Genomic DNA, 57,671 nt, shown 5'->3' with positions numbered 1-57,671 from the left:
GGAAAGCAAGACGACAATAGTAATATCATAGATCTCAAAAATAGTTCAAATGTTGGCGACTATACCCTCATTGTTTCAGTCCTTCTGTTCTTCAAAGATCATTTGAAAGCTACGGCACCGCATGAGTGGTCAGCTCTGGAAGATTTTAATACCGCCCATGGGTTTACATTACGCCCCCAGACGAAGTTAAAGAACATGCAGCAGAAAAGTGCCGGCCCTGACCCCAAGACAGGTGATTTAGCGTTAACTGTCAGAGCTCTTCGCCTACTGAGCGATTTAATGGACATTGGCACAGGATATCCACTACGAGACTATGAATTCGCCAATATACAGGCCCCAGTTAAACCAGTCGATGAGAATAAAGTCAAAGCCAAGATCCAAAAAGAAATAAAGGGCCATGATAAAAGAACATTAAAGGAAATATACGATAAGAATCTAGCTGCTGTTAGACCCCACCCTAAGGCAGATCCGGTTCAATGGCAGTCAATCAAATTTCCCTGTTATGTTGGAGTATATTCGCCTTACCACATAACTGACGGAAAACTCGACACCACCAAGCACTATAAATCGGCAATGGTCAAGAACCTAATCCCATACAACTTATTGCAGCATTGGATTTACATGCCAGACCATGAAACAGTTTGGACATGGGGCATGAATACAAAGTTAAACAACAATAAAGCACACGTAGCAATCAAAAACCTGGTACCCCAGATAGTTATACCAGTTTACCTCCGACCCTAAAACAGAACTAAGGTACGTTACAACTTTCCTGTAACTCACTGATTTCCTGAGTGATTAGCTGAAACCAAGCTAACTTGTCCAATCATCAGTCAACATTTTTTTTCGCCATACTCAGACCCTAGAGAATAACAAGTAATAAATGATATTTATCTCTCTTCCTGCTTAACCCTCAAATACTGCAAGGATCTCTCCCCATGAATCGCCTCTTCAAACTACAAAACGCCCTAACCAGCAAACCAGCAAAGCGAAGACCACTCACACCAAGACTAAAGCCCCTTACTCCCATACCTAGACCAGAACCACCCAGGATTCTAACGCCGCCACCCGCACCCACCGCATTCTCAACCTACAGCCTTGCCAAAACCATCGACAACTGGGAAGCCCTGGATCAAATCACCATCAATATACCCCTATCCATCAAAAGACGACTTACCCGGATAGCAAAGGCACCCTGGGCATTGGACCAAAATCAGGAAGGCAATTGTGGCTTTGCCGCCGTTATTATGGCCATGCTCCACCTCAAGGCGATAGACCCAAACAGTGGGCAATCATTAGACGCAGATCTACAGGCAATACTGCTTGAATTAATTGATGCCATTTATACATCAACTGAGCTATCAGCAGCGCAGTCACAAGACTTCAAGTCTGAGAGCAAGTATAAAAGCCTAATTGCCACCAGCCGATATACCAACCAGGAGCGAAATGGTAAGGCAATTATCCAAAATCGGATTGAAAAACGTCTTCTCCATCACCCATCTATTGGAGAAGTGGCCTCCTTTGCTGGTGACTATGTGCTGCTTGTCGGCTTAATGCTGTTCTATAAAGATCATGTCAAAAAGAGAAATACTAATCTGTGGCAACAGCTAGAGAAATTTAATCAGATCCTTAAAAATGAATGGCCTAAGCTTCATTTAAAGGACATGGGTATCCTCGATTTAACAAAGGACGGTCTAAAAAAGGGCGATTTTGGTTTAACCCTAGAGGGAATGTTAGCATTGTGCCAATATTTGTCCATAGATGCAGTACACTATACCGACAATACCGTTAGTGCGACTGAGCGACAAAAAACACCTCTTAAGGAAAAGGTGTACAATACGATGCACCAAAAGTTTATGCAGGAATCTAGTCGTGGTGGCAACGGCATAACTTTGTTCAACTGCTACAAAAACAATATAGATAAGTTCGTCCGAGCTGATAAAGCAGATTCTAGTGCTCCAGTTAGTTGGTCAAACCTCCCATGGCCCTGCATTGTCGGCGTTTATGAAGAGTCCGATTTTTACACCAAGCAAGAGACTGAAACTAATGGAACCGAGGAAAAATTCAATAAAGAACAATTGAAGCAGTGTATTCCCTACAACCTATTGCGACACTGGCTCTACATGCCCAGTAAAGACCAAGCCTGGTCCTGGGGCTATAGCGTAGATTTTAATGAAACTTACGAGAGTGATTCCATAGAGGCCGATATCCTTAATGCTGTTCCCATGGAAGTTATCGCCCTGGGATGAGGCCTTGGCACAAAATATAACAGCGACAATTAAACTGTAACGACTCGGCTTTACCACTATCCTGACCTTTGCCAACCTCCGTTTTAGTCCTTTATCCCCTTTATCAGATCATTCACCATGGCTTACGCCCCCTACACCTACGGTTATGCTCTAGATACCGATAATTTAGACGATGAATATGTTAGTGAGCCCAGGCTGGACTCACAAGATGATTCCAACACTCCGGTATTGCTCAATGGCATGACCATTCTCTTTGAGAGAGCTGTCCCTGTGTCTCCCATTCGTCTAATTCCTAAGGCCCAGTTATCCCAGCGTCGTCGGTAAAAGCATCGGACATGAAAAACGTTTCAAGGAGCCGCTATTAACCCAGTGACCAGACCTGATTAAACCCTTGTTGCAGGTACTCTAGCTCCATTGTCATCAGTCATTTGCCTCTTTCGGCCACAGCTTTGGAGCATTGCTAAGTTTCGAAGTAGCCTATCAATTGCACGAGCGCCTGGGGAATGTAATGTTCCCCAGGCGCTGACGGTTTCAGTCCGTTAACACCCTCCGGCTAGTCCCTCAGCTTGAGTTTATCTCCATATCGCAAGACCATTGGGAGTATGGACAACCGGTAGTTTCTTGCTTAAACATGTCCCCATCCTGCATTTAAATCAGCCGCAGTTGGAATCGCTGGATGTGTTGTCGATCTATCGACCTTATGGCTTCTCCATCCACCGTCGTACATGAACCTCACATCTGTACTATCGGCCTCAAAATTTGGCAAGATAGAGGTACTGTCTTTACTTTCGACATTGTTATCATGTCCAGTGCCACCAGCTACTTGAAACGGCAGAAATTTTCTTTCATTTTGATCCCATATAAACCACACCCGCCGTACATTGACATGATCGACCTCAGTATCCGTAGCGTTCATAACAACTTCTGCACTGGTATAGTGCGCCTTACCCATCCAACCTGCCCACTCCTCACATAGAATATGGGGATATTCATCCTTATCATCATTCTTATAAATCCACACTACATTGCGAGGTGTTCGGCCAGGTGATGATTCATCTTCCAGATATAGCTCCTCATCGTTGATGGTCAGACGCCCCCGAAACCAATTAATTGAACCTGGATATTTTTTTGACGGAAATTGAGCTTCATCTAAACCCTCTACTGATTTACCATCAACCTTGGCGTAATCCAGTTCCTCTGATTTAAATCTGTAGTTTTTGTCATCTCCATGGAGACGGACAAACCAGCGTTTGTCTTTGTTGGGGCCTTTATCGGTGATCACACCACTTTTGCCAACTAGTTTGGCTTCTGTATATTTCTTGTTAACTGTGATCTCTACTCCAATAGCATCAGCTCCCAAGCCATAGGTAACATGCCGTTGTATATACCAGGACGAGCCGATACCTTGGTCATGGCTTCCGCCCCCTTGTTGAATAACGTGAGTGAGCTCATGGATAAGTAATTCTTGCCCTGCTTGGGTCTCTGGCTGGTAAGCATCCTGTCTAAAAAAGATGTGATTTCCAATCGTAAATGCGATTGATCCCAGGGCACGATTCAAACTATCAGATAGTGAATCATGGTGTAGTTGCACCCTGCAAAAATTGGCTCCCATGATGGTTTCTAGCTGTTGTTGCAATGAAACTTCTAAAGTCTCTCCATCCGTTGTACAGGCTTGATAAACCAATGTTTGAAATTCTGGATTGGTAGGTAAGCCAATACTTCTGTCACTCTCTGGGATCAGGGTAGGTCTAGAAACCACGGCTATTCCAGGGTTAGGAGAGTTAAGTTGTTGAATCACATGGGCAGCGATTTGATCCGCTTCTTGCTCATACTTGTCATTGATGGCACCAATTGTCAGTTTAGGTTGAATCACCAAGTCCGTATTGGAGATTAGTGCTGATGTTACCTGTGATAGGTTAGTTTTCATGGATAACTCCGAGTAATAATTGACAGAATAATGTGACTGCACGATATCAGCAGCCAAATACTGGAACATTGAAAAGATCTGATGAGAACTGACTAGCAGTCGTTACTTCAAGGTATCAAGAGATATTTCAATTTCTTGAAATATTGCCTATCTTTTGAACTTTGTAACAATCTCAAGTAATCCTGAGACGGAAAGACTTGTGTTTTCATCAATGTAACATGGCATTAAAATCTTCTGCATCCATCAGGTCAGTACAGAATCCAAGATCAAGCTAAAAGATAAGATTTTCATATAAATACAAGGGAGCTAGTAACAGAACTCTCAAAAAATCTGTGTTAGAGTTTAGCTTGAGTGGTACAAGAGAACTTTTGAAGATATAAGTTCTCAAAAGAGATAGAGAAAATATAAATGGCCGCATCCTATTCTTTCCATAGCAGATGGTTCAGTCATTGTAGTAGCTCACCTGCCTAGGAAATACATAAGCTTATTCAGTTCTTTAAACAGCTAGTGAAATTATAATTTAACGTCATGTAATGGTTGGACAAAACAGATAATTGACTCAAAGACATACTTCTAGATCTTAATTGATAAACAATAGCCCTCTAGAGGATCAACTATGAACCGCCTACTAGAACTTCAAACAGCACTTCAACAACAAAAATTACAGCAACAACAAGGGGATGATTACGCAGGCTGGTCAGGCTCCTTGTCTAACTACAGCATTGCTCAAAATGTAAATGATTGGCAGGATGCTCTTAAGCTAGGTCTTAGTGTAGAAATAAAATTAAATAGCTATGAAAGGTTAGAAAATCTTAGAGATAAGCCATGGCTACTGAATCAGAATCAAGAGGGGAACTGTGGCATGGCCTCTGCCTTGATGGCCATGCTTTATTTTGCTAATCGGCAGAATGGAACACAAGGTAAGGAGCAGATATTGATCGAGTTACTCGACGCAATTTACCATGGCACTGATTATAAAGGGATGTCAGTCAAAGCCAACTTAAATAAAGATCGAGGAGGTAAGGGCATTGTACAAAATCGAATAGAAAAACGAATGGCCCATTATTACGATGATGATTCAAAAGAGACAGTGCCTGGGTATCCAACTGACTACACGCTGATTGTCGGTTTGATGATTTTCTTTAAGGATCATCTTCGACAACATAAATCGCAACTATGGGAAAAAGTAAAAGACTTTAACAATTTGTTTGAAGGCATTAAAATAGACCAGAAGAATAAAAAACTCCATAGCCTGCAACCTCAAGAAGTATCAGATTCAGGATACAAGAAAGGAGATCTAGCATTAACGCCTAGAGCCCTCTCTGTACTGTGTGAAAGGCTAGGAATCAGAGTCACGCCTTACAGTGATTTGGATATACTTTATAAACGCAAGAAAGACAAACTTCCTTTACAGCAATTGATGAGCGAATCTGTAAAGAAAGTCATAGATCTGGTGGAACAAAAAATAAATAATGAGCACAATAGCTTTACTCTACGTGCGCTTTCTCAAAACCCTACATTAGGTAAATTAAGTGGTTTCCAAGATCAGAAAATCTCTTGGAATCAGCCTGCATGGCCACGTATAGTTGGCATCTATGACAAAGATTCTTTTCAAAAAGAAGATCCTAATCAGCGCAATCAGAAGATTTTTGATCGTGATAAAATCCAAAGATTTCTGGATGACAACTTGCTAATGCACTGGGTATTTATGCCTGATGCAGATACCGTTTGGACCTGGGGAGGAAAGCATAATCTTAAGGATGCAAATGTCGATACGGAAGTCGCGAATATGATTCCTGTAGAAGTACTTGTTGTAAGTCGAGCTTAATGGGTGCTTTTCTAATCAGCTATTATTATGTCTTTTAGACCTGACCTATCCAATGACTATACCCTGGACATTGCTGCATCTACCAGTAATGTCCAGGGCCACACACGCTTAAACGGTATGAGGATCCTTTTTGATAAAGTTGTTCCTGTCTCGCCAATTCAGCTAATGGCTAATGGCAAGCGAAATCGCCATCCACCCCATCAGCCTAATCCTATTGGCTCACCTGATGAGACATCATCTGATGATATTTTAAGATCTCCCCACCCTTACCCTGCAATCCCTTCCAACCAAAGTCATCGCCTTTCTCAACCAAATCTTTGGAAAATCCAGCGTCAGTTCTTTGAACAACAGGGAGTTAAAGCGTGAAATCAAGGTACTGTCCCCCACTACATTACCAGTAATCCCTTCATTGCCAATGCCTATGGAAAAGTTGTTTATGGTTTCCTACAAGATTGGTACGGTTCAAACCTGAGTAACAACAAAACGCCTAGAATACCTGCTCAGCCTATTTACATCATTGAGCTCGGAGCAGGCTCGGGTCGCTTTGCCTATCATTTTCTAAAAAAATTCTTTGACTTCTTTAGGCGATCGCCGCTAAAGACTATTCCCACCAAATATATACTAACTGACTTTAGCGATCGCAACCTGAACTTCTAGCGCAAGTATCCATTACTCCAGGCCTACTTTGACTAGGGCATCCTCGATATCCCATCGGCGAGTCTCGTAATTTGGCCAATTATCTTGGCAATCTCCTCTATGAGATAAACTATTATGATAAAGCTCTAGAGTATTTCCAACCTCAAGTACATTAACCATGTTCTAAAATTAGAATCCAACCACGTCCAAGCCATAGCCCTACGCACCGAAATCCAGAAAAAACTCAAATCCAGAAAATCTGACAGCTCAGTTTGAATACATTCCATTCAATACGCCCTACTCCCAATTCCTGTGCGTCGCTAAAATGTGTTTATCCCATCAGAATCTGCTATAGCTAGCTCGGTGCAATGTCACACCGAACATATAGAATTTGTCCAGTGCAATAGTGACTATCCTACAAGTAGATAACAATGGTAGATGATATTCGTCAGAAAGTTGCGGAAGCGTATACGCAAGCCCTAAATAAGGAGACTGCTAATTCTGATACCTCAGATTCTGACACATCATCAGAACAGCTATCATTTTCTGTCAATCATGAAGCGCTGACAAAAGTGTCTGGATATAGGGATGAGCAGTCAACAGAAAGTCATCAAGGAGCTGCCGGGAGTTCTTTTGGTTGTGGTAATCCAGTGGCTTTTAGCGCTATAGAGCCTGGACAGACAGTGCTGGATTTAGGTTCAGGAGCTGGGTTGGACTTACTGTTGTTAGCGGAAAAAGTTGGTCACGAGGGTCAGGTGATTGGGGTTGATATGACTGATGCAATGCTGCGTCTAGCTCAAACCAACATTGACAAAAGCCCTTATAAAAATATCCAGGTTTTACAAGGATATATCGAGGACCTACCCTTAAAAAATAATTCAGTGGATTGGATTGTGTCTAATTGTGTCATCAATCTGTCTCCTGAAAAAAATAAGGTATTCCAGGAAATGGTGCGGGTGCTGAAACCGGGTGGGCAATTTTCAGTCTCTGACATGATTGTTGAACAGCTGCCTCAGTGGATGCGCGCAGATCTCGACATGTATTTTGCTTGTGTGGCCGGAGCAATTACTGAGAATGACTATATCAAGGGGCTGGAACAGGCTGGATTTGGAGACGTTCGAGTGGACGATCGAATGGTTTATGATCGAACTATGATAGGAGCTGTGCTAGATTTTGAGCAAACGTTGACTGCCAAAAATGTTTCTAAGCAAGGCATTGACTATATTTTAAAGAAAATTGTAGGCAAAGTTTGGAGTGCCAGATTTTGTGGTGTGAAGTTGGTCTGATTAATGATTTGCTGAAACGTCACACCAATCATGGTTATCGAGTGCAATGTAATTGGGCCTTAGATTCCCGTATCAGGTTGTTAGATAACAAAAATCCGAATAGAAGGAAAGGAACAGAATCGCTAAGGTGACTAGCTTTTAGCTTCTGTTGTGTTGACTAATGATATTCTATGGCTTACGTAGCTATGGCAATAATAAGAGGGGTCTGTATTTGACTCTTCTGCTTAAAAAACTTTGGAATTGGCAATTAATATTTGAGAAAATTTTTGTTTCTCAGTATTTCTAAGAGTATTTCAATCTTATAATCCTAATCATGTGGTATTAATCACACAGTAATTTAGATATAGATCTCATTCTCATTTCATTAGAAGCAGGCGAAATACGAATGGATTCATTCCATCCTCAAGTCTCACCTCAAGCTAAGGTCAGACCTTATCAAAAACGCAAGACAATATCGAGTGCCTACATAAACCGGATTCAGCGAAATCATTTTTTGTTGTACACAATCGGTCCATTTGTAGGGACTATCTTAGCGTTTATCTCTCTCAGTTGGTTAACGTTTGGTCCCATAGAGTTAGGCATTACGCTATTGATGTGTGGTGTAACTAGTATGGGGATCACGGTTGGATTTCATCGTTACTTTACCCATCGCTCCTTCAAGACGAATCGAGTGATGCAGGTTCTCTTTATTATTATTGGCTCGATGGTGGCTCAAGGTCCTGTTGTGTCTTGGGTGGTGATGCATCGCCGTCACCATGAGTGCAGTGATGCACCGGAAGACCCTCATTCACCCAACCACCATGGAAAGGGGCTGATTAACCGGGTAAAGGGCTTATGGCATGCCCAAGTGCAATGGCTTATGGATTATGAATATGCTAATCCAGCCTATTATGCACCTGAACTGATGAAGGACCAAACACTGGCTAAACTAAGTCGTTATTACCATGTTTGGGTGTCCCTGGGACTATTGCTTCCCGCTATTTTAGGAGGGGTGTTGAATTTAACCTGGCAGGGTGCTGTACAAGGATTTCTCTGGGGGGGAGTTTTTCGAATATTTATTACCCAACACTTAACGGGTAGTGTAAATTCCCTCTCCCACGTTTATGGTCAACGATCCTTTGAGACAGATGACCATAGTCACAATATATTTTGGTTAGCAATCCCCACTGGAGGGGAAACCTGGCACAATAATCACCATGCCTTTCCAAGTTCAGCAATTTTTGGTTTGGAATGGTGGCAAGTTGATTTGGGTGGATATTTCATCCGTGTGCTAGAGAAACTAGGGCTGGCGCGGGATGTTAAGATGCCAACAAAGGCAATGTTAAGCCAAAAGAAGATGCCTCAGAAGGTATAAGAGAGGTAAATTGAAATGACGGTGCCAAACTCAGCTTTTTCCCTCCCTGTCCAACAACGAGCTTTTACGACTAAAGAGTTACTTAAAAGTTTGCCTCAAGACTGTTTTCTCCAGCAACCACTCAAAGCCTGGACTTCTGTTTTTGTTAGTGTATTGGCTGTTGCCTTAGGCACTGTGGGATTATTTTTTGCCCCCTGGTACCTCTGTCCTCCATTATGGATATTTACCGGGACTGCTTTGACGGGTTTCTTTATTTTAGGACATGAGTGTGGCCACTACTCTTTTGCTAAAAGAAAATGGGTGAATGAGTGTTTAGGACACTTGTTAATGCTACCTCTGCTCTATCCCTTTAATAACTGGCGCATTCAACACAATACCCACCATCGTTTTACTAATAAATTGGGGGGGAGCGCTGGCGACAACTTCAAGATGTTATCCATCGACGAGCTGATATAGCTTGGTATCCTCTCCGACCTGAGGTTTGGAAGTCAATGTCCCTTAAAGGGCGATTGACTTACCAATTTTGGCGGGAATGGTTCTGGTGGTTAGCCTCAATTCAAAACTGGTGGTATGAGTTGAATCTCAAGCGTTCTACCTTGTCTACAGAAGAGTGTTCCAAAGTGCGACTCTCCTCAGTGCTCGTTTATCTCTTTGCTGTAGTTGCCTTGGCTTGGCTCTACTATTTGGGTGGGATTTGGGCTATGGGCAAGTTTTGGTTGTTACCTTGGTTAGTTTTCCACTTCTGGCTTTCCACATTCACTCGTGTGCATCATAGTGCGGTAGATATTCCATGGCGAGTAGGAGAAGAATGGAATAATGCAGAAGCTCAGCTATATGGAACAGTACATTGTCGATATCCCCGTTGGGTTGAGTTTCTTTGTCATGACATCAACATTCACATCCCTCACCATATTTCCACTGCAATTCCTCACTATCATTTGAGAATGGCTCATACAAGTCTCAAGAGAAATTGGGGAGAGTATATGCGAGAATCAGAATTTAGCTGGCATTTATTCTGGCAAATGGGAAAGCTAAATCTCTATTGTCCTGAGCAAAAATGTTATTTGCCATTATCTGATTGAAATTCATTCAAACACTAATTTTCAATGCAAGTTAATCTTTTCACATTTTCACACCTTTACTAAGGGTCACATTTTATGAACGATTAGATGTTATTTACGATTAGCTCTGCTTAAATTACGAATATTGTTGCTGACAAGTTAGGTAAAACTAGGAGAGAAGAATTATGGTTGCTGAAGTTCAGACGAAGTCGGTTAAACCTTCTACTTTGAAGGAATACAATAAACAATATCAAGATTTATTGGCATTTCTAATATCAACTTTAATCGCTGGGGAGATTACGGCCACTGAGAACTATTGTCGTTTGGTTGCTCTACTGGACGATACAGATGAGAAGATGGAGGCTGTTCATCAAGCTTATGCTGAATCTAAGCATGTCAGGAACTTAGTGAAACTGGCAAAACGTTTGAATTTACCAGTGGTTGAAAAAATTGTAGAACCAGAATGGTTTACCATTCGAAAGCACTTTGACGCAGCGCTAGCGAAAAAAAATCTAGCTGTATGCTACATCATTCAAGACGTTATGATTGAGATTTTAGCTATCACTACGTATCTGGGGCTAGCTGGAATTGGTAAAACAACGACGGTTGACGGAGAGACTGCTAGAGTATCAGAAAGTATTCTCAACGATGAGCTAGAACATTTTGAAATTGGTATATCTCGATTGAAGCAATTACTTCAACAAGATTCAGATGAAGCTCACGATGCATTGATTTGGGCTCATCACAGAGTCATGCCTGAAATCTTAACTGTTGTTCGTGAAGGATGTACCTCCTTGTGTGGAGAGCTGGGTGTGGTTTGTGGCACATTTAATGCTGGAGATATGGGATTTGAAAGTGGTCTGGCAGCGAAAGAAATTGTTCGTCGTTATATTGAAGCCTTAGAGAGAATTGGTTTTGACCAAAAAATTGTTAATTCTCTGGTCTCGGGTTTGTCAGATTATCAACCTACTCAGGAATCAGTTCCAGTCAAAGTTAAGACTAGTGGCTGCTGCTAAGCTAGAGCAACAGACTTGCAAGGCCCCATTTAAAGAAATTAAGCCGATTTAGGAGAATCATGAGCCTGTCTGTTAGACCACGCACGTCAGTTCCCAAAACGCCTACGTTAGATGATCAGTGTACTCTTTTGGATTTGTTGACTTGGAGAGCCCATCATCAATCTCATCAGATTGCCTATACCTTTCTTGTTGATGGCGAGTGCGAAGTAGCCACTTCCTGGTCCTATCAAGAATTGGAGCAACGAGCCAGAGGCATTGCTACTCACCTGCATAAAATCTCAGCTGTTGGAGAGCGTGCCCTCTTAATTTATCCGCCTGGATTGGACTTGATTGCGAGTTTTTTAGGTTGTCTTTATGCAGGTATTGTTGCAGTTCCAGTCTATCCCCCTAAATCCAATCAGCGGTCGTCTTCATTCCAATCGATTGCTGCTGATGCTGAGGCTAAATTTGCACTCACAACAACAGCGTTGCTGAGCAATAGCCGCAAACAGTTAGAACAGGAGGTATATTCATCGCCACTAACATGCATTGCTACTGACGCTCTGCAAAATGCAGACAACTTAAACTGGCAGGATCCTGATTTAACTCCTGATAGCCTTGCATTTTTACAATATACCTCTGGGTCTACGAGTAAGCCCAAGGGGGTAATGGTTTCCCATGGGAATCTCATCCATAATTCAGAGCTGATTCAAAGGTGTTTTCACTTTACCTCTGATACTTGTGTTGTGAGCTGGTTACCCCCGTACCATGATATGGGTTTAATTGGCGGCCTACTCCAGCCCCTTTATACAGGCTGTTCGGCAGTGCTGATGCCGCCAGTCAGCTTTTTACAAAAGCCAATTCGCTGGTTGAAGGCGATTTCGCACTATAAGGCCACCATCAGCGGTGGCCCAGATTTTGCCTATAAGCTTTGCGCACAGAAGATTCGACCAGAACAGTTAGCGGCTGAAAATTTGGATCTGTCCCATTGGTCAATGGCCGTTAGTGCAGCTGAACCCATTCGAGCTGAAACCATACAGCATTTCACGGCTAAGTTTTCACCCTTTGGGTTCCGTCAAGATGCGTTTTCTCCCTGTTATGGGTTAGCAGAAGGAACCCTGCTGGCTTCGGGGCGCTTTGATGGGGCTCCTTTGAAAACTAAGTGGTTTGAACGCGAGGCTTTAGTTCAGGGGCAGGCTGTAGATGCTAAGCCCGATCACCCGAAAGCGTCCTGGCTAGTGAGCTGTGGCTACAGTGACCAGAGTCAAAATATTGTTATTGTTGATCCTGATTCATCTAGAACTCAGCCAGAAAATACTGTAGGTGAAATTTGGCTCTCCGGGGCTAGTGTGGCTCAGGGGTATTGGCAACGTTTTCAGCAAACTAGTAAAACGTTTCAGACATATCTTGCAGATACCGGTGAAGGGCCATTTATGCGTACTGGTGATTTAGGGTTTATTGCGGAGGGTGAACTTTTTGTCACGGGGCGACTCAAGGACTTAATTATCCTGCGTGGTCGTAACTATCATCCGGAGGATCTGGAATTGACACTGGAGCGGATATCACCTGTTTTGCGTCCCCACAGTGGGATTGCTTTTTCGGTTGATGTTGAAGGGGTAGAGCGATTGATCCTGGCCCAGGAGATAGAACGTCACCACTTAAAGGATTTTGATGCGAATATGCTGGTGGATTCTATCCTTGACACTTTTGTAGAGCAGCATGAACTTGAAGTCCATGGCATTTTGTTCCTGAAGACAGGCAGTATTCCCAAGACAGCAAGTGGAAAACTCAAGCGTTCTGTTTGCCGCAGGCAATACCTGGAGGAAAGCCTGAATGTTGTGGGGCAATGGTTTGCCACGATAGATAGCCGTTCGGCTGATGCAGAGGACAAAGCAGCTCAGATAGTTACTGAACAAACCGCTAAGGCTGATTTGAGTGAGGCAGGAATTGCAGAGTATTTGATCAATAACCTGGCTCAAGCGCTAGCGATTAACCCAGAAAAAATTAATCCTCGTCACAAGATACTTCGCTATGGTTTAGATTCTGTTACGGCGGTTAATGTGACAGCGAATTTGGAAGCCAGGCTTCATCTAGAATTGGATCCCACAATATTTTGGGAGCATAAGACTATCAGTAGTCTGGCTCAACATTTACATAAGTTGTTGGAGGAACAAGATTAGCATTAGGTATTGAGGGAGCCTTTTCTTATAGTCTTTTATGAAAGAACCTATTGCAATTATTGGTATTGGTTGTCGTTTTCCAGGCGTTAATGATGCTGATGCTTACTGGAAGTTGCTATGTGATGGAGAGGATGCGATTTCACCCATTCCCTCCAAGCGAGCCTGGTATATGCCGTCACTCCATGCGCTAGATTCCGACTCATCCAGTACAGAGGTTTCCTGTTTAGGCGGTTTTTTAGACCATGTGGAAGACTTTGACTGCCAGTTTTTTGAAATTTCTCCTCGCGAAGCCATTACTATGGACCCCCAACAGCGGCTATTGCTTGAAGTCAGTTGGGAAGCCTTAGAAGATGCGGGAATCTCGCCTGAGCAGACCATGGGTAGCCAGGGGGGAGTGTTTGTCGGGATCAGTAGTGGAGATTACTCATACTTAATCTGCCAGTATCGCCAGGTTGATGCCTACTACAACACAGGGATTGCCTTTTCTATTGCCGCCAATCGTCTTTCCTACTATCTCGATTGGCATGGCCCTAGTTTAGCCTTAGATACGGCCTGTTCTTCCTCGTTGGTGGCAGTCCATCAAGCCTGTCGGAGTTTGCAGTATGGAGACTGTGATTTGGCCTTGGCGGCTGGGGTTAATTTGATTTTGCGCCCGGAGATGACCCTGGCCTTTAGTCAATCTAAGGTTATGGCTGCCGATGGTCGTTGTAAGGCCTTTGATGCGCGAGCTGATGGCTATGTGCGCGGTGAGGGAGTGGGGGTGGTGGTTTTAAAGCCCTTGTCGAGTGCGATCGCAAATAACGATTCCATTTATGCCGTCATCCGAGGCAGTGCCATCAATCAAGATGGCCAGAGTAACGGTCTGATGGCTCCAAATCCTGCGGCCCAGGAGGCCGTATTACAAGCCGCTTACCAGGATGCGAAGGTCTCTCCAGGGAGGGTACAGTATGTGGAAACCCATGGCATTGGCACTCAGTTGGGAGATGTGATTGAAGCAAAAGCATTGGCCAAGATTCTTTCCCAGGATCGCGAAGCAGGGAAAGACTGTGCCCTTGGTTCAGTCAAGACCAATTTGGGTCACTTGGAAGCTGCTGCTGGCATGGCTAGTTTGATCAAGGTGGCGTTAGCCCTTAAACATCAAAAAATCCCAGCAAGTTTGCACTTTCAAAAGCCGAATCCTTATATTCGCTTTGAGCGGATTCCGCTTAAAGTACAGCAGACATTATCTCCCTGGCCAGAAAGTGACTATCCAGCCCTAGCCGGAGTAAGTGGGTTTGGATTTGGGGGGACAAATGCCCATGTGGTTTTAGAGGAAGTCGGACGTCGGAAATCGGAAGTCGGAAGTCAGGATCTGCAACAAAGTCATTCGATGCATCTGCTGACATTATCGGCGAAAAGTGATGGGGCACTTGATCAGTTACGGCAACGATATCAGGTCTATATTCAGCAGAACCCAGATGTAGACTTGGCAGATCTTTGTTTTACAGCTAATACCGGGCGGAGTCATTTTCATCATCGTTTGGCAGTTGTTGGGGATACCCTGGAGGACATAGCTGAGAAGCTGAATGATGATTCCGTTGAAATACCTTCCGAAAAATCTACAAACGGATATGCCAGAGCAACGTTAGGGGATGATGATATTCCCCCTAGCGTTGCCTTTCTGTTTCCGGGGGAACAGTCTGCTTACCTGGGGGTGGGGCAGCAGTTGTATGAAAGCCAGCCACTGTTTCGACAAACAGTGAATCGGTGCCATGAATTTTTGCAAGCTGATTTAGGTGCATCCTTAATCGATATTCTTTATCCTCAATCTGCTCAAGATCAGTTCGCTTCGCTGTCTGATGTGGCGGTGTTTGCTCTAGAATATAGCCTGGCTCAACTTTGGGTCTCCTGGGGAGTGCAGCCAGACTTTTTAATCGGGCATGGGCTAGGGGAATACGTTGCGGCCTGTGTAGCTGGGGTATTTAGTTTGGAAGAGGGGCTGCGTCTGTTGGTGGCTCGACAAATGCTATTGCAGTCAGTCGAGTCTGACGGTGGAATGGCGGTGGTGATAGGAAACCAGGAACAGGTTGAAGCTGCAATCTCAACCCATGCCTCAAATATAAGTATTGCAGCACATAATGCGCCGAGCCAGTGGGTTATTGCTGGTGACAAGCAAGCACTTCAGGCCGTCTGCCAAACATTGGAAGATAATGGGCTCTTGACCCAGCTGTCATCGACAGAATATGCCCTATATTCTCAGGTGATGGCACCGTTGCAACAAGAATTAGAGTCGGTTACAGCAGAGATCAACTATGCTTCACCCAGTATTCCGATGATTTCTGGTATTAGTGGGAAAATTGCTGGCGACGAGATCACAACGCCTGCTTATTGGGCCAATCATCTCTGTCAGCCAGTTCAGTTTATGGCAGGAATGCAAGCGCTATGCAAGCAGGGCTGTACCATTTTTCTAGAAATGGGAGCCAAGCCGTTATTAACCCGACTGGGCCAGCAATGTTTATCGGAGGACTATCTTTGGTTGTCGAGTTTACGCAGTGGTAGGCATGGAATCTCTAAGGCACAGTATCAAGATTGGCGACAGCTACAGGAAAATCTCGCTCAACTTTATGCTCAAGGAGTCTCCATTGACTGGTTTCAGTTCCATAATGGCCAACTCTGTAAAAAATTAAGGTTACCAACCTATCCTTTCCAGCGAGAACGATACTGGATTGATACTGACTCTGTGGATCAGGTGGAAACTCCCTTTAGGCCTATCATTAGTCAAGATCCTCTGACACTATTGCAAGCAAAGATTTGGCAACAGTTAATGCAAGTTGAAATCGGTGATCGATCTAAAGTTCTAGAAACCTACCTCCAAGAAGTTGTAGCGTATATTCTCCGGTTAGCCCCTTCTAATATCCCCAATCCCCACCTTGATTTTATTGAACTGGGGATGGATTCCTTAACAGCTATGGAGGTCAAGAACCATATTCAAACCGCGCTAGGAATTTCGCTTTCTGAGACTTTGGCATCCCGCCACTCCTCAATTCACAAACTTGCCAAATACTTAGCTGTCACAGTGGAGGTGCCTTTGAGAAAACCACAGGATAATTCAGAGGTTTGTGGATCGAGTGGAAAAGTAAACATCTCAAACAGTTAAGTTAATACTTTTCTTTAAGCAATTTTTTGGAAGCGATGGAACGTAGCATAAAGATAATATTAATGGATAAAATTGCAGCAAAAAAGCACCATACCGATATGAATGCGTAGTTGTAAAACCAGTAGGTGACTAATAGTGCTAGAGCAATGACCCCACTTGAACCTCTAATTTCGGTAAGATCACAGAACCAAAATGGCCCTGCAACAATGAGCAAGTATATTAGCCGCGACACATTGCGAGGAAAAAACTGATCATAGATTAGTGTGGTCTGATAATGGATAGAGCCTTGAATGACTGTTACTGAAAACATATCAGGAGATAACAGCAAAGGGACATACAGAGACATACCAAATAAAGCACCCAACAGTGTTACAACTAATAGTAGTTTTTTAGCCCAAGGTCGTTGCACTATTGCAAACACTGTCAACGGGAACCAAATTGGCCAGAATCCATGGGAAAAAACGAGATAGCCAAGAGCGGCTAGATGAACAGTGTCTGCTTGGTTTCCGTGGATGGCTAACCACTCAATGCCTTCAAACCCTTGCTGAATACCAAATATGCAAGGGATAAGGGCTCCAGGCAGATACCTGAGATCTATATCTATGGCCAGCTTACAGGCATATAAACCAGCGGGTATTAGAAGAGTAGCAGCAGTGAAACTAGCAGTAGCAGAAAAACACATGGGCTTGTGAGGTAGTTCAAGATAATTAGTGACTCATATCTCGTATTTTGCTCAGCTTAACCTAGGGAGGAAGGCTTTTGTTTAATACTGGGTCACTTCACGAATAATTGGACACAATGGACAAACAAAACCGCTTAATTTTTAATTATAAGCATGCACATTCTAAAAAGAATGCTCCAAGATCAAATTTGGATTTGGGGCTGTTTAATTTATTTCAATTACTTTAAACTTACCTGTGAAGGTGCAGAACACTTACCGAAAGATTCTCCATATTTATTAGTTGCAAACCATGCTAGTCACCTTGATGGACCTGCCATTATTGCGGCCCATGGTTGTCATATGTATAAGGTACATAGCCTGGCCGCTAAGGATTATTTCTTTGATCATCCCTTGAAAGGTTGGTTCTGTCGGCATGTCTTGAATATGATTCCAGTGGATCGCTGCAGCGGCTCACTCCAAAGTTTTCGAGAGTGTGAACGGGCAATCTACCATGGGAAAATTCTCTTAATCTTTCCAGAAGGAGGACGCTCTTTAACAGGCCAATTACAGGATTTAAAGTTGGGATTCGGGATGATGGCATTGAAATTAGGCGTTCCTATTGTCCCAGTCTATATTCAGGGCTCTTATAAAGCTTTGCCCAAAGGGCAATTATTTCCTCAGCAATATCCCATTCAAGTCTGTTTTGGCCCTCCTATTGACCTTATCTCTTACCGAGATAAGGTTGGCACCTTAACAAAACGTCAGCTTTACCAGGCTATTGTCAATCAGGTAAAAAAATCGATAGAAGACCTGGAGCACCAAATGACTTTATAACATGGGAGACAATGATGGGGGATAAGCCTAAGATTGCTATTTTCGATTTTGATGGGACTCTGACAACTCAAGATAGTTTTGTGCCCTTTTTGCGCTGGACCCATGGCTGGAGACGACTGGTGATTGGCCTTATGCGCCATAGTTCAGCAGTACTCAGTTATGGAATGAAGCGTTGTTCTAATCAAACTATCAAAGAAATACTTTTGACCGAATTTTACAAAGGTTGGTCCATTGAACGTTTAAAAACAGCGGCGGCTGACTATGCTCACCATTACTTACCTAAGCTGGTCGATCCTGACGCGTTAGAACGGTTACATTGGCATCAACGCCAGGGACATCAGATCATTTTAGTCAGCGCTACCCTGGAGATTTATTTACAACCCTGGATGAAAATACTGCCCATTGATCATCTGTTGGCTACTCGATTAGAACATCAGGGTGGCAGTGTGACAGGCAAATTATCAGGAGAAAATTGCTATGGCCCTGAGAAAGTTAAACGCTTAGAGCGGTTGCTAGGGGATTTACAGCAATATTACATCTATGCCTATGGTGATGGCCAAGGCGATCGCGAGCTGTTAGAGGCCGCCAATGAACCCTACTACCGTTTCTTCAATCGTGGACGATATTTGATGATTCGATAAGAATCTTTAGTAATTGTCTGTAGAAATGTTCAATGGAACCTCCATTCGTCAAAATAAACTTAAAAAAAGCGTCAAATATACTTCTACCTTGTTGATCAGGTGCAACAATTATAAAAAGGCTGATCAATCCCCAAAAGTAACGCAATATTCATTGCCTGACATTGAAAGCGCTCAGTAATAAAAAGCATCAGAAATTATCATGGCAGATCATCACCAAAGTCCATTAGAGTACAAGGGCGATTCTCAGCTATGGGGCCATCAGTGGGGCTTTAAAGATACGACCTTAGTTGTCAATGATGATCGGTCGGTGATGATGACTGGTGAGCGCTATGGTCTCACTGGGGTTAAAATGCCTGGTTTTATTCCCTTTCTAGAAGCTGAACTGGGAATCACTATCGATGAAAAAACACCGTTAACCGAAGTCTCTGAAAAGGTTGTTGGGACCGTCCATCGTAACAAAGCTTTTTGTGCAGCAATAGAGGCTTCATTTCCCTCAAGTCAATATGCCTTTGAAGACCATGACCGCTTGCTCCACAGCCACGGTCAAACGACAACAACAGAAGTTTACAAAGTTCTGTATGGCCAATTAACGCGCACTGTTGATATGGTCTTCTACTGCGAGTCAGAGAAAGATGCCCAAACTCTGGTGCAGTTGGCAGTGGAGCATGATGTCTGTTTGGTGCCGTTTGGTGGGGGTACTAATGTGACCTGTGCCCTGCAGCTTCCTCCATCAGAAACCCGAATGATCGTTTCCGTCGATATGAAGCGGATGAGTCGGATCGAATGGATTGACCCAGTGAATTTAAAGGCCTGTGTGCAGGCGGGTATCACGGGCAAAGATTTGGAGAATCAGCTGAGGGCGTCTGGCCTTATATGTGGCCATGCTCCCGATAGCTTAGAACTTTCCACTTTAGGTGGTTGGATTGCCACCAATGCCAGTGGCATGAAGAAAAACCGCTATGGCAATATCGAACAGATTGTGGAGAAGGTTACCCTGGTAACCCCAGCAGGAGTAGTGGAACAGATGGAGTCTGTTTCCCGTGCTTCCATGGGGATACCAGTGCAACAGTTACCATTTGGTAGTGAGGGGAATCTAGGCCTGATTACCAAGGCTGTTATCAAAATTCATCCACTGCCTGAGGTCACAAAATATGCCTCTTTCATGTTTCCAAATTTCACCTTAGGGGTGGAGTTTATGAAGCGCATTGCCCATAGCGGCTTAGTGCCAGCTAGTTTACGCCTTATGGATAATAAACAGTTTCGGCTAGGCTTTTCTTTAAAACCTCAAAACTCTGGTGTTGTTGAAACTTGGATGATTTGGCTAAAGCAGCTGTATTTATTTAAGGTGCTTAAGTTTAACCCTACCCAAATGGTTGTGGCCACCGTGGTGATGGAGGGCTCGGCCCAGGAGGTAGACCACCAGGAACGCAATATTTATGCTACGGCAAAGCAATTGAAGGGATTGGCGACGGGGTCTAAGTATGGTGAACAGGGATATATGTTTACCTTTGCCATTGCCTATGTAAGGGATTTTCTATCCTCGTATCACATTATTGGTGAAACCTTTGAAACCACGGTTGCCTGGGATAAAATTCAACTGATTTGCGATCGCGTCCAAACCAAGCTAGATGAGCAGCACCAGGCCTTTAATTTACCCGGTAAGCCCTATTTAGCCCATCGGGTTACTCAGGTTTATCACACAGGTGTTTGTCTTTATTTCATTTTTGGAATTTATACTAAGGGTGTGGAACACCCCGAGGACGTTTGTTGGCAGATTGAACATTCCTTACGTCAGGTGATTCTTGACAACGGTGGTTCCATTTCTCACCACCATGGCATTGGTAAAATTCGTCGAGATTTCATGAAAGATGTGTTGTCTCCTGCCGGTATGAAGTTAATGAGAGGAGTAAAGGAGGCCACAGATCCACAAAACATCTTTGGTATCCGTAATGGAGGGCTGTAGTTCAAACTCTATGCAACCCAGGGAATCTGTTACGTCAAAATCCTCAAATTTAGTTGAGTTACTCCACCACAGGGCGGTGAGTCAACCAACTAAATTAGCCTACGTGTTTTTGCAGGATGGAGAGATTGAGTCAGGACGCCTGACCTACCAAGAATTGGCGCAACAGGTTAGGGTCGTTGCGCTGGGGCTGCAATCGGTTTGTGCGGTAGGTGATCGAGCGCTGCTCCTCTATCCCCAAGGGCTAGCGTATATTGTTGGGTTCTTAGGCTGTCTCGATGCCGGGGTGATTGCTGTACCCGCGTATCCCCCCCGACGCAATCAGCGGAAACTGGGGAGATTACAGGCGATTGCTAAGGATGCCCAGGCAACGGTCGCGTTGACGACGGCTGAATTGTTGCCGCGTCTGCAGGGGCAGTGTCAAGATGCATCTGAACTAAATCAGCTCCATTGGTTGGCTACGGATAGTCTTGTGGCAGAGACTGAGCAGGATGAGAATTGGAGGATTCCAATCGATCCATCCGACCTCGCATTTTTACAATACACCTCCGGGTCCACAGGCATTCCCAAAGGCGTCATGGTTTCCCATGGCAACCTGATGCATAATTGCGAGACTATCAAACGATCCTTTGAACTGACACCAGACGATGTTTCTGTTACCTGGTTGCCTAGTTTCCATGATATGGGTCTGATTGACGGGATTTTACAACCACTCTACACGGGGTTTCCAGGGTATATTATGCCCCCTGCGGCCTTTCTACAACGTCCCCAGCGCTGGCTGCAGGCGATTTCCAAATATCGAGCCACCCACAGCGGTGGTCCCAACTTTGCCTACGATTTATGTTCCCAAAGAATCACGGTAGAACAACGGGATGGTCTAGATTTAAGTTGTTGGCAAAGTGCCTACAATGGTGCTGAACCCCTGAGATTGTCAACATTAGAACGATTTACCTCTAAACTTAGCTCAGTTGGTTTTCAGGCTAAAGCGTTTTATCCATGTTATGGCATGGCCGAAACCACCTTGATGGTTTCGGGGGGTGAGGTAACCTCTGAACCTGGCCACTGTATTGTCGATGCTGTTGCTCTAGGCAATAACCAGGTCATTCATGTAGAGCCCATTCACCCTAATGCTAAACAGTTGGTGGGATGTGGTCAAACCTGGCTAGATACAACTGTTGCGATTGTCAATCCTGAAACTTGTAAGCAGTGTGTCGATAATCAGGTAGGCGAAATCTGGGTCACAGGGGGTAGCGTTGCCCAGGGATATTGGCGTCGCTCCGAGTCCTCAGAATTTGCATTTCATGCCCATCTTGCTGACAACACAGAAACCATCTTCTTCCGGACAGGAGATTTAGGTTTTTTGCATAATGGCGATCTGTTTATCACCGGTCGCCTGAAGGATGTGATCATTATTCGTGGACGGAACCACTATCCCCAGGATATTGAACGGACAGTGGAGGAAAGTCACCCTGCACTACGGTCTAATAGCGGAGCAGCGTTCTCTATCGAAGTTGATCAGCAAGAACGCCTGGTGGTGGTGCAAGAAGTTAAGCGCACACATCTGCGTCATCTGAACAGCGCAGATGTGGTTGAGGCTATTCGATCTGCGGTTCCTCTGCACCATGAGGTACAACTCTACGATGTGGTGTTACTGAAACCGGGGCGTATTCCCAAAACCTCCAGTGGAAAGATTCAGCGTCGGGCCTGTCGAACTCAGTTTTTAGCAGGGGAGTTGCAAAATATAGCGGTTGCGATGCCCGTGGTCTCCAGCCAACATTCTCACAAACAATCGACGATCCCATGGCGTTCCCCAGCCGATGCCCAAGAAGTATTGGGCTGGTTCCAAGCTCAAGTCAGGGATGAAATTGCTCAGTTTCTATCCCTGGCCCCTGATGCCATCAATCTTGATCGCAGCTTGCTGAGTTTGGGGCTGGATTCCCTGAAAGCAGTAGAGCTGTTGGAAAAGATTGGTGCTAAATTTCGGCTTTCATTACCTCCCACCCTGCTATTTGAGTATCCCACCTTAGCTCAGCTGGTTACACATCTGGCCCAGGAGTACCGAGAACAACTGGAGTGTATTCGCTTGGGGCAAGTGCCTGATCAGAATCAAGATAATCCTCCTGAATACATTGATATTTCTGGCAAAGAAGTTGCCAGCTATTCAGGCCCCCAAACCCCGAATTTTGGGGGCTTTGAGTCTAACTCCCCAGCATTGAAGAGGGCTAGGGGGACCTTCAACCAAGGTAATCTTTCCAAGAAAACTTCTATAGATAGAGCCGTGGAGGATATTGCCATTATCGGCATGGCTTGTCATTTTCCCCAGGCTGATGATCTAGAGTCTTTTTGGCATCTGTTACAATCTGGTCAGGATGCAATTACGGAAGTCCCTCCTAGCCGCTGGAACTGGCAGGATTTTTATGACCCTGTGCCTGCCCCGGATAAAACCTACTCCCGTTGGGGTGGGTTTATGTCTCATTTAGAAGACTTTGACGCTGAGTTTTTTAACATTGCTCCCCGAGAAGCGCGTTTAATGGATCCTCAGCAACGGGTATTGCTAGAGACCGCTTGGGAAGCTGTGGAAGATGCAGGATGCCAGGCCGAAACCCTCTCTCTCAATTCTGTGGGTGTTTTTGTTGGTTGCAGTAGCAATGGCTATTATTCCCGCATTGTTCCCACCTTAACGGCTGAGGATCATGCAGCGGGGGTGGGCAATCATAATGCGGTGCTGGCCAATCGTCTTTCGTTCTTTCTCAACCTTCAGGGACCCTCCTTGGTGATTGATACTGCCTGCTCCTCTTCGCTGGTGGCAATACACCAGGCCTGCCAGAGTCTGCGGAGCGGAGAATGTCATTTAGCCTTTGCCGCTGGTGTGAATACCCTATTAGAAGGGGACTATTATGTGGCGGGCAGTCGCATGAAACTCCATTCTCCTGATGGTCGTTGTAAAGCGTTTGATCATCGGGCCGATGGTATTGCTGTGGGGGAAGGGGTGGGGGTGATATTACTAAAACCCCTCCATGCCGCCATTGCCGCTGGCGATCCCATTCGTGCCGTGATTAAAGGATCGGCTGTAAATCATGGGGGCTTAACCAATGGTATTACCGTTCCAGACCCCAATGCCCAAGCGAATCTAGTGGCTCAGGCTTTAAATAATGCTGGACTGTCTGCTGAGGAGATTTCTTATGTTGAAGCCCATGGTACAGGTACGTCTCTAGGGGATCCCATTGAAATTGCAGGGTTAACCAAAGCTTTTCGACGAGATACTGAGAACAACCAGTTTTGCCATATTGGTTCTGTTAAAACCAATATTGGTCATCTGGAGGCTGCGGCAGGAATTGCAGGTGTGATGAAGGTAGTGCTATCGCTACAGCACCAACAATTGCCCCCTAGCCTACACTTTGAACAAGCCAATCCTCGCATTCAGTTTGATCACACTCCCTTTGTTGTTAATACAGAACTTAGTCTCTGGAAGGGCACAGAGAAGCGGCGAGCTGGGGTAAGTTCCTTTGGGATTGGGGGAACGAATGCCCATGTGATATTGGAGGAAGTCGGAAGTCGGAAGCCGGAAGTCGGAAGTCAGAATGTACGACCAAGCTGTTCCGAGCATTTGCTGACGTTGTCGGCTAAGAGTGAGGCGGCGCTAGATGAGCTGATTAGGGCGTATCAGCAGCATTTAGAGAAATATCCAGCGTTAGCATTAGCAGATATTTGTTTTACGTCGAATACGGGGCGATCGCACTTTAATTATCGGGTTGCGATCGCAGCCTCCACGTCCCATGACCTTGCCAATCATCTCAGACAATTAGATACCCAGGCAGATATTCCTGTTGGTTATTACCGAAATCATGTTGTCAGCAAGGGGGCTAAAATTGCTTTCTTATTTACAGGACAAGGGTCTCAATATGTGAATATGGGGCGACAGCTCTATGAGACCCAGCCACTGTTCCGAGAGATTCTGGATCGCTGTAATGGGATTTTGCGGGCATATCTGGATCAGGATATCCTTGACATTCTCTACCCGGATATCTCGGAAAGAGGGCAGGCACAAGGCCAGTCCCTACAGATTGACCAAACGGCCTACACTCAACCTGCCCTCTTTGTCATCGAATATGCTCTCACCAAGCTCTGGCAGTCCTGGGGGATTCGGCCCAACATGGTCCTGGGGCATAGCATTGGGGAGTATGCTGCTGCCTGTATTGCAGGTGTGTTTAGCCTGGAAGATGGATTGAAGCTAGTGGCCCACCGGGGCCGGTTAATGCAGCAGTTGCCTGGGGGCGGGGCCATGGTGTCCATTATGGCATCAGCGGCAGAGATAGAGCCTCGATTGGCACCCTATGGCGGACAGGTAACGTTTGCTGCCATCAATGGACCAAAAAGTGTGGTGATTTCTGGGTCGGCTCGCGCGATTCAGGCGATTCAACAAGATCTAGACACTGAGGGCTTTAAGACAAAGCGGTTAACGGTGTCCCATGCGTTTCATTCCCCGTTGATGGAGCCAATGGTAGAAGAATTTGGTGCGATCGCAAACCAAATCACCTATCACCTGCCCGAAATACCCATGGTTTCCACCGTAACTGGTCAGTGGGTGGATGACGCCATCGCCACTCCCCAGTACTGGATTGATCATGTGCGTCAACCGGTTCGGTTTGCCCAGGGAATGGACTGTTTGTTCGCCCAGAAATGTTCTGTCTTTTTGGAGGTAGGACCCAATCCCATTTTGTTGGGGATGGGACAACATTGTCTCCCTGCAGAGACATTGATGGAAGACAATATTTGGCTTCCGTCGCTCCATCCTCAGCAGAACGATTGGCAACAGATTTTGCATAGTCTGGGTCATCTTTATGTCCATGGGGTTTCAGTGGATTGGCAGGGCTTGCATCAGACAGGTGAGCACAGTCAGCAGAAGGTAACGTTGCCCACCTATCCATTCCAAAGACAGCGCTATTGGGTAGATGCAATTCCCGCAAATGCCACCTTATCTAATGCATCAAAAGAATCGTTTCAGCCTGATTTTTACCAGGTACAGTGGCAACAGCTTCCTCAGGCTCCGTCCCAGATTGCCCTTGAACCTGGTCACTGGTTAATTTTCGCCGATCGTTTGGGTGTTGGAGAAGCGCTGGGTCAGAAACTTCAGAAACAGGGGCATGGTTACACGTTGGTTTATCAGGGTGAGACGACTCAATCCATGGGTGACGGTCAGTATCAGCTGAATCCGACAGATGCCCAGGTGTTTGAACAGCTTTATCAAACCATTCTCTCAGATGCTGAGCAGCCAATTGATCGAGTGGTACATTGCTGGAGTTTAGATGTTCCAGCCACAGCAGAACTCACGTCATCTAATGTGATGCAGGCCCAAAGAGATACCTGTGGTACGGTGCTGAATTTGGTGCAGGCTCTGGCGACAACAAATGCAGCTCCCAAACTGTGGCTGGTGACGGAGGGCAGTCAGCCTGTAATGACTCCAGCCTCATCAGATAAGAGAGTAGAGACCCTAGCTGTGGGGCAATCTTCCCTGTGGGGCTTGGGTCGGGTGATTGCCTTTGAACACCCCCACCTATGGGGCGGGCTGATTGACTTAGAGCCTAATGAATTCAGGGATTCAGCAACAATAGAAAGTCTCCTAAAACAGATCTGGCAGGAAGATAGGGAAGATCATATCGCCCTGCGACAGAGACAAGCGTACGGGGCTCGTCTAGTGCGACAGTCCCGGTCAGAGTCTCGCCCCTTAGTGATACGAGAAGATGCCACCTATCTGATTACAGGTGGATTGGGCGCTTTGGGATTGCAGGTCGCTCAGTGGCTAGTGGCAGCTGGGGCTACATCCTTAGTGTTAGTCAGTCGTCGGCCTCCTTCCTCTGAAAAACAGCGACAGATTGATGCTCTAGAGGCAGCCGGTGTTAACGTTCTAATGTTGTTGGGGGATGTTGCCAGTGAGGCATTTGTCGCTCACATCCTGGAACAGATTGTTGCCAGTTTGTCGCCCCTGCGAGGCATTATCCATGGCGCTGGTGTTTTAGATGACGGGGTGTTGCAGCAGCTCACCTGGGAGCGCTTCACGGCAGTGATGGCCCCTAAGGTTCAAGGCGCTTGGAATCTGCATCAACTGACCCAGGCGATAGATCTGGATTACTTTGTTTGCTTCTCGTCGGTGGCTGCACTGCTCGGTTCACCGGGGCAGGGTAATTATGCTGCGGCCAATGCCTTTATGGATGCTCTGGTGCATCATCGCCGTGGTGTGGGCTTACCAGGGTTGAGTATTAACTGGAGCGGATGGAAACAAAGCGGTATGGTGGCTACTTCCACCCATACCGCCGGGATTGATACCCTAAGCCCTGAGCAGGGTTTACAGGCTTTAGCAGATCTTCTAAGCGATGCAGATGCCAGGGGTCAAACAGCGGTGATGTTGGTGGATTGGCCCCAGTTGACGCAGCGTTGGCGCTGCGATCGCACCAAGCCTGGTTCCCTACTAGCCGACTGGCTCACCCAATATCCAGATCCTTCTGCAGATTCTTCTAAACCTGCTAAATCTTCTTTACTGACACATTTGGACGCAGCTTTAGAACAAGAACGCAGAGAAATTCTCCAAAACTACTTACAGAGGCACATTGCACAAGTCTTAGGCTACGAAGAGATCGCTTCTATTTCCCATGATCGGGGATTTACCGAACTGGGCATGGATTCTCTTATGGTGGTGGAATTGATCAATCGTCTGCGCCAACAGTTGAATCAGCCCCTGTCTACTACCCTAGCATTAGAATATTCAACTATCAATAAGCTAACGGATCATTTGCTGCAGGAGGTTTTGCAGTTCTCTGCGTCAGCATCACAGGCTATAGAGCCGTCTCCGGGGACATCGGCATCTCCTAAACAGACTGACGAAGATGCCATTGCCATTGTGGGCATGGGGTGTCGCTTCCCTGGTGGTGCTGATAGCCCTGAGAAATTCTGGAGTCTCTTGAGTCAAGGTGTGGATGCGGTTGCAGAGATTCCAACTGAACGCTGGAACATTGATTCACTCTACGATTCTGATCCTGATGCAGCTGGCAAAATGTATATCCGTAGTGCTAGTTTGTTGTCCCAGGTGGATCAGTTTGAACCTGAATTTTTTGGCATTTCTCCCCGCGAGGCCAAGCATCTGGATCCTCAACACCGCTTGTTATTGGAAGTAAGCTGGGAAGCCCTGGAGCGAGCGGGGCAAGCCTCTGACCAGCTGCAAGATAGTCAGACGGGCGTCTTTATCGGCATTGGCCAGAATGACTACAGTCAGCTGGGTATACAAGATTTAGACCAGATCACGGCCTATGATGGCACAGGCAATAGCTTTAGTTGCGCTGCTGGTCGCTTGTCCTATGTGCTGGGGTTGCAAGGCCCTACTTTGGCGATTGATACGGCCTGTTCGTCTTCCCTCGTAGCCATTCATCTTGCCTGTCAAAGCCTTCGTCATGGGGAATGCGACTTAGCGCTGGCTGGCGGAGTGCAGCTGATTCTGGCCCCCTTTACCACCACTGCTCTGTCTCGCATCAAAGCCCTCTCCCCCGATGGTCTTTGCAAAACCTTTGATGCCACTGCGGATGGTTATGGTCGGGGCGAAGGCTGTGGCATAGTTGTCCTCAAGCGCCTGTCCAAAGCCCAAGCAGCAGGCGATCCGATTTTAGGAATTATTCGTGGTTCCGCCGTTAACCACGATGGTGCCAGTAGTGGTCTTACTGTTCCCAACCGTCTTGCCCAGGAGAAACTACTGCGGCAGGCTCTTACGAATAGCGGTGTTGAGGCGCATCAGGTTAGTTATTTAGAGGCCCATGGGACGGGCACACCCCTGGGCGATCCGATTGAAATCCGTGCCCTCAATCAGGTGTTTGGCCCAGATCGTTTATCGAATAGTCCCCTGGCTGTTGGTTCGGTGAAAACCAACATTGGTCATTTGGAAGCTGCTGCAGGCGTTGCTGGATTAATCAAAATTGTGTTGCAGCTCCAGCATCGCCAAATAGCTCCCCATCTGCATTTCGAAACACCAAATCCCCATGTTGATTGGTCGGATTTGCCGATGACGGTTCCGACTCAGCTGACGGCCTGGGATGGGCAGTCAGGGGCTCGGATTGCTGGGGTGAATTCGTTTGGGTTTAGTGGAACGAATGCTCATGTGGTGTTGGCGGAAGGCGGAAGGCGGAAGGCGGAAGGCGGAAGTAAGAAGAATGTATTACAGAGTCGTTCGATACATCTGTTGACATTGTCGGCTAAGAGTGACAGGGCTTTAGATGATCTGATTAGGCAGTATCAGCGGCATCTAGAAAGTCATTCAGAATTAGAGTTGGCGGATATTTGTTTTACGGCGAATACGGGGCGATCTCATTTTAATTATCGTGTGGCGATCGCAACCTCCACATCAGCAGAATTGGCTCAAACTCTCAAGCAGATAAACAGTCAGGAAGAAGCCCCTGTGGGTGTTTATCGGCATCACAGTGCAGGTGTGCGTCCCAAAGTGGCTTTTCTCTTTACGGGACAAGGGTCTCAGTATGTGGATATGGGGCGTCAATTGTATGAGACGCAACCACTGTTCCGTGAGATTTTGGAGCATTGTAATGAGATTTTGCGGCCCTATCTGGGGGGGGATATCCTTGCTATTCTCTATCCAGATCTTGTTGCGGTAGGGCAGGTACAAGACCAGCCCCTACAGGTTGACCCAGGGCAGGCACAAGGCCAGCCCCTACCGTCTAATGCTCACCCTCTCCTCAATCAAACTATCTACACCCAACCGGCTCTTTTTGTTATTGAATATGCCCTGGCTAAGCTCTGGCAGTCCTGGGGTATCCAGCCAGATGTGCTTATGGGGCACAGCATTGGTGAGTATGCTGCGGCCTGTGTAGCGGGTGTGTTTAGCTTGGAGGATGGGCTGAAACTGGTGGCCCATCGGGGTCGATTGATGCAGCAGCTGCCAGCGGGTGGAGCAATGCTATCGATTCTGGCATCAGAGGCGGAGATTAGTCCGCGACTGTCGGCCTATGATGGTCAGGTTACATTTGCGGCCATTAATGGGCCAAGAAGTATTGTCGTTTCTGGGACCGATGGTGCGATTCAGGCATTGCAACAAACCTTAGAAACGGATGGCTTTAAGACGAAGCGGTTACAGGTTTCCCATGCCTTCCATTCTCAATTGATGGAGCCGATGATGGCGGAGTTTGGGGCGATCGCAAACCAGATCACCTATCACTCACCAACGCTGCCATTTGTTTCTAACGTCACTGGTCACTGGGCCGATGCGTCAGTGGCGACTGCTGATTATTGGGTGAACCATGTGCGTCAGCCGGTGCGATTTGCCCAGGGGATGGACACTTTATTGACCAAAGACTGTGATGTCTTTTTAGAGGTGGGTCCAAAGCCAATTTTGTTGGGCATGGGACAGCGGTGTGAAGAGAAGGGGGTATGGCTGCCATCTTTACGGCCTGGCCAGGCAGATTGGCAACAGCTCTTTCAAAGTTTGAGTCAGATATATGTGCACGGAGGGCAGGTCAATTGGCAGGGGGTGGAACAAGGCTATGGCCATCAGAAGATAATTCTTCCCACCTATCCCTTTCAGCGAAAGCGCTATTGGCTGGACGAGATAAAGCAGAACGTCAGGGCGTCAAACAGACAGTGGGCTGGTCATCCCTTACTGGGCCGACAAATTCCCTTGCCCGGAGCGGATGATCAAGCTCGGTTTGAATCTGTTGTGGCAGCAGAGTCGCCTAACTATTTGGGTCACCATCAAGTGTTTGACCAGGTGCTGTTTCCGATGATGGGCTATGTGGAAATGGCGTTCGCAGCTGCCCATGCCCATAGGAAAGACTCTCACTGGACTCTGGAAGACTTGGTTATTCGGCAAGGCTTAATTTTTCCCGATGGGAACAACAGAACAGTTCAAACGGTCCTAACGTCGGACACTTCCGATGACCTTGAAAATTCATTGGAAACCTATCGCTTGCAAATCTTCAGTGAAGCGTTACCTGGCCATCGCTCAACAGAAAATAGTGGTGAAGACGATCAAGACTCTGAGTGGATTCTCCATGCAGAAGGGCTGTTACGGGCTGGCACGGCTGATGCAGATCAAGAACCAACCGACCAGGTTACGCTGGAACAAATTAAGGCCGCTTGCCCTGAGGCTATTCAGGCTGTCGATCACTATCAAACCTATCAACAACAAGGTATTACCTATGGCCCTAGCTTCCAGGGAGTTCAACGGATTTGGCAAGGGGAGCATCAGGCCATTGCTCGCATTGAATTGCCCCAGTCATTAAACGCCTCTGCCACAGCCTATCAATTACACCCAGCCTTGCTCGATGCTGCCACTCAGGTGTTGATCTATGCTAACTCCCTGGCGGAAGCTGACTTAGCACCGGGGCAGCTTTATCTGCCAGCAGCCGTTGACCAGGTCAGGGTGAGTCAATCTGTCGAGACTGCCGAGACTAGTGTATGGGCGATCGCGTCGGTTCAGCCCAGCCAGCCATTAAAGGGAGATATTATCCTGGCCAATGATCAGGGCCGCATTGTAGCTCACATTAAGGGATTAAAACTAGTCTCAACCACTTCAGACGCATTACTTAAATGTTTCAAACCTGGCTTTAAAGACTGGTGCTATCGTCTTGCTTGGCAGTTGCAACCCTATAAACCACCACAAGAACTCTCTCCAAAGCCAGCAGCGGGAACCTGGCTTTTGTTAGCAAATGAGGATGGCTTAGCCAAGCAATTAGCTGCTGCCTTAAAACAACAGTCACAGCAATGTGTCTGGGCTGTAGCCGGGACGGAGTATCGCCAGTTAGATGCGGCCCAGTATCAAATTCCCCCAACTCAACCAGAGGCATTTGATCAGCTACTGCAGGACTGTGGTCCAATTCGGGGAGTTATCCATTTCTGGGGAGAGTCTGCTTTAAAGGCACCCTTAGATTTAGAAACTGTACAAACTGCTCAAGAAATCGGCTGTGGTAGTGTGTTGCATTTGGTACAGGCACTAAGTAAGCACTCCTCACAGCAGTTTGGGCCAGCGAATCCCACAATCTGGTTGATGACCCAGGCTGCACAACCTGTTTTGGCAACGGATGTGGCGCAGCCTCAACAAAGCCCTCTTTGGGGGCTAGGTCGGGTGATCACCCTGGAATATCCTGACTTGTCCTGTCGTCAGGTGGATTTGCCCCCTTATGAAACCCAGGCCGATGATTCTCGGTGTGGCAGGGCTGGCACAAGGCACAGCCCCTACAAACTTCTCCCCGAGAACTTGACCCATAGGCTGGTACAGGAACTGTTATGGCCAACGGTGGAGAATCAAATTGCGTATCGTCAGGGCAAACGTTATGTGGCTCGGTTGGTGCGATCTTACCATTCAAACCAGTCTTCAGCGACTCTGTCTCCAGCGACTCAACCAGTTCAGCTCAAGCTCTCAGAATATGGCCTGTTAGAAAATCTTTCTCTGCATCCCCTGAAACGTCGTCCTCCAAGTCCTGGGGAAGTCGAAATCCAAGTGAAAGCGGTGGGGCTTAACCTGCGGGATGTGCTCAATGCCCTGGGGCTGTTGCAAGAGTATTATGCCAACACATTTGGGATTACCCAAGCTGACCAGCTCACCTTTGGGTTTGAATGTGCTGGGACTGTCACTGCTGTCGGTGATGCTGATGGCGATACTTCTTCTCCATGGCGCGTGGGTGATGACGTTATTGCCATTCTGTTGCCCGATGGCTTTAGCAGTTATGTTACTGTTCCCAACGAATGGGTGATGCCCAAACCAGCTGCCATCAGTTTTACTGAGGCGGCCACATTACCCTTAACTTTTCTGACGGCTTACTATGGACTTCACTACTTAGCCGATATTCAACCGGGCGACCGAGTTTTGATCCATTCTGCTGCAGGTGGGGTGGGTCAAGCTGCTGTGCAAATTGCCCAACGGGCTGGAGCGGAAGTCTTTGCGACAGCCAGTCCCCCTAAATGGGATTGGTTAAAACAGCAGGGGGTTGAGCATGTGATGAACTCTCGCAACCTTGACTTCGCGGCGGAGATTCACGAGAAAACCCAAGGCCAGGGGGTGGATATTGTCCTGAATAGTCTCACCGGAGACTTTATCGATAAAAGTTTTGATGCCCTGGCTGACGATGGACGCTTTATTGAAATTGGCAAATTGGGTATTTGGAGTCCGGAGCAGGTGCAACGGCAGCGGCCTGATGTCGGTTATTATCCCTTTGATTTAGGAGACGTCGCCCAAGACCATCCTGACCTGATTCAAAATCTATGGCGTGAGCTAAGCCAGCACTTTGTTGATAAAACTCTCCAACCATTACCCCATAGGCTCTTTCCCATAAATCAGGTGATGGATGCCTTTCGGTTTATGCAAAAGGCCCAGCACATTGGCAAGGTGGTGGTGAGTTTTGCCGATGAGATTTCAGCTTCGTCAGAACCCTCGTCTGTGGCTGTTCGAGCTGAAGCCAGTTATTTAATTACGGGGGGCTTAGGTGCCCTAGGATTAGAAGTTGCTCAATGGCTAGCGCAGCAGGGGGCAGTCCATCTCGTTCTAGTGGGACGCAGTACACCGTCTCAATCTGTACAGGACAGGCTTTCCCTATTAGAGGACGCAGGAGCACAGGTTTCTGTTATTCAAACCGATATCACCCAAAAGAGAAAGGTGGAGCAACTGTTTCAACACATTGCCACACATTTACCAACACTGCGCGGTGTTATCCATGCTGCTGGAGTGCTGGATGACGGTATTTTGCAGGACATGAGCTGGTCTCGATTTGCCCAGGTGATGGCACCTAAAGTGCAAGGGGCCTGGTTGTTACATGAGGGCACACAGGAATTAGACCTGGATTTCTTTATTTGTTTCTCCTCAGTGGCATCTCTGTTGGGTTCACCCGGTCAGGGAAACTATGCTGCTGCCAATGCGTTTCTGGATGCGTTAGTCCACTATCGTCAAGCCCAAGGATTACCCGGTCTGAGTATTAATTGGGGCGGGTGGTCCCTGGACGGCATGGCAGCCAATGTGGAACGCAAACATCAGGTGCGTCAGCAGGTGCAGGGATTAAGGGCTATTGAGCCAGGTGCTGGATTACAGGTTTTAGGCAATCTCTTAGGCACCTCGCAGGCCCAGGTGGGCATTTTTCCAGTGAGCTGGCCTCAGTTTTTTGCTCAGCTGCCGAAGAACCTGGCATTGCCGGTGCTAGACAACTTCCGAGGGGCAAAATTGTCTCCTTCCAAATCGTCTGAGGTACTTGTGACCTTAAAAGCAACGCCTGGGGAAGAACGGCGGGAGATTTTAGTCAAGTTTGTGCAACAACAGGTGGGCCAAGTATTAGGGATGACCGATGTGCAGCGGATTGAATCGCGGGTGTCGTTATTTGACTTGGGAATGGATTCGCTGATGGCGGTGGAGTTTCGTAATCGTTTGCAGTCGGAATTAAGCTTGTCGATGCCGTCCACCCTGCTATTTGATTACCCGACTCTGGAGGCCCTGGTGGATTATCTGGAACAGGATATCTTAGCGCTGGACGCTGAGATTGAATTAACAGATGAAAAGAGTCAGGGAGTTTCTGACCGTAATCCTGATCTAACGCGATCGCAATCGAATGCAGTGGCCATCATTGGTATGGGGTGTCGTTTCCCCGGTGGTGTCACATCTCCCGAGGAGTTTTGGCAATTACTACAGCAAGGTCGGGATGCCATCAGTCAGGTCCCCTCAGAACGCTGGTCAGTAGAGCAATTCTATGATCCAAATCCCGACGCTGTGGGCAAAATGATTTCCACAGAGGGTGGTTTCTTAGACCAGGTGGATGGTTTTGACGCCCAATTTTTTGGCATTGCCCCTAAGGAAGCCCAGAGTTTAGATCCTCAGCAGCGGCTGTTGTTGGAAGTGAGTTGGGAAGCGCTAGAACGAGCCCATCAGCTGCCCGAACAACTTTATAACAGTCTGACAGGCGTTTTTGTCGGCATTAGTACTCAGGACTATGCCAACCGGCTCTCTGTGGCTGGACAAATCCCAGATGCCTATCTTGGCACTGGAAATTCATTGAGTGCAGCGGCGGGACGGCTGTCTTACCAGCTGGGGCTAACCGGGCCAAGTCTGGCGGTGGATACCGCCTGTTCCTCTTCCCTAATTTCTGTGCATTTAGCCTGTCAGAGCTTGCAGCAGCAGGAATGTCATTTGGCGGTGGCCGGTGGTGTGAATTTAATGTTGTCTCCTCGCAATAGCATTGTCTTCTCCCAGGCTGGAATGCTGGCTCCCGATGGTCGTTGTAAAACCTTTGATGCGGCAGCCAATGGATATGGGAGAGGAGAAGGCTGTGGTGTGGTTGTGCTGAAGCGTCTGGCGGATGCCCTGGCGGATGGCGATCCGATTCTGGCGGTGATTCGTGGATCTGCCACCAACCAGGATGGCCCCAGTGGTGGTTTGACGGTGCCTAATGGCCCTTCCCAGGAGGCTGTGATTCAGCAAGCGTTAGCCAATGCCGGTGTGCCGTCACACCGGGTGAGTTATGTTGAAGCTCACGGTACTGGGACGCCCTTAGGTGACCCCATCGAAGTGCGGGCTCTCAATCGGGTGTTGGGACAGGATCGTTCATCCATGCAGCCCCTCACCATTGGTTCGGTGAAAACCAATATTGGTCATCTGGAAGCCGCTGCGGGGATTGCTGGTTTGATGAAAGTGGTATTGCAACTGCAGCATCAACAGATTGTCCCCCACCTTCATTTCGATACCCCCAATCCCCATCTTGATTGGGAGCACCTGGCAGTGAAGATTCCCACTCAGCTGACGACCTGGGACGGGGAGGGAGAGCCTCGGATTGCAGGGGTGAGTTCGTTTGGGTTTAGTGGGACAAATGTTCATGTGGTGTTGGCGGAAGGCGGAAGGCGGAAGGCGGAAGGCGGAAGGCGGAAAGTATCACCACGTCGTCCGGAGCATTTGTTGACGTTGTCGGCGAAAAGTAGGACGGCGTTAGATGCATTGGTTGGGGAGTATCGACGGTATCTGGAAACGCATTCAGACTTAGGGCTGGCAGATATTTGTTTTACGTCGAATACGGGGCGATCTCATTTTAATTATCGGGTTGCGATCGCAGCCACCACCTCGGCAGACCTGACCCATTGTCTTCAGCAGTTAGGCTCCCAATCAGACATTCCGGTTGGCTGTTCTCGGAATCGTGTTGCCAGCGAGCGTTCTAAAATTGCTTTTCTCTTTACGGGACAGGGGTCTCAGTATGTAAATATGGGGCGGCAGCTCTATGGGACTCAGCCACTGTTCCGAGAGATTCTCGATCACTGTAATGAGATTTTGCAGGAATCTCTGGATCTAGATATTCTAGACATTCTCTACCGGGATATCTCGGAGGTAGGGCAGGCACAAGGCCAGCCCCTACAGATTGACCAAACGGCCTACACCCAACCTGCCCTATTCGTCCTCGAATACGCCCTGGCTAAACTCTGGCAATCTTGGGGAATTGAGCCTAGTGTTGTGATGGGTCACAGCATTGGGGAATATGTGGCCGCCTGTATTGCTGGGGTATTTAGCTTAGAAGATGGTCTCAAGCTGGTGGCCTATCGAGGCCGGTTGATGCAGCAACTTCCCAGTGGTGGAGCCATGCTGTCGATTTTAGGGTCGGAAGCAGAAATTAATGCTCGGCTGATGCCCTATGAAGAACAGGTGACGTTTGCGGCTATCAATGGGCCGAAGAGTGTTGTGGTTTCAGGAGAAGACAACGCAATTCAGGCGTTGCAACAGGTGTTGGATGCCGATGGGTTTAAGACGAAGCGATTACGGGTGTCCCAAGCCTTCCATTCTCCCTTAATGGAGCCAATGATGGCGGAGTTTGGTGCGATCGCATCCCAAATTACTTACCATTCACCCACGCTGCCCTTAATTTCTAATGTGACGGGACAATGGGCCGATGCATCGATGGCCACTGCAGACTATTGGGTAAACCATGTTCGTCAGCCGGTGCGGTTTGCCCAGGGGATGAAGACTTTGTTAACCAAGGACTGCGACGTCTTTCTGGAGGTGGGGCCAAAGCCAATTTTGTTGGGCATGGGGCGACAGTGCCTCTCGGAAGAGAGTTTTGCAGATGAGAAAGGGCTGTGGCTACCGTCGCTGCGGTCTGGGCAAGATGATTGGCAACAGATGCTACAGAGTCTGGGACATCTGTATACCCATGGGATTGGGGTGAATTGGCAGAATGTTGCCCAGGGACAGCACTGTCAGAAAGTGCCACTGCCCACCTATCCCTTTCAACGCCAGCGCTATTGGGTGGAAACCTCCATGGTGCCGTCCGTGCCGAAGGCTAGCTCTACTAGCAAAACAAAGGATCATCCCCTGTTGGGACGTCGATTCTATAGTGCAACCCAGCCCCAGCAGATTCAGTTTGAAGCACAGTTGAGTGCTTTGGATCCAGGGTATTTAGCGGAGCATCGTATCTTTGGCCAGGTACTGTTCCCGATTGCGGGATATTTGGAGATTGCGATCGCAGCTGGCCATCATGTGTTTGCACGTCAAGGAACGCTAAACCAAGCTTTACTCCTGGAGGATATCACCATTCACCAGGGGCTCATTCTCTCTGAGACTGAAACCACCACAATTCAAACGGTGCTGAATCCTTCAGAAGATAGTCAGCATCAGTATGAATTCCAGATCCTGAGCCTGCAATTAGAAGAGGAACAACCTCAATGGACACTTCATGTTCAGGGGCAACTTTCTGCATTAGACGGAACCACCCCCAATGACATCGATCTCGATTCCTTGAAAGTCGCTTGTTCAGAGGCTGTGGAAGTTCCACAACTTTATCAGGCCTACCAGCAGCGGGGGATTGACTACGGGCCACAATTTCAAGGCATCCAACAACTTTGGCATGGCTCAGAACAGATAGTGGGGCAATTAGCCTTTAAGGGATCTGATAATCCAGAGGGCTATCATATACATCCCGCCCTATTGGATAGTGCGCTGCAGAGTCTTGCCCCCATCTTGTTGCAGGAGGGTCCCACCTATCTACCCATCGCCCTTGAAAAACTTCATTGGCGGCGGAGCAAGAAAACGTTGACTCCTTGGGTAATGGGTTCGATGGTAACTGATGCAGCAAGTTCTAAAAAAGCTACCTTAAGTTTGAGTAATGCCCAAGGTCAGCCTATAGTCGATCTTTCTGGCCTCACCCTGGTACCGGCAACCGATCAGGCTATTCTCAAAACTCCGGATTGGCACCAATGGTATTACCAACTTCAGTGGCAGGCGTTACCGTCATCGCAAGCCCCGTCAGCACCAACGACCCAGGGTACCTGGTTAGTTCTGGCTCCTGATGTCAAATTTGGTCAACAACTGAAGAATGCTCTGAATCATCATGCTCAAGCATGCGTGGTTGTTTATCCTGGTTCTGATTTTTGTCAGGTGGATGATGGGCAGTATCAGCTGGCCCCAAGTCAGCCGGAAGCATTGCGCCAGGTTTTGGCATCGTTAAAACAGAATTGCGCATTAACAGAGACGCCCCTGCTAGGAATTCTCCATCTATGGAGTCTAGCCACAGATCTAGAAGACTTAGATCACGCTGAAACGTTGACCTGTGGCATGGCCCTCCATTTACTGCAAGGTATGACAACAACTTGGCCAGATACTCCATTACCGCCCCTATGGTTAATTACCCAGGGGGCTCATATGCTGCCAGACCAGCAGTATGCTAGCTGTGCGCCCCAACATCAGCTTCTCTGGGGATTGGGACGCGTGATTGCTTTAGAGTATCCAGATGTATCGTTGCGGTGTCTGGATCTAGATCCTGCGGCTGATCAAGTTGTACAGGATCTGGTGCAAGCACTACTGGAATCCCATGGAACTGGCTCAACAGAAAATCAAATTGCCTACCGGCGTGGACTGCGTCACGTGGCTCGGTTAGGGCAGTTCAATCCCAAGGCGTTGGCCCATCAGACCCATCAGTCTGTTCAGCTCAAGTTGCATGAATACGGCAGGCTGGATCAACTCTCGTGGCAACCACTCGAACGCAGTGCTCCCAAACCTGGAGAGGTTGAGATTCAAGTCAAAGCCGTCGGTTTGAACCTGCGGGATGTGCTGAATGCCCTAGGCCTGTTGAAAGATTACTATGCTGAACAGTTTGGCATTACTCAGGCGAGACAGTTGACCTTTGGGTTTGAATGTGTCGGCATTGTCACAGCTGTTGGTGATGTCGGAGAAGACAAGATCTCTCCCTGGCAGGTGGGGGATGAGGTAATTGCAATTCTCCTACCCGATGGCTTTAGTCGCTATGTCACCGTGACGGCTGACTGGGTGATAGCCAAACCCAAGGCCATGAGCTTTTCTGAAGCGGCCACACTCCCGCTTACCTATCTAACGGCCTACTATGGCCTGCATCATCTGGCAAAACTTCAACCTGGGGACCGTGTTCTGATCCATTCTGCAGCTGGGGGGGTGGGTCAGGCTGCTGTCCAAATTGCTCAACAGGTGGGGGCTGAAATTTTTGCCACGGCTAGCCCAGCTAAATTGGATTGGTTAAAACAGCAGGGCATTGAGCATGTCATGAACTCCCGCAGCCTGGATTTTGCGACGGAGATTCAGGAGAGAACCCAGGGACAGGGAGTGGATATTGTTCTCAACAGCTTTACAGGAGAGTTTATTGATAAAAGCTTTGAGGTGCTGGCTGAAAACGGACACTTTGTTGAAATTGGCAAGCTGGGCATCTGGAGTGCGGAGCGGGTTGCGCAGCATCGTCCAGATGTAAGCTATTTCCCGTTTGATCTGGGAGAAGTTGCCCAGACTGTTCCCAGACAGCTACAAGATTTGTGGTGTGACTTAAGTCAACAGTTTTCCACGGGGCATCTAAAGCCGCTACCCCATCGCGTGTTTTCCGCTGACGATGTGGTTGATGCCTTTCGGTTTATGCAAAAGGCACAGCACATTGGGAAAGTGGTGGTGCAGTTCCCCGATGGGCCAGTGTCTATCCAATCTGAGGGCAGCTATCTGATTACTGGGGGGCTGGGTGCTCTCGGCTTAGACGTTGCCCGGTGGTTGGGGCGACAGGGGGCAAAACACTTGGTTTTAGCAGGGCGTAGTCAACCGTCACCAGTGGCGCAGCAAATCATCGCTGACTTGCAAGCAAACGGTACACAGGTGTCGGCTTTACAAGTCGATATTACTCAGCAAGCCGATGTGGCGCAGCTGTTTCAACAGATTGCCCCCCTGCCAAAGCTGCGAGGGGTGATTCATGCAGCCGGTGTGTTAGATGATGGTGTGCTCCAGGAGATGAGCCGGTCTCGGTTTGCCCAGGTTCTGGCTCCTAAGGTGAAGGGGGCTTGGTTATTGCATGAGAACACAAAGCATCTAGATTTGGATTTCTTTGTCTGTTTCTCGTCGGTGGCGTCTTTGCTGGGGGCACCGGGGCAGGGGAACTATGCTGCGGCCAATGCCTTTTTGGATGGGTTGGCCCATTACCGTCAGGCCCAGGGATTACCAGGGTTAAGTATTAACTGGGGCCAGTGGTCTAGCGGTATGGCGGCAAATCTTCCCCTTCAGGACCGGCGGGGCTTAGGAATTATTGCCCCAGCGACCGGTGTGCAGGTTTTGGGTGACCTGTTGGCCACCGCTACTGCCCAAGTCGCTGTCTTGCTAGCAGATTGGTCCCAGTTCTTTGAACAGTTGCCCAGGCATCTGACCATGCCTATCCTGGAGGGATTACGACCGGCAGAACCGTCATCTCAGCCGTCGTCCACGTTTCTCCAGCGATTAGAAACCGGTCCAATTGCTAAGAGACAGGAGCTGTTGATTCAGTTTATTCAGAAAAACGTGGGATATACCTTGGCCATCACTGATCTGCAACAGATTGATCCTCAGGAGTCGTTGTTTGATATGGGGATGGATTCTCTCATGGCGGTGGAGTTTCGCAATCGCCTGCAGTCAGAATTGCAGATATCTATCTCGGCAACGGTGTTATTTGATTATCCGTCGGTGGATGCGATCGCAACTTACCTCTTCGAGAAAATCTTTCCCCCAGACCATCCGGACCCGACTCCCCCCTACCGCTCGCCGCAAACAGATGTTTCTGAGATTCGAGCAGAGGTGACCCAGCTTTCAGAAGCCGAAGCCGAAGCCATTCTGTTGCAAGAACTGGAAAGCATCACTCAATCATCAGGGGGGCAATAACATGAGCAATATCCATTCAACACCTTCACCTCAACATCAGCCCGATGGTTTGTCCGCCACTAGCTTGTCCGCTACTAAGCGAGCCTTGATTGCCCTTAGGGAAATGCGGGCTGAACTGCAAGCGGTGAAGTCTGCCCAGACTGAGCCCATCGCCATTATCGGCATGGGCTGTCGTTTTCCCGGTGGTGTTAATTCTCCTGATGAATTCTGGCAATTGCTCCAGCAGGGACAAGACGCCGTTGGCCCAATTCCCTCAGATCGTTGGCCTGGGCAGGCAGCTACTTATGAAACCACGACATCATTAGCGGGACTGCTGGACCAGGTGGATAGCTTCGATGCCCAGTTTTTTGGGATTACGCCTCGGGAAGCTCGTAATTTGGATCCGCAGCAACGCCTGCTGCTAGAAGTCAGTTGGGAGGCGTTGGAACAGGCCCATCAGGTGCCACACCAGCTGCGCAACAGTGCCACAGGGGTGTTTGTCGGTATTAGCAGCCAGGACTATGCCAATCAGTTGTTGGCGGCAGACGAACCCGTCGACACCTATTCCGGTACCGGTAATGCCTTTAGTACGGCGGCTGGTCGGCTTTCTTATCAGCTGGGCCTAACGGGGCCAAGTCTAGCCGTTGATACCGCCTGTTCCTCTTCCCTTGTTGCCGTTCATCTGGCCTGTCAGAGTTTACGGCAACGAGAATGTACCCTGGCGCTGGCCGGTGGGGTCAATCTCTTACTGGATAGCCACACCCATGAGGTGCTTTCCCAAACCGGTATGGTGTCTCCTGGTGGTCCTTGCCGCACATTTGATGCCGGTGCCAATGGCTATGCTCGCGGTGAAGGCTGCGGGGTGATTGTGCTCAAGCGGCTTTCGGATGCCCTGGCGGATGGAGACCCCATCCAGGCTATCCTGCGGGGCTCAACCACTAACCAGAACGGCCATCGGGGTGGGTTAACGGCTCCTAATGGCCCTGCCCAAGTTGAGGTGATCCGCCAAGCACTGGCGAACAGTGGTGTCAATCATTCACAAATTAGCTATGTGGAGGTGCAGGGGACAGGCACCCCTCTGGGAGACTCCATTGAAGTCAATGCCTTAGGGGAGATTTTCCCTCGGGATCGCACCACCGCTCAATTTCTGCATATCGGCTCTGTCAAAACCAACATTGGTCATCTAGAAGCTGCAGCTGGTATTGCCAGTGTGATCAAAGTGGTTCTGCAACTGCAGCATCGACAAATTGTCCCCCACCTCCATTGCCAGACACCGAACCCGCACATTGATTGGGATACGTTGCCGGTGACGGTGCCAGAAAGCCTGACACCCTGGGACGTTAAGGATGACCGACGTATGGCTGGGGTGAGTGCCTTTGGGTTTAGTGGGACAAATGCCCATGTGATTGTGGAGGAAGTCGGAAAACTAAAATCGGAAGTCGGAAGTCGGAAGTCGGAAAATCAGTCTAAAAATTTACTTACGTTGTCGGCTAAGAGTAAAAAAGGGTTAGAGACGCTAGTGAATCAGTATGGGCAACACTTAGAACGATATCCTGAGCAGGGATTGGCAGATATTTGTTGTGGTTCGCAGGTGGGGCGATCTCACTTTACCCATCGGTTAGCGATTCGAGTTACCGATCGGCAAGGGCTGATGACGGCACTGCAACAACTTGAAGCGGGTCAGACGTCAGCCCAGGTGCAGCAGTGGCAATTGCCTAAGACGAACTACAGGCCCAACATTACCTTTTTGTTTACAGGGGACGGTGCTCAATATTCAGGAATGGGGCAGCAGCTCTATGAAACCTACCCTGTTTTCCGGCAAGCCCTTGACCAATGTGCCGAGATTCTTCAATCCGTCTTAGGTCGGCCTCTGCTCGAAATCCTTTATCCGGATTTGTTTTCCTTTGACCCAGGGCAGGCACAAGGCCAGCCCCTACAGTCTCCCTCTCCTTCTCTCCCCCAAACAGCCCTCTTCGCCTTTGAATATGCCCTCGCTCAGCTCTGGCAATCCTGGGGTATTCAGCCTAACCAGGTGATGGGCTATGGCTTAGGAGAATTTGTGGCGGCTTGTGTTGCGGGTGTTTTTAGCTTGGCGGATGGACTACAGTTGATTGCCCAGTGGGACCAATGGTGGGCAAACATCACAGATCGGGGACAGGCACTGACCGTGCTCGCACCTGTATCCCAATGTCAGACATTGCTGGCCTCCTATGGAGCATCCGTTGAGATAGTGGCGTATAACAGTCCGAATCATTTTGTACTGTCTGGTGCGACTGCAACAATGGCTGACATTTGTGATGCCTTGGAGGATGAGGGCCTCCTATACAAATGCTTGGAAACGGGTGCGCTTTCGCCCCATTGGGTTCAGTCTTCGCTATTAACGCCGTTGCTAACGAAATTTAGGCAAGCTGCAGAGAACATTTCCTATGCCTGCCCGCAAATTCCCCTGGTTTCAACCATTAATGGCACTTTAGTAGGAGATGAGGTGGCTACCCCTGATTATTGGAGCGATCATTTTCTCCAACCCATTCAGTTTACGGCTGGCATTAGAACACTGTATGAACAAACCCAGGAGTCCAGCGATCTTCTGGGACCTGAGCAAGCGTTAGAAAAGGTGCCGTCTCAAAACGGGAAGACGCACTCTTTAACAGAGCCACTATTCCTCGAAATGGGGCCTAAGCCGCTATTGATTGGGATGGGACAACAATGCATATCTTCAGGGATATGGTTGCCCAGCTTGTATCCAAGCCAATCTGACAAGGACTCTATTTTACAGAATTTAGGTTCGCTCTACGTGCAAGGGGCAGCGGTGAACTGGCAACAGGTTAATGTCGGTGTTGATTACCAAAAAGTTGACTTACCCACCTATCCCTGGCAACGTCAGCGCCATTGGTTCCAAGAGCCAAAAACGGACATACAAGATAAAAGTTTGTCTGATCGTAGGGGCGCATGGCCATGCGCCCCCTCAGTAGAGATGTCCCATGCGCGGAGAATTCCGGATACTAGCTATCTTCCGTTTCAAATTTTCTGTTTATCTGCAGCTACTGAAGCAGAGCTATTTACCCAGGCTGAAGCTACGGTCAAGCGCCTACAAACATCGTTAGATTTGGGACCTAAACCAGACCTAGCAGCGATTTGTTTTGAGGCAAATACTTATGATAGTGGAGCGCGATCGCGCCATCCCCATCGCCTAGCCGTCATCGTTCAGTCCGCAGAAGAACTGCATCAGACTCTCCTCCAATTCCTCGCGGGGCAAGATGTTCCCAATGTGTTGTGGGGACAAATCAGTAGCCCCACAAGTGCGGACATCACCTTTCTATTTGGCGGCTTTCAATGGCCCTATCGCGGGGCAGGGTATGAACTGTATCAAACTCAACCTGTTTTTCGAGAAGCCATCCAACGCTGTGATGCCATTGTGCAATCTCTCTTGGGAGGATCGCTGCTGGATTACCTTTATTCTGCCAATAAATCTCCTAATGAAACTGCCCTAACAACTGATCAGGACATGGTTTATGCCATGCCTGTCATATTTACCTTGCAATATGCCCTGTATGAACTATGGAAATCTTGGGGAATAACACCATCATTGTTGCTGGGGGCCAGTTTTGGTGAATACACTGTGGCCCATGTGGCTGGGGTGATTGACCTAGACGATACATTACATCTGTTGGCATCCTTTGGGCAGGCATTAAAGGGAGTGGCTCCCACCCATCAAGCGGTGATCGTCAATGCTAATGAAGCTGTAGTAACAGAAGCAATTAAACCTGTTGCCCAGGAGGTGTCAATCATTGTTTACGCCGGGGCCTGTAACTTAATTTCAGGAGAACCTGCAGCGATGGAGGCCGTGATCCAACACCTGAGTGATCAACAGGTGGCCACCATTGATCTACAGCTGACCTATGGATTCCATACTCAACAGCTCCAGACACCGGAAGTACAAAATACGCCAACAATGGCAGATATTTCTCTGTCTCCTCCCCAGTTAAAGGTGGTGTCTTCTTTGACGGGAGAGCTAGTTGATCAGGTCCTGACCACCTCGAATTATTGGACTCGCATGGCCCTGGAACCAGCCCAATTTTCTAAAGCGATTCACACCTGTCTGCATAATGGCTGCGAGATTTTTCTCGGCGTCAGCGACGATGCCGCCAGTTTGAGCATGGGGCGGGCCAGTGTACCGCCTGGAACCGGGCTGTGGCTAGCAAGTTTGCGGGAGAAATTATCGGATTGGAAACAACTGCTGCGCAGTCTGGGCGAACTCTATATCCGTGGAGTCCCCATTGATTGGGCAGGCTTTTATCAGGGCTACCCTCAGCGTCAAGTCATGACGGATCCATTGTCTGTCCCAGCTTTATCCCCTGTGATGCAAGCTCTACAAACGGGCCACCTGGACGCGCTAGTCCATCAATTGAGTACGGGGGGAATTTTTTCTCCGGCTGAACAACAGCTTTTACCGAAGCTATTACGGCAATTATCTCAACAATATCGACAGGAGCTATTCTCTAAGGATCAACCTAAACTCGTAGTAAGTGCAGAATTACCAAGAACGCACCGTTCCCAACAGAGTATTCTTGCTCAACTAGACACAGCATCTAGTGCCGAGCGTCAGCAGCTTTTGAGTAGCCATATTCAAACTGCGATCGCGCAAATCATGGAGCTACCCCCAGCCCAAGTTTCTCTGCTTGAACCTTTGGGTAATTTAGGCCTCGATTCCCTGATGGCCCTCGAACTCAAAGAAGCGCTCGAAAGTACCCTGAGGGTGGACATTCCCCTGGGGCAATTAGTTGAAGGGGTAACTATTGCTGGGTTAGCTCGATTTATTGATGACGCCCGTGATGGAACGACAGTAGAAGCAACCGATAGTGCAGAACCAGATTTAGAAGCAGAGGCCATTTTAGAGCCAGCTATCGATCCTACGAACCCGGCATTATTGTCCGTATCAGATCCGTTACATGCCGAACCAATTTTGCTGTCTGGAGCCACTGGTCTAGTGGGCGCTCACCTGTTAGCTGAACTACTGCAGCAAACAACCGTCGATATCTATTGTCTTATCCGGGCTCAAGATGCTGCGGCTGCCCAGCAAAAGCTAAAGCGCCAACTTGAAACCTTTGGTTTATGGCAGCCCTGGTTTAACCAGCGTATTGTGCCAGTGGTGGGGGATTTATCAGCACCTTGGCTGGGTCTGTCAGCCGAGGTGTTTCAACAACTAGCCGAGAACATCGGAGTGATTTACCACAGTGGAGCATGGGTTAATCATGTTTATCCCTATTCCACCTTGAAGGCGACTAATGTGTTGGGTACAGTAGAAATGCTGCGTCTGGCCTGTACCCATAGAGTTAAGCCCGTTCACTTTGTTTCCACGCTTTGGGTGTTTATGGCCTCGGCCTATACAGATGACCAGGAGCCCATTCGAGAAGAGGATCCGTTACTATCTCCCAAGGGACTGAAGCATGGCTACTTGCAAAGTAAGTGGGTGGCGGAAAAGTTAGTGGAAACAGCGCGAGATCGCGGTCTTCCCACATCTATCTATCGATTAGGTATTGTGACTGGGAACAGTCAAACCGGAGTAGGTAATAACGAAGACTTGTTTTCTCGCATGATTAAGGGGTGCGTTCAGCTAGGCCAGGTGCCTGCGCTCCCAGGGGTGTTCAGTAACTATGTACCCGTTGACTATGTAGCTCAAGCCATTGCCCAGCTTTCTCTTCAACCTATGGGGTCTACATTCCATCTGCTTCACCCCCAATCTATCCCCACGGAGAACCTGTTCCAATGGTTAAGTTCTTTTGGGTATACCCTTAAGAAAATTCCCCTAGATCAGTGGGTCGCCATATTAAAACTATGTCCTGAGAATTCTCTCTATCCTTACATGGTAGATTTTCGAGAAGATCTACTAAATCTTCAAAAAGCTGGGATAGATTTTAGCCGTATTAATACCCAAAATACTGTTATTGGGCTGGCTAACAGTGGTTTGAGCTATCCGCTCTTAGATGAAACATTACTCAAAACCTATGTAACCCATTGGCGTCAAAATGATTTTTTACCCAAGGCCGATTCAATTCCGGTGCCTTAGCTGGGGCAACTATGCCGCTGCAACGACAGCATTGATTGCATCAGCTTCCCCCTTTTCCACATCTAAGCCTAGACGGCACCATTCCATCATGCCCCCCTGGATGTTATAAACTTCCTTAAACCCGGCTTTAGCCAGTTGCTCTCCTACTAAATAGCTACGTTGGCCAGCCAGGCAGATAATGGCAACAGGGGTATCTCTCTTTTTAGTCAAATCTTGTAGCCACTGAGGCCAGCGATTTTTTCGACTTTCTTTAGACCGTAGACCCAAGAGAACGTCAGTCATCCCCACTAACCTGGCATTGGGAGCTCGAAACGTCTTGTACTCTATCTCCATGCGAACATCAATGAGAATAGGTCGGTTAGGTAAGTTTAGAAATTCCTTAGGAGAGATGTTAACGCAGCGGGGTTTGGATGTGGATTGCATGGGATAGTCTCCGGTTTAGTGATTAGGAGTCGCACAGCTCCTGTGCAACGTTGAATCTATTATCAGAAAACTCCCCGACAGAAAACATCCCGAAAAATTCAGGTTTATTCAGGTTTCAATTCAGGTTTATTCAGGTGTTTAAGTAAAGGAGGCCATAGGTGTGATCTAGATCTTATAAGGGAATGATGACGCTCACCATGTTCCCCTGTAAACCGACGAACTAACGACGAATGGATCGATCTCGAACCCGAAACCAAATACGACGAGTACTAATGATGGCTATTGCTACCATAAAGCCTTGGTACAGACGGTTGGATAAAACTTTTCTGATAAGCTCTCCCTGGAGGAGCATGTCTCCCTGGATGTTTTGGATGCCTGCAATTGCGATCGCAAACACCACCCCCACTATCAAAATAAATCCAACCGTCCACATGATATTAGAAACAGCATAAGACAGCTTATCCACCAAAGAGGTAAAGGTATATTTTGGGAAATCCAAAAACTGTTCCAATCGATTACGGGCTGTATCGGCTAACCTGAACCATTCTTCCAGTTGCGTATAGCTTTGCTCTTGATTGAATAGATTCCGTGACTGTTTGCGTATCCGTTTTCGCGACTGTTTACCCATGGATTTCAGATACTTAGTCAGCAACTTGATAGAATCAATCTTGCTATCCAGCCGCATTACGATGGTGTCATACAGTAACGTTGCCCTCACCAAATTCAACGTGTCGCGAGCTACTGGAATTTGATACTTTCCAGCCAGCTTCATCACCCCTAACCAGGCCGTCATCGATGTCCGTTCCCACCATTCTGCATGTTTAGACTCAAATGCAAAGACAACTTGCCAATAAATCAGCTCTAACTCACGCTCAAATGAATCGACATCAATGGGAGGTAAGGGTTCTAAGACACTGATGGCACTTTGCACCATGCCTCGAACATTTTTATTAATAAAACAGTAATTAAGTCGTTGGCTATGACGACGAGTTTTTTCACTCATGGTCCCACAGGCCCCAAAGTCAATAAACGTTAGTTTATTGCCAGGCCGAATCACAATATTGGCTGGATGGGGATCAGCATGAAAAATAATGTTTTCTAAATTACCCCAGCAATTTGCCCAAGCTAACCGTTTGGCCACAATTGTTGGGTTGATATCAATGCTTTCCAAATAGGCAAGGGCGTCTTTATCCTTCTGCTCAATGGCAGCTAGAACTTCCCAAAGCCAAACGCCAGATGCAAATTCTGTGACTAGAAGATCTTCACTCAGCAGTTCAAAATAGACCTTTGGTGCATTGATAAAGGAATTTTTCGATTCTTTCACCGTTTTACGAAAAACTTCCTGGTATCGGGCCTCATGGCGAAAATCTAATTCTCCCAGGATGACCTCCCGTAAATCGGCTCTTAAATAGGTGGTGGTGCCTGGGCGAACAATGGCTAACAGTTCCACTATCCCTAACAGCCAATTCAGGGCTTGCCAATCAGCCATCATAAGTTTGCCAATATTGGCGCGACGTACCTTGACTGCCACCTTATCGCCATTGTGTAAAACAGCTTGATAAACGCAGGCAATTGAGGCAGAGCCAATAGGTTCTGGGTCAAACTGAGTAAAGGTGTCTGCTAAAGGTTTTTGGGTAACCCGTTCAATCACCTGGATGGCATGCTTTGTTGTTTCGGGCGGTAGCTTATCTAAAAGTTTAGATAGCTCAAGGCAGTAAGGGTAGGGCAATAGGTCAACCCGCATCGCCATTTGTTGACCAAGTTTAATAAAAATCCCCCCCATGCTTTGTAATATGATCCGTACCCGCTGGGCGCGGCGCTCTACCGAATCTTTTCGTTGTAGCCAATCCCAAAATATGAGAGTCCAAAATTTAACGATGGCATATATCCACACCCCCAATCTCATCAGTACCTGCAGAAAACTCACCTGGATTTGCATGATGCTCATCATCGGTGGTGGGCTACCATAAATATCGGGATTTATACCTAACTGTTGGCGACGTTGCATGGAGCGAATAGGGGCCTCATCCTCAATCCCCTTCGAGGAACTATGGGATTCGGGTCTATTGTTTTCCCATGGTTCGAGGGAGTTAGTCTCTAAAACTTTTTGAGATCGCCTTTTCCGTTTGATCAAGCGAGATTTAGAGGGCTTAGCGGTTTGAGAAAGCCATGATTGAATGCCTCTGCTAACAGCCTTTTGGACGCGATAGGAAGATGATGATCGTTTGATATTGGGCAAGTTTGTGTAAGCTGTTGGTGATGAACCATTGTCACCGTTAACGTTTATGGGTTTGATCACTTTAATTCGAGGTCGCTTACGATTCTTACCCATGATTCTTAAACTTTTTTAAAAACACAATGATGCATTTGAATTATTTTAAATTTATTTGAATTGATTTATTTTGAAGTGGTCGTTTACCTGCTCGAATTTAATCATTTAGTTATAAATGGCTGAATGATTAGAAATGTAAGGATCTATCTATATTCTCAAAAGAAAACGTTATTTTCATGTATAAGTCTTCTTTATATAAGAACGTTTGAATTTGTTAATGTAGGCAAGGAGATTTTATATTCCAATCATCTTAGAAAGCAAGACCGATTAAATTCCAGCTTTTGGATGTACAGGTGTTCTATAGAACACCTGTACAAAACACATTGTCAACTCTTTTGATCCCGAGCTTTATCGCTTGTCTCTATGCCCTCCTGGCTTTACCTCTCCATAGGAGATTATTTCATGTACCATAATTAATATTTAGTTTATTAGTTTCTCACTCTGAATTAGAGCAACTTGTTGCATGATGCTGATCATGCTTAGCCATTAACCGAACCAAAGTCAGGATTTTTAGGAACCATGAAAAATATTCAAATGCCTGTTGTTGTTAATCTTGGTAAGACGAGCAAAAAGAATATCAAGAAGCTTGAAAAAGGTCGCGGGAAATTAATGGATGAAGTTCAGGAAGTTTTAGAACGTACCCAATACCAGTTGGGTGATGCAGCAGAGGATAAGATTCTTGTCCCTATTGTGGTGGTGTATAAGGAAAAGCCAAAGAAAATTAAAACAGCCCTAGATTGGTTCAATAAGCAAGCTGTTCTTAAGTAGAGGAACTGTATATTAAAGAGTAAAAAATATCTTGGCAAGCGTTTCTGTTTCACTCGGCCATTTCCCAGCTAAACTCGTCAGCCATAGCCCTTGGACTGATTCCATGTTGGTGAATAGTTATTTGCTCAGTAAATCAGTTCAATTCACTTGACAATGCAGCGAAGATATAAACTAGCCATTGCTTGTATTACACTGGCAATGATTGCATTGGCAGTGCATAGGCATCTATTTCCCAAGGCTTCTGAGCCAGTGCAATCATTGCCAGAGGTCCCTGAAATTAATGCCAATAAACCTGAAACGGTTGTTGCTTTAGGGCGTGTGATCCCCAAGAGCGGCGTCATCAGTTTATCTGGCCCGTCTCAGTTGTTTGGTGCACGAATTGCTGAAGTGAATGTTCAAGAAGGGGATGAGGTAACAGCAGGTCAAATAATTGCCTTGTTGGATACGTTTTATTCCCAGCAAGCAGAGTTAGCTATGGCCGAACAGAGAGTTTCAGTGGCCAAAGCTCGGCTGGATAAAGTCTTGGCTGGTGAAGCTAAACTTGGAGATATTGCTGCCCAGGAAGCAGAGATTGCTAATTTAGAAGCTCAATTGCGTGCGGAAGTGATTGAGAAAAAGGCTTTGATTGAGCGTATGCAGGCTGAATTGCAGAATGCGGAAAAGGCTTATCAACGTTTTCAAGTTCTTTACGAAGATGGTGCCATCAGTATTTCTGACTTAGATGACAAGCAAGAACAGTTTGAGGTTGCCCAGGCCCAGTTGAATGAGGTAAAAGCTCAATTAGAAAATATTCAGTCCAGTCGTACTCAGCAGATCCGCCGTGAAAGTGCCACTCTAGAAAGGTTAGAGGAGGTGCGTCCAGTGGATATAGCTGTTGTTCAAGCTGAACTTAAAGCCGCTACCGCCGCCGCTGTAACAGCTGCTTCCAACTTGGAACTAACCCGTATTCGAGCTCCAGTAGCTGGACGCATTCTAAAAATTCATACTTTGCCAGGTGAGCAAATGGGTCAGAATGGCATTGTGGATTTAGGACAAACCCAGGAGATGTATATCCTGGCTGAAGTATATGAGACCGATATTGCCAAAATTCAGGCAGGACAAGCTGCCACGGTCAAATTGAGTGCCTTATCTGATGAACTTCAGGGCACCGTGGAAAAGATCTCTCATCAAATAGGGCAAAAAGAAGTTTTTGATAATGATCCGGCCTTGGAAATTGATGCCAGGGTCTTTGAAGTGGAAATTCGTCTTAACCCATCTGATAGTGAGAAAGTGACCCAGTTCATTCATATGGAAGCCGACGTTACCATTCAAATCACTGCTTCGGTCCAATGAATTTCTTTACATCAGAAGCATGGCTCCAACTCACCCATAAGAAGTCTCGTCTGTTTGTGAGCTTGTTAAGTGTCATGCTCTCGGTCACGCTGATGTTTACCACCACGGCACTGCGTGATGGCATTTTTGAGGATGCAGTTACGATTCATAAATCTCTGAGAGCTGATTTATTTATACAACCGGGGCAATTGGAGTATTTTTGGGCGCTAAGCGCGCGCGGATTTCCTCGGCGGGTGATGGATCGAGTAGCCGCTATTGGTGGCGTCACGGAAACCAGCCCATTTTATATGAATTGGACCAACTTCAAAAACCCAGAAACATTAGCGCAAAAACAAATTACTATTTTTGCCTTTGATCCTGAGCGCCCTGTATTTAATCTGCCTGAAATTAATCAGCAGCTGGATGTCATAACGCGGTCTAACACATGGCTCTATGATCAGCTGGCTAAGCCTGGATATGGGCCTATCATCCAAGAAGTTCAGGAGAAAGGCTCGTTTACAACAGAAATAGCAGATAAAAAAATTACCATTGCAGGTCTTTTTACCTTAGGAGGAGGCATTTTATCCGCTAATGGTATCCTGATTACGAGTGATTTTAACTATTCAAATTTATTAGGCTTTTCCCTAGCTAAAGTGAGTTTAGGACTGGTTAATTTAGAAGAGGGAGTAGATCCTCAAGCCATTAAACAGGAGATAGTCAGTATTTTGCCAAAAGGAATAGAAGTATTGACAAAAGAAGAACTGATTGCCAATGAGAAAAAATATTGGACGACGGGTTCACCCATTGGGTTCATTTTTAATACATTGGCAGTCATTGGTTCGATATTTGGGGGAGTAATTGTCTATCAAATCCTATTTACCCAAATTTCAGATTATCTATCTGTCTATGCCACCTTTAAGGCAATTGGTTATACAAACCAATATTTGATCAATACAGTTCTCCAAGAAAGCATGTTAATGGCAGTTCTGGGGTATATTCCCGGATATATTTTTTGTCTCTATCTCTTTAATTTAGTTCAGAGCGCTACTCGGCTGCCTATGGATATGAGTTTTAGCAGAGCTGCTTTGGTCCTTGTGCTAACGTTTATTACCTGTGCGTTAGCAAGTATTGTAGCAATTGTAAAACTAAAGGATGCCGATCCTGCTGATCTCTTTAGGTAAGAGTCTAGTCTGAATAATTTTTTATTTCGTGTGCTGAGCCAATGACTAAGCAAACCATTATAGAGGTTAAAAACCTTAATCATTACTATGGTCGACGGACACTACGTCAGCAGGTTTTATATAACATTAACCTTTCCATTGAATCTGGAGAAATTGTTATTCTAACTGGGCCTTCAGGGTCTGGTAAAACTACGCTACTTACATTAATTGCCGGTTTACGATCAGTCCAAGAAGGCTGTTTAATGGTTCTCAATCGAGATATTTCTAAAGCGAGCGATCGCAAACGGCTAGAACTGCGCCATCAGCTAGGCTACATTTTTCAGCACCATAATTTAGTGCCCTTCTTTACCGCCAGACAAAATGTTGAGATGGCACTAAAGCTAAACCCTGGCCTATCAAGAAAACGATCCCAGAATCGGGCAGAAGCGATGCTAGAATCTGTGGGCTTAAAGCCCCAGATAACAAGCTATCCTCACCAAATGTCGGGAGGGCAAAAACAGCGTGTCGCCATTGCCCGTGCCCTAGTCAATCAACCCAAAATTCTACTAGCGGATGAACCTACTGCGTCCTTAGATAAAAGCAGTGGACGTGATGTCGTTGAGCTGATGCAGCAGCTCACCAAACAGCAAGGCTGCACCATTGTGTTAGTGACCCACGATAATCGAATTCTTGATATTGCTGATCGAATTATTAGTTTAGAAGATGGTCGTTTATCCCAGGCCAAGGGTGAATTGTTGCTGAACATCAATAACTTGATGTCGGAAATTTTTCAAATGGAAACCAGTCAAATTAGAACATTGATTGATCCATTATCAATTGAGCAATTTTCCATATTCTTGAAGCAGCTTAATAAAGAATTCGAGCAGATTCTAAGTACGATGAACCTGCTCAAAAACCGTTCTGTCAATCAAAAACTAAACTTGATTATACAGGCGGTCTCTATTAAAATTTCTCAGCTGATAGCTGCCCAACAAGTAACTTTTTTCGTGGTAGATAGAGATCGGTATAAGCTTTGGTCGCAAAGCGCACGCAGTGCCTCTGGAGAACCGATTAATATTGAAATTCCCTTAAATGCTGGTATTGCCGGTCATGTTGCTACGACGGGAGAAAGTCTAAATATTCCTAACCCCTATAACGATTCTAGATTTAATCCTCAAGTTGATAGGGATACTGGGTTTAGGACAAGAAGTATCCTTTGTATGCCGATTTTTAACTCTAGTCGTGAAGTGTGTGCCGTTATCCAGGCCCTCAACAAAATTGGTGATGCAGCCTTTGACCAGGCAGATGAGACCAGGTTTTATGAGTTAACCCAATTTCTAGGAAATGTTCTGGAAACCAGTATTTTATATGCGCGAGAAACCAATGTTTCTCGGCATCAATCGTTGATTCAAAACGCCCATGAATTAAGGCGACGAGTAGACTCTCTATCCACAGATAAATTTATTGCTTTTCTAGATCAACTTAACCAGGAACTTCAATCTTTTTTAGACTCTGCTGTATCTCCTGACAAATCAGTGTTAAAGCAAAAGCTTCAAGTTCTGCTGCAGGTTATTTTCCTCAAGATTGGTCAAACCCTTCGAGTAGAGAGAGTTGCCGTTTTCTTAGTGGATCTCTCGAACCAGGTCTTGCGTACCAATACCGCCATAGATGAAGATAATAATCTTTTTGCAATTGAGATGCCGCTTGATACTGGGATCGCGGGATATGTTGCAATCACAGGAGAAGTCCTCAATATTCCATCCCCCTATGATGACCATCGCTTTAATCCACAAATTGATAAAGATGCTGGCTTTATTACTCGAAATATATTGGCCCTACCAGTTTTTGGTTTCCAAACAGGTGAAGTGATTGCCGTTATCGAGATCATCAACAAAATAGGTGACATGCCTTTTGATTCAGAGGATGAGGCAAGACTATTGGAGTTTATCCGTGAATTAGGTAATGTTTTCCAAATGAGTATCCAGTGTATGCGTCATGCCTATCAGTATTTGAGCTGATTTCTAAGGAGAGTTAGTAGCAGTGTCAATCAAGTCCAAAGTAGTGCTGATGGTTGGGGCCTCGTCAGGATTTGGAAAAGCAACCGCAGAGATGCTGTTAGAACTGGGTTGCATTGTCTATGCCACCTCTCGAAGTGTTGAGAAAATGCAAGATCTGCTTATACAGAAGGCACATCTCTTAGGGTTGGATGTGACAGATAATGCCTCGATCATAGCAAGTGTAGAACAGATACTTGCGGAGCAAGGGCGTATCGATGTTGTTTTTGTGAACGCTGGTTATGGGGCTTATGGAACAATAGAAAGTATCGCTATAGAAGAAATCCAAAACCAGTACGACGTTAATGTTTTTGGTGTGGCAAGGGTCCTCAAGGCTGTGCTCCCCGCTATGCGTCAGCAGAAAAGTGGTCGAATTATTTTCACCGCTTCCCTCGCCAGTCATCTCTCGATAGCGTGCACAGGCTGGTATGCGTCAACTAAACATGCCATAACTGGTATTGCCAGGGCATTACGCCAGGAGGTTAGAGATCTTGGGATTGAGGTGATTATTATTGAGCCTGGAATAGTTAAAACAGGGTTTGATCGTGTTGCGTTTGATTTACTGGATCACGTTGAGCATCCCGCTGATTATTTGCCTTTAGTTGATGACTTCAGGCATTCTATGGCCACGAGTTATGCCAAGGCTCCTGGAGTAGACAGTACGGTAAAAGCTATGGTGGCAGCAGCCATCGCCAAACGCCCCAAAACCGTTTACTGCACTACAGTCGATGCCAAGGTTTTGAAATTTTTGCAGGGCGTGTTAAGCGATCGCATCGTTGATTGGCTAATTCTCTTTTGGCTTAAGCAAGCTTCGCGCAAGCATTAGGGATATCTGGCTAATGAGTAAGCTAAAGGCGCACCACACGCTATCAAAAATCAATCCCTTTACCTCAATTGCCAACGTAGGAGTAGCGAATTCAACACCACGCTGATGGAGCTAAAGGCCATAAACCCACCCACCCAGATGATTTGGTCAATCATAACTAGGGTTTGCTGAAAAACTCAATAGAAATCTCAGGGATTATCCAGCAGCCCAGCCAGGGTCAGTAGCCCCTTTCCCAGGGTCGAGCCTTTTCAGCCAGTCCTTGCTTAAGGTGTCTGTAAAGGGTCTCACATCTGCCTGAGAGCGGCGGAGTAAGCGGATCACCCCCATCAAAAACAAGCCAATAAAACGGCGTAGCCGTTTCTCCAAGTTCATCACCAAACAAGTGATGGCAATCATGGTTTCAGCAGTTTGGGCGAGTTTGGCCATGACGTGTCCGAGTCCAAATCGTCGTTTGGCCTGACCAAACTTACCTTCGACAGTGACTCGAATACTCTCATCGTCTCGGGCTTGTTGTCGGAGGAAGGCGTGTTGAGCTTCATCGAGTGACGGTCGACCCAAGGGCGGACCACTTAGACGGATGCCATGCTGTTTACACCACCTCAAGTTATCGCGTGTCCGATAAATCTGGTCGGCATGCACTGAGGCGGGATAGTGTCCGGTGCGGGCGCGAAAGCGTTCTATCTGGGGTATCAAGTCTTCGGATTCATTAAAGTTATCCCAACTGAGACGGTCGAGAAACACATAGCCCGCCACACAACTCATGGCGAATTTGGCTCCAAATTCAACGGGGGTTCCGGCTTTACCGCGCACAATGGGTCGTACATGGGGCTGTGAAATACTCACAATGCGGTCATTAATCCGTCGCTGCTTGTGTTGATACATGTGCTGTTGTTGGCGATAGACCTCATAAATCACCAACAGGGTCTTGTACTCTCGTGGATTCAGCGCTGCAAGCGTTGCGCCTGCTTTGATTAACCGGTCAATGTACCCTAGGTTTCGTCGCACATAGTTGAGTTGTTGTCGGAGGCCTTTACGAATCAACTTGCGTGACTTCTTGCGCCGTTTCACAATCCTGAGGTAGTCTCTGCGGGCGGTTTGTCGATACGTTCGAGGCTTCTTTGGAAGACAGCCTGCTACCTGTTGATACAACTCATCAATGAGCCGTTCACTGTGCTCTCTCGCTTGGTTGAGTAAATCGAGGTCAGTCGGATAGTGAATATCGGCAGGCGCACAACTCGCATCCACAATCAATTGACCTTGATTGCCACTCGATGGCGGGGCTGGTGGATCTGAGTCATCATCGCTCTCGGATGCACTGTCCTCAGATGAGGCGGAGGCGGGGGCCATGCCTGCTTCAACCACCGACTCATTGACCGCTGACACCAGGTCGACACGGATTCGTTTGCGAAAATGAACCAGCATCGACGCATCAAACGGGGGCGTGTCGCTGTACTCATGCAGTCCAAGAAAATATTGCAGATACGGGTTCTCTCGTATTTGGTCTATCGTCTCTCGGTCGCTGGTACCCAATTTCTCTTTGATAATCAATGCGCCCAGAGCCATCCGAAAGCCCTTCGCTGGCGCTCCCATATCCTCGCTAAACTGGCTAGCATAGGTTGATTCGAACTCATCCCATGGGATCATCTCGGCCAGTTTCACCCAGCGATTCTCCGACGATAATTTGCCCCCAAACGGTAGATAAAAATCTTCGAAAGATAACTGGCCAGGTGATGATTGTCGGTACATTTCCCTGAGTAGGTGCAAGGGTTTTAAGCATTTTAGCCACTTTTTCGTGCACTTAAGCACATCTCAATACAATGAAACCCTTGCAAACTATGAAAGCTGGACTTCAACAGCAAACCCTAA

General features: G+C 47.0%; 27 protein-coding genes (1 of these 27 running past the window's edge). 22 read left to right on the top strand and 5 right to left on the bottom strand.

Annotation, left to right across the window (positions count from 1 at the left end):
• The 3 genes from U2F10_RS34955 to U2F10_RS34945 form a co-directional block, all read left to right on the top strand.
• Positions 1 to 744, top strand: the 3' portion of a protein-coding gene (locus tag U2F10_RS34955) for a hypothetical protein (protein ID WP_163701056.1). It extends 537 nt beyond the left edge of the window; 744 of the gene's 1,281 nt are visible here — the last part of the coding sequence; its start codon lies beyond the left edge, outside the window; it ends in the stop codon at positions 742 to 744.
• A gap of 194 nt (positions 745 to 938) precedes the next feature.
• A complete protein-coding gene (locus U2F10_RS34950) occupies positions 939 to 2,249 on the top strand; it encodes a hypothetical protein (protein ID WP_499874769.1) in 1,311 nt (436 codons plus the stop codon).
• Between the two features lie 117 nt (positions 2,250 to 2,366).
• Complete coding sequence (locus U2F10_RS34945; protein ID WP_163701050.1) at positions 2,367 to 2,573, top strand: hypothetical protein; 207 nt, start codon at positions 2,367 to 2,369, stop codon at positions 2,571 to 2,573.
• A 301-nt stretch (positions 2,574 to 2,874) separates the two neighbouring features.
• Here the strand turns inward: U2F10_RS34945 and U2F10_RS34940 are convergent, their stop codons facing one another.
• Positions 2,875 to 4,176 (bottom strand): eCIS core domain-containing protein, encoded by a 1,302-nt coding sequence (locus tag U2F10_RS34940; protein WP_163701048.1) that lies wholly within the window; start codon positions 4,174 to 4,176, stop codon positions 2,875 to 2,877.
• Positions 4,177 to 4,792: 616 nt separating this feature from the next.
• Between U2F10_RS34940 and U2F10_RS34935 the strand changes: the two genes are divergently transcribed.
• The 9 genes from U2F10_RS34935 (at position 4,793) to U2F10_RS34895 (ending at position 16,652) form a co-directional block, all read left to right on the top strand.
• Positions 4,793 to 6,004, top strand: a complete 1,212-nt coding sequence (locus tag U2F10_RS34935) for a hypothetical protein (RefSeq protein WP_499874768.1) — start codon at positions 4,793 to 4,795, stop codon at positions 6,002 to 6,004.
• Positions 6,005 to 6,031: 27 nt separating this feature from the next.
• Positions 6,032 to 6,370: a hypothetical protein gene (locus U2F10_RS34930; RefSeq protein ID WP_499874767.1), complete on the top strand. Its 339-nt coding sequence runs from the start codon at positions 6,032 to 6,034 to the stop codon at positions 6,368 to 6,370.
• 701 nt (positions 6,371 to 7,071) lie between these two features.
• Positions 7,072 to 7,926 carry an arsenite methyltransferase gene (gene arsM / locus U2F10_RS34925; RefSeq protein ID WP_163701038.1) on the top strand — a complete coding sequence of 285 codons (855 nt, stop codon included), beginning with the start codon at positions 7,072 to 7,074 and terminating at the stop codon, positions 7,924 to 7,926.
• Between the two features lie 385 nt (positions 7,927 to 8,311).
• On the top strand, positions 8,312 to 9,280 hold the full coding sequence (locus U2F10_RS34920; RefSeq protein WP_499874766.1) for an acyl-CoA desaturase: 969 nt from the start codon (positions 8,312 to 8,314) through the stop codon (positions 9,278 to 9,280).
• 15 nt (positions 9,281 to 9,295) lie between these two features.
• Positions 9,296 to 9,736 carry a fatty acid desaturase gene (locus U2F10_RS34915; RefSeq protein ID WP_499874765.1) on the top strand — a complete coding sequence of 147 codons (441 nt, stop codon included), beginning with the start codon at positions 9,296 to 9,298 and terminating at the stop codon, positions 9,734 to 9,736.
• A 35-nt stretch (positions 9,737 to 9,771) separates the two neighbouring features.
• Positions 9,772 to 10,362 carry a fatty acid desaturase gene (locus tag U2F10_RS34910; protein WP_499874764.1) on the top strand — a complete coding sequence of 197 codons (591 nt, stop codon included), beginning with the start codon at positions 9,772 to 9,774 and terminating at the stop codon, positions 10,360 to 10,362.
• A gap of 164 nt (positions 10,363 to 10,526) precedes the next feature.
• Positions 10,527 to 11,357: a long-chain fatty aldehyde decarbonylase gene (locus tag U2F10_RS34905; protein WP_499874763.1), complete on the top strand. Its 831-nt coding sequence runs from the start codon at positions 10,527 to 10,529 to the stop codon at positions 11,355 to 11,357.
• A gap of 59 nt (positions 11,358 to 11,416) precedes the next feature.
• The gene (locus tag U2F10_RS34900; protein ID WP_499874762.1) at positions 11,417 to 13,516 is read left to right on the top strand and encodes an AMP-binding protein; all 2,100 of its coding nucleotides are present in this window, start codon (positions 11,417 to 11,419) and stop codon (positions 13,514 to 13,516) included.
• 37 nt (positions 13,517 to 13,553) lie between these two features.
• Positions 13,554 to 16,652 carry a type I polyketide synthase gene (locus tag U2F10_RS34895; RefSeq protein ID WP_499874761.1) on the top strand — a complete coding sequence of 1,033 codons (3,099 nt, stop codon included), beginning with the start codon at positions 13,554 to 13,556 and terminating at the stop codon, positions 16,650 to 16,652.
• A 1-nt stretch (position 16,653) separates the two neighbouring features.
• On the opposite strand, the gene U2F10_RS34890 is transcribed toward U2F10_RS34895, so the two are convergent.
• The gene (locus tag U2F10_RS34890) at positions 16,654 to 17,334 is read right to left on the bottom strand and encodes a DUF6629 family protein (protein ID WP_499056814.1); all 681 of its coding nucleotides are present in this window, start codon (positions 17,332 to 17,334) and stop codon (positions 16,654 to 16,656) included.
• 171 nt (positions 17,335 to 17,505) lie between these two features.
• Here U2F10_RS34890 and U2F10_RS34885 point away from each other — a divergent pair, with 171 nt between their 5' ends.
• From U2F10_RS34885 to U2F10_RS34865, 5 genes are all read left to right on the top strand, one after another.
• Positions 17,506 to 18,147, top strand: a complete 642-nt coding sequence (locus U2F10_RS34885) for a lysophospholipid acyltransferase family protein (RefSeq protein WP_499056816.1) — start codon at positions 17,506 to 17,508, stop codon at positions 18,145 to 18,147.
• A 14-nt stretch (positions 18,148 to 18,161) separates the two neighbouring features.
• The gene (locus tag U2F10_RS34880; RefSeq protein ID WP_499874759.1) at positions 18,162 to 18,788 is read left to right on the top strand and encodes an HAD family hydrolase; all 627 of its coding nucleotides are present in this window, start codon (positions 18,162 to 18,164) and stop codon (positions 18,786 to 18,788) included.
• 199 nt (positions 18,789 to 18,987) lie between these two features.
• Positions 18,988 to 20,751: an FAD-binding oxidoreductase gene (locus tag U2F10_RS34875; protein ID WP_499874757.1), complete on the top strand. Its 1,764-nt coding sequence runs from the start codon at positions 18,988 to 18,990 to the stop codon at positions 20,749 to 20,751.
• A gap of 76 nt (positions 20,752 to 20,827) precedes the next feature.
• A complete protein-coding gene (locus U2F10_RS34870; RefSeq protein WP_499874755.1) occupies positions 20,828 to 40,885 on the top strand; it encodes an SDR family NAD(P)-dependent oxidoreductase in 20,058 nt (6,685 codons plus the stop codon).
• 1 nt (position 40,886) lies between these two features.
• A complete protein-coding gene (locus U2F10_RS34865; protein ID WP_499874753.1) occupies positions 40,887 to 46,931 on the top strand; it encodes a thioester reductase domain-containing protein in 6,045 nt (2,014 codons plus the stop codon).
• 9 nt (positions 46,932 to 46,940) lie between these two features.
• Here the strand turns inward: U2F10_RS34865 and U2F10_RS34860 are convergent, their stop codons facing one another.
• Complete coding sequence (locus tag U2F10_RS34860) at positions 46,941 to 47,354, bottom strand: rhodanese-like domain-containing protein (RefSeq protein WP_499874752.1); 414 nt, start codon at positions 47,352 to 47,354, stop codon at positions 46,941 to 46,943.
• Between the two features lie 220 nt (positions 47,355 to 47,574).
• Positions 47,575 to 49,686 (bottom strand): ABC1 kinase family protein, encoded by a 2,112-nt coding sequence (locus U2F10_RS34855; RefSeq protein WP_163665570.1) that lies wholly within the window; start codon positions 49,684 to 49,686, stop codon positions 47,575 to 47,577.
• A 519-nt stretch (positions 49,687 to 50,205) separates the two neighbouring features.
• Between U2F10_RS34855 and U2F10_RS34850 the strand changes: the two genes are divergently transcribed.
• The 5 genes from U2F10_RS34850 (at position 50,206) to U2F10_RS34830 (ending at position 55,805) form a co-directional block, all read left to right on the top strand.
• Positions 50,206 to 50,454 (top strand): DUF6200 domain-containing protein, encoded by a 249-nt coding sequence (locus tag U2F10_RS34850; protein WP_163665568.1) that lies wholly within the window; start codon positions 50,206 to 50,208, stop codon positions 50,452 to 50,454.
• 153 nt (positions 50,455 to 50,607) lie between these two features.
• Positions 50,608 to 51,786, top strand: coding sequence for an HlyD family secretion protein (locus tag U2F10_RS34845; RefSeq protein WP_499874750.1), 1,179 nt, complete (start codon positions 50,608 to 50,610; stop codon positions 51,784 to 51,786).
• Positions 51,783 to 52,946, top strand: coding sequence for an ABC transporter permease DevC (gene devC / locus U2F10_RS34840; RefSeq protein WP_499874748.1), 1,164 nt, complete (start codon positions 51,783 to 51,785; stop codon positions 52,944 to 52,946). The genes U2F10_RS34845 and devC overlap by 4 nt, the downstream gene beginning before the upstream one ends.
• A gap of 41 nt (positions 52,947 to 52,987) precedes the next feature.
• Positions 52,988 to 54,943, top strand: a complete 1,956-nt coding sequence (locus U2F10_RS34835; protein ID WP_163665562.1) for an ATP-binding cassette domain-containing protein — start codon at positions 52,988 to 52,990, stop codon at positions 54,941 to 54,943.
• A gap of 22 nt (positions 54,944 to 54,965) precedes the next feature.
• On the top strand, positions 54,966 to 55,805 hold the full coding sequence (locus tag U2F10_RS34830; protein WP_163665560.1) for an SDR family NAD(P)-dependent oxidoreductase: 840 nt from the start codon (positions 54,966 to 54,968) through the stop codon (positions 55,803 to 55,805).
• A 195-nt stretch (positions 55,806 to 56,000) separates the two neighbouring features.
• Here U2F10_RS34830 and U2F10_RS34825 read toward each other — a convergent pair whose 3' ends face one another.
• Positions 56,001 to 57,551, bottom strand: a complete 1,551-nt coding sequence (locus tag U2F10_RS34825) for an IS5 family transposase (RefSeq protein ID WP_499871961.1) — start codon at positions 57,549 to 57,551, stop codon at positions 56,001 to 56,003.
• Positions 57,552 to 57,671 lie beyond the last annotated feature (120 nt).

It is taken from the genome of Leptothoe sp. EHU-05/26/07-4 (assembly GCF_043421015.1).
GTDB classification, from domain to species: Bacteria; Cyanobacteriota; Cyanobacteriia; order Phormidesmidales; family Phormidesmidaceae; genus Leptothoe; species Leptothoe turfae.
This window is presented reverse-complemented; position numbering and strand designations above follow the sequence as displayed.

Coding starts and splice junctions, on each gene's coding strand:
- U2F10_RS34950 (WP_499874769.1), top strand. CDS start 939: ATGAATCGCCTCTTCAAACTACAAAACGCCCTAACCAGCAAACCAGCA.
- U2F10_RS34945 (WP_163701050.1), top strand. CDS start 2,367: ATGGCTTACGCCCCCTACACCTACGGTTATGCTCTAGATACCGATAAT.
- U2F10_RS34940 (WP_163701048.1), bottom strand. CDS start 4,176: ATGAAAACTAACCTATCACAGGTAACATCAGCACTAATCTCCAATACG.
- U2F10_RS34935 (WP_499874768.1), top strand. CDS start 4,793: ATGAACCGCCTACTAGAACTTCAAACAGCACTTCAACAACAAAAATTA.
- U2F10_RS34930 (WP_499874767.1), top strand. CDS start 6,032: ATGTCTTTTAGACCTGACCTATCCAATGACTATACCCTGGACATTGCT.
- arsM (WP_163701038.1), top strand. CDS start 7,072: ATGGTAGATGATATTCGTCAGAAAGTTGCGGAAGCGTATACGCAAGCC.
- U2F10_RS34920 (WP_499874766.1), top strand. CDS start 8,312: ATGGATTCATTCCATCCTCAAGTCTCACCTCAAGCTAAGGTCAGACCT.
- U2F10_RS34915 (WP_499874765.1), top strand. CDS start 9,296: ATGACGGTGCCAAACTCAGCTTTTTCCCTCCCTGTCCAACAACGAGCT.
- U2F10_RS34910 (WP_499874764.1), top strand. CDS start 9,772: ATGTCCCTTAAAGGGCGATTGACTTACCAATTTTGGCGGGAATGGTTC.
- U2F10_RS34905 (WP_499874763.1), top strand. CDS start 10,527: ATGGTTGCTGAAGTTCAGACGAAGTCGGTTAAACCTTCTACTTTGAAG.
- U2F10_RS34900 (WP_499874762.1), top strand. CDS start 11,417: ATGAGCCTGTCTGTTAGACCACGCACGTCAGTTCCCAAAACGCCTACG.
- U2F10_RS34895 (WP_499874761.1), top strand. CDS start 13,554: ATGAAAGAACCTATTGCAATTATTGGTATTGGTTGTCGTTTTCCAGGC.
- U2F10_RS34890 (WP_499056814.1), bottom strand. CDS start 17,334: ATGTGTTTTTCTGCTACTGCTAGTTTCACTGCTGCTACTCTTCTAATA.
- U2F10_RS34885 (WP_499056816.1), top strand. CDS start 17,506: ATGCTCCAAGATCAAATTTGGATTTGGGGCTGTTTAATTTATTTCAAT.
- U2F10_RS34880 (WP_499874759.1), top strand. CDS start 18,162: ATGGGGGATAAGCCTAAGATTGCTATTTTCGATTTTGATGGGACTCTG.
- U2F10_RS34875 (WP_499874757.1), top strand. CDS start 18,988: ATGGCAGATCATCACCAAAGTCCATTAGAGTACAAGGGCGATTCTCAG.
- U2F10_RS34865 (WP_499874753.1), top strand. CDS start 40,887: ATGAGCAATATCCATTCAACACCTTCACCTCAACATCAGCCCGATGGT.
- U2F10_RS34860 (WP_499874752.1), bottom strand. CDS start 47,354: ATGCAATCCACATCCAAACCCCGCTGCGTTAACATCTCTCCTAAGGAA.
- U2F10_RS34855 (WP_163665570.1), bottom strand. CDS start 49,686: ATGGGTAAGAATCGTAAGCGACCTCGAATTAAAGTGATCAAACCCATA.
- U2F10_RS34850 (WP_163665568.1), top strand. CDS start 50,206: ATGAAAAATATTCAAATGCCTGTTGTTGTTAATCTTGGTAAGACGAGC.
- U2F10_RS34845 (WP_499874750.1), top strand. CDS start 50,608: ATGCAGCGAAGATATAAACTAGCCATTGCTTGTATTACACTGGCAATG.
- devC (WP_499874748.1), top strand. CDS start 51,783: ATGAATTTCTTTACATCAGAAGCATGGCTCCAACTCACCCATAAGAAG.
- U2F10_RS34835 (WP_163665562.1), top strand. CDS start 52,988: ATGACTAAGCAAACCATTATAGAGGTTAAAAACCTTAATCATTACTAT.
- U2F10_RS34825 (WP_499871961.1), bottom strand. CDS start 57,551: ATGTACCGACAATCATCACCTGGCCAGTTATCTTTCGAAGATTTTTAT.